Source organism: Anaerobiospirillum sp. NML120448 (genome assembly GCF_023050945.1).
Lineage (GTDB): Bacteria > Pseudomonadota > Gammaproteobacteria > Enterobacterales > Succinivibrionaceae > Anaerobiospirillum.
In genome coordinates this window covers 1-47712 of the sequence record NZ_JALKIM010000025.1, presented here as the reverse complement: position 1 = coordinate 47712, position 47712 = coordinate 1, and the positions used below count along the sequence as shown (strand labels likewise).

29 protein-coding genes and 1 pseudogene are annotated in these 47712 nt (G+C 39.8%); 5 read left to right on the top strand and 25 right to left on the bottom strand.

The window, feature by feature from the left end; genetic code table 11:
* Window positions 1–616 precede the first annotated feature (616 nt).
* A complete protein-coding gene (locus tag MXE38_RS06205; RefSeq protein ID WP_246913239.1) occupies window positions 617–1474 on the top strand; it encodes a hypothetical protein in 858 nt (285 codons plus the stop codon).
* Window positions 1475–1620: 146 nt separating this feature from the next.
* On the opposite strand, the gene MXE38_RS06200 is transcribed toward MXE38_RS06205, so the two are convergent.
* From MXE38_RS06200 to MXE38_RS06135, 14 genes are all read right to left on the bottom strand, one after another.
* Window positions 1621–2112, bottom strand: a complete 492-nt coding sequence (locus MXE38_RS06200; protein ID WP_246913237.1) for a metal-dependent transcriptional regulator — start codon at window positions 2110–2112, stop codon at window positions 1621–1623.
* A 246-nt stretch (window positions 2113–2358) separates the two neighbouring features.
* A complete protein-coding gene (locus MXE38_RS06195; RefSeq protein ID WP_246913235.1) occupies window positions 2359–2808 on the bottom strand; it encodes a transcriptional repressor in 450 nt (149 codons plus the stop codon).
* A gap of 474 nt (window positions 2809–3282) precedes the next feature.
* Window positions 3283–3516, bottom strand: coding sequence for a hypothetical protein (locus tag MXE38_RS06190; protein WP_246913233.1), 234 nt, complete (start codon window positions 3514–3516; stop codon window positions 3283–3285).
* 336 nt (window positions 3517–3852) lie between these two features.
* Complete coding sequence (locus MXE38_RS06185) at window positions 3853–4548, bottom strand: hypothetical protein (RefSeq protein ID WP_246913231.1); 696 nt, start codon at window positions 4546–4548, stop codon at window positions 3853–3855.
* A gap of 650 nt (window positions 4549–5198) precedes the next feature.
* Window positions 5199–5417 carry a helix-turn-helix transcriptional regulator gene (locus MXE38_RS06180; protein ID WP_246913228.1) on the bottom strand — a complete coding sequence of 73 codons (219 nt, stop codon included), beginning with the start codon at window positions 5415–5417 and terminating at the stop codon, window positions 5199–5201.
* Between the two features lie 307 nt (window positions 5418–5724).
* On the bottom strand, window positions 5725–6810 hold the full coding sequence (nadA, locus tag MXE38_RS06175; protein WP_246913226.1) for a quinolinate synthase: 1086 nt from the start codon (window positions 6808–6810) through the stop codon (window positions 5725–5727).
* Between the two features lie 246 nt (window positions 6811–7056).
* Window positions 7057–7785 carry a hypothetical protein gene (locus MXE38_RS06170; RefSeq protein ID WP_246913223.1) on the bottom strand — a complete coding sequence of 243 codons (729 nt, stop codon included), beginning with the start codon at window positions 7783–7785 and terminating at the stop codon, window positions 7057–7059.
* A 215-nt stretch (window positions 7786–8000) separates the two neighbouring features.
* Entirely contained in the window at window positions 8001–18053 is a 10053-nt protein-coding gene (locus tag MXE38_RS06165; protein ID WP_246913222.1) for a hypothetical protein, read from the bottom strand.
* Between the two features lie 386 nt (window positions 18054–18439).
* Complete coding sequence (locus MXE38_RS06160; RefSeq protein ID WP_246913221.1) at window positions 18440–18628, bottom strand: hypothetical protein; 189 nt, start codon at window positions 18626–18628, stop codon at window positions 18440–18442.
* 223 nt (window positions 18629–18851) lie between these two features.
* The gene (locus MXE38_RS06155; protein WP_246913220.1) at window positions 18852–21980 is read right to left on the bottom strand and encodes a glycoside hydrolase family 2 TIM barrel-domain containing protein; all 3129 of its coding nucleotides are present in this window, start codon (window positions 21978–21980) and stop codon (window positions 18852–18854) included.
* Window positions 21981–22383: 403 nt separating this feature from the next.
* The gene (locus MXE38_RS06150) at window positions 22384–23394 is read right to left on the bottom strand and encodes a hypothetical protein (protein WP_246913218.1); all 1011 of its coding nucleotides are present in this window, start codon (window positions 23392–23394) and stop codon (window positions 22384–22386) included.
* Between the two features lie 31 nt (window positions 23395–23425).
* Window positions 23426–24016 (bottom strand): DNA-deoxyinosine glycosylase, encoded by a 591-nt coding sequence (locus tag MXE38_RS06145; RefSeq protein ID WP_246913216.1) that lies wholly within the window; start codon window positions 24014–24016, stop codon window positions 23426–23428.
* 30 nt (window positions 24017–24046) lie between these two features.
* Window positions 24047–24541 carry a YbaK/EbsC family protein gene (locus MXE38_RS06140; RefSeq protein ID WP_246913214.1) on the bottom strand — a complete coding sequence of 165 codons (495 nt, stop codon included), beginning with the start codon at window positions 24539–24541 and terminating at the stop codon, window positions 24047–24049.
* A 360-nt stretch (window positions 24542–24901) separates the two neighbouring features.
* Window positions 24902–25984 carry a hypothetical protein gene (locus MXE38_RS06135; RefSeq protein WP_246913212.1) on the bottom strand — a complete coding sequence of 361 codons (1083 nt, stop codon included), beginning with the start codon at window positions 25982–25984 and terminating at the stop codon, window positions 24902–24904.
* 40 nt (window positions 25985–26024) lie between these two features.
* Here MXE38_RS06135 and MXE38_RS06130 point away from each other — a divergent pair, with 40 nt between their 5' ends.
* Complete coding sequence (locus MXE38_RS06130; protein ID WP_246913210.1) at window positions 26025–26294, top strand: hypothetical protein; 270 nt, start codon at window positions 26025–26027, stop codon at window positions 26292–26294.
* Between the two features lie 582 nt (window positions 26295–26876).
* Here the strand turns inward: MXE38_RS06130 and MXE38_RS06125 are convergent.
* The 4 genes and pseudogenes from MXE38_RS06125 to MXE38_RS06110 all read right to left on the bottom strand — a co-directional run.
* A pseudogene (locus MXE38_RS06125) lies at window positions 26877–27509 on the bottom strand (trimeric intracellular cation channel family protein); the annotation flags it as partial.
* A 901-nt stretch (window positions 27510–28410) separates the two neighbouring features.
* The gene (locus MXE38_RS06120; RefSeq protein ID WP_246913208.1) at window positions 28411–30159 is read right to left on the bottom strand and encodes a putative transporter; all 1749 of its coding nucleotides are present in this window, start codon (window positions 30157–30159) and stop codon (window positions 28411–28413) included.
* Window positions 30160–30824: 665 nt separating this feature from the next.
* The gene (locus MXE38_RS06115) at window positions 30825–32495 is read right to left on the bottom strand and encodes a glycoside hydrolase family 43 protein (RefSeq protein WP_246913207.1); all 1671 of its coding nucleotides are present in this window, start codon (window positions 32493–32495) and stop codon (window positions 30825–30827) included.
* A 272-nt stretch (window positions 32496–32767) separates the two neighbouring features.
* On the bottom strand, window positions 32768–33952 hold the full coding sequence (locus tag MXE38_RS06110; RefSeq protein WP_246913206.1) for a cellulase family glycosylhydrolase: 1185 nt from the start codon (window positions 33950–33952) through the stop codon (window positions 32768–32770).
* 497 nt (window positions 33953–34449) lie between these two features.
* Between MXE38_RS06110 and MXE38_RS06105 the strand changes: the two genes are divergently transcribed.
* The 3 genes from MXE38_RS06105 (at window position 34450) to MXE38_RS06095 (ending at window position 37567) form a co-directional block, all read left to right on the top strand.
* Window positions 34450–36180 (top strand): AraC family transcriptional regulator, encoded by a 1731-nt coding sequence (locus MXE38_RS06105; protein ID WP_246913205.1) that lies wholly within the window; start codon window positions 34450–34452, stop codon window positions 36178–36180.
* 379 nt (window positions 36181–36559) lie between these two features.
* Window positions 36560–37048 (top strand): hypothetical protein, encoded by a 489-nt coding sequence (locus MXE38_RS06100; protein ID WP_246913204.1) that lies wholly within the window; start codon window positions 36560–36562, stop codon window positions 37046–37048.
* A gap of 18 nt (window positions 37049–37066) precedes the next feature.
* The gene (locus MXE38_RS06095) at window positions 37067–37567 is read left to right on the top strand and encodes a GNAT family protein (RefSeq protein WP_246913203.1); all 501 of its coding nucleotides are present in this window, start codon (window positions 37067–37069) and stop codon (window positions 37565–37567) included.
* 123 nt (window positions 37568–37690) lie between these two features.
* On the opposite strand, the gene MXE38_RS06090 is transcribed toward MXE38_RS06095, so the two are convergent.
* From MXE38_RS06090 to MXE38_RS06060, 7 genes are all read right to left on the bottom strand, one after another.
* Window positions 37691–38734 (bottom strand): galactose ABC transporter substrate-binding protein, encoded by a 1044-nt coding sequence (locus MXE38_RS06090; RefSeq protein WP_246913202.1) that lies wholly within the window; start codon window positions 38732–38734, stop codon window positions 37691–37693.
* Window positions 38735–39086: 352 nt separating this feature from the next.
* The gene (locus MXE38_RS06085; protein WP_246913201.1) at window positions 39087–40676 is read right to left on the bottom strand and encodes an FGGY-family carbohydrate kinase; all 1590 of its coding nucleotides are present in this window, start codon (window positions 40674–40676) and stop codon (window positions 39087–39089) included.
* A 261-nt stretch (window positions 40677–40937) separates the two neighbouring features.
* The gene (locus MXE38_RS06080) at window positions 40938–41966 is read right to left on the bottom strand and encodes a sugar ABC transporter permease YjfF (RefSeq protein WP_246913200.1); all 1029 of its coding nucleotides are present in this window, start codon (window positions 41964–41966) and stop codon (window positions 40938–40940) included.
* Window positions 41959–43011: an ABC transporter permease gene (locus tag MXE38_RS06075; protein ID WP_246913199.1), complete on the bottom strand. Its 1053-nt coding sequence runs from the start codon at window positions 43009–43011 to the stop codon at window positions 41959–41961. Before MXE38_RS06075 ends, MXE38_RS06080 begins: the two co-directional genes overlap by 8 nt.
* The gene (locus MXE38_RS06070; RefSeq protein ID WP_246913198.1) at window positions 42998–44527 is read right to left on the bottom strand and encodes a sugar ABC transporter ATP-binding protein; all 1530 of its coding nucleotides are present in this window, start codon (window positions 44525–44527) and stop codon (window positions 42998–43000) included. Before MXE38_RS06070 ends, MXE38_RS06075 begins: the two co-directional genes overlap by 14 nt.
* A gap of 449 nt (window positions 44528–44976) precedes the next feature.
* On the bottom strand, window positions 44977–45966 hold the full coding sequence (locus tag MXE38_RS06065) for an ABC transporter substrate-binding protein (protein ID WP_246913197.1): 990 nt from the start codon (window positions 45964–45966) through the stop codon (window positions 44977–44979).
* A gap of 969 nt (window positions 45967–46935) precedes the next feature.
* Window positions 46936–47520 carry a hypothetical protein gene (locus tag MXE38_RS06060; protein ID WP_246913196.1) on the bottom strand — a complete coding sequence of 195 codons (585 nt, stop codon included), beginning with the start codon at window positions 47518–47520 and terminating at the stop codon, window positions 46936–46938.
* Window positions 47521–47712 lie beyond the last annotated feature (192 nt).

The window sequence follows — 47712 nt, the reverse complement described above, 5'->3', positions numbered from 1 at the left end:
CTTTAAAAGGTCATACAACAGTTCGATATCTGTCGATGTAATTTTACTATTGTTAGCCATTGCTAACTCCTTTTGATTTCAACTAAAACTTGCTTAATTGTTTATATGATTATATTTTACTAGATCAAAGTAAAGTAAAGCAGCTAACACCTTGCTCCAGCTAGATAGAGACTGTTAATAAGAGTAGGAGCAAGCAAAAACTAGCAAAGGCAATAGCGCCGCACACAAGGCGACCTGCACGCAAGCTTACAAGTGCCCGCACATGCAAGTAAGCTCACGAACGAGCGAGCGCACCTACATGCGTGCAAGTTAGCAAGTGAGAGAGCAAGCGGGCTAGTACTAGCTTTCAAAAGTTTTGCCCTCTGTTTTAAAGCAGCAAAACCTCGAATTTACTAGCTTTAATTAGCATTTAATGGAGTGATGAACTTTTGAAATTCAGTACTAGTGCGCTTGTTTGCTTAGAGGTCAGGGGAGATCAGAGTAATCTTATTTAAAGGCTGCAAGTTGGTACAAAATTTGCGCTATTTTAGCTGTATCTTAGCTAAAATACTGGTTTTTAGTGATTGTTTATTGAGTACTAAAATTAGCATGCAATTTTTGCCTTGGAGGTATCAACATGCCTTTAGTGTCTAACTCCTCTCACGCTTTAGAATTGCTCAAACAATTAGATCAAAGCTTGTCTCAAAGCGCACATAAAGGCGATCAACAAGCTTTTAATCGTGCCTTGGCTATGGAGCAAGGCATGAATGCTCATAAACCAACCACTATTCCTAGCTATGGCCAAACAGTCCCTCAAGATAAGCCAGGCTCTAATCAGGGCACTAATCTAGGCCCAGGCCTCAGCCAAAACTCCTCAAACTTAAGCTCAGGCTCATCTTCAATCTCAGGTAGCAACCTTAGCCAGAGCAATAGCGCTACTGGTGCAGCTAAGGCTAATGTAGCTACTGCATCCTTTAATGCTACTGGTAATTTGAGCTCCACAAGCAATTTGCAGGACTTTAAGCTGTTAAACCAGCAAAATGTTCTGATGCAGCAAGTGCTTAATATGTCTAAAACTATTAGCACTACCCAAGCCTCGGCTCTCCAGCCTTCGGTAATGATTTCACTTGGTATGTTGCAAAAGCTTTATGAGATGATTGAGTTACGTACTCGCAATCGTAATAACTCTTTATTAATGAACAACACTCATGCTAGTGCAGCTAATAACGCCGATGATTTGGCGGCCGCACAGCAGGCCCAAGTATTGTCATTTGTCATGATAGAGCGCTTCTTAAAGATCTTTGAAAATGGAGAGAAATACAACATCCTCTCCCGCTTCTTTAAAAAGGGCCCTTTAGGAGAAAATGAGCATGAGACTGATACTGATGATGAGTATGGCAACAGCTATGCTGATGTCGATGCTGAAACTGACTATATTAAACGCCCACGCCGTGACAAGCCTGGCATGTCCTTCCACCACTCTATGCTGCGCTAAACTTGCTAGTCTTACTTAAGCTCTAAGCGCACGAAACAGGCATCTGTGCTCAAGCACTGTTCTTAGGTTGGCTAAATGCTCTTAGGCAGCTAGATTTTGTAGCCTGCCTAAAACAACAACGCACGGCTAAACCGTGCGTGTATTAACTAAAGTAAATCCTCAGGAAGCATCTTTTGCTTATCTAAGTAGGCAATCATATGATCTAAAGTAAGATCTGAAATGACATGCTCAATACGGCAGGCATCCTGCTCGGCCTGGGATGCTGGAACCTCAAGCACATAACGTAAGAAGTAAGTTAAAATGCGATGACGCTGGAAAACTTTTTTAGCGTAGCTTAAGCCCTCAGGAGTAAAAATAATGGCTCCTGACATTTCGATATTGATAAGGCCCTTTTCTTTTAACTGACTTAAAGCACGAGAAACACTTGGTTTAGAGAAGCCTAATTCGTTAGCAATATCAACAGCTCGCACTAAGCCACTTTGAGTGCGCTCCTTGATTAATAAAATGGCCTCCAAATAAGTTTCTCCAGACTCTGCAATACCATGCTCTTTAGAACCCTTATTTGGAACCTCAGGTACAGCATTTAATACAGTCAATGGTGTTGGTTTTTCTAAATCAATCTTAACGCCGTTGGTCATCGCAAAATTTACAAGCACTAACTTAAGTCTCTAAGACCAAGTCAAACGCTTCTCTCCTATATTGGTTTTTCCTAAAGGGTAAGTGGAACATAGTTCCTATGGCAGTTTATTTATTTATTTAAGCTAATAAACAAAGCTTTTACAAGCACAAAAAGCGATAAAAGAAAGCACTCTTAGTAGCTACAAAAAACTAAGGGCTTATCTAAAAGCCCTTAATTTCTGACACTAGAATGCAGTCTTTAATTACTATGAGGTAATTACAATATTAATGCTTTCGCCTACTAGTGAAATTTCAATCTTGTTATTGTTACCAATTACACCGTGAGAAATAAGTCCTAGACGAATTAACTCTGATAATTGGACATTATTACGTGGACGTACTACCTGGCCATTAACATCAGTGATTACTCCTAATTGAGGCATTACACGATTAATACCTAAATTACGAGTTTTAGCTAACACACCGATCTGCTCTAAACGATTAATGAGACGGTAAACAGTAGCAATACCTAAATCAGGTACATATTGTCTAGCTTCGTACCAGAGCTCTTTAGGGGAGGTACATTGACTCTTGGTTAAGATATCAATGATGTGGCGTCTTTGCACTGTCATGCGCAAGCCGCTTTGCTCAAGCTTTTGTACAGTTTCTTCGGTAAGGTCTCCGATCTGACTGTATACCGAATCTTGGTTTTGCATGGCTATCCTCAACTTGTCCTAAGCATGCTGTTAACAGCAATTAGCAACTAACAGGAGCTATTTCATAAACTCAAACTTTGCCATTAAAGACAACTCCTATCTTACCAAAAAATAGAAGTCGATTAATACCTTTCATAAAGGCTAGCACATATTATTTAAGTTAATTGATAAATATCATTTAAAAACTAACAATCAGTGCTTGAAAATAAGTTTGGCAACCCCTGTATGGTCTAAAGCACTTAACGCTTTTTTAATGCTGTGAGCTATAGTAGTTCGCTACAACTAAAAAACTGCATAGTACCTTAGCAAATATGATAAAGCATATCGCAACTTGTCATAAAAGACTAGCACATAGGATAAATCTTTGGATTTTCTCTGCTATTTTTAGCAAGCTTGCCGACAAGCTCACATATTGAGCCTAAAAAGGTAGCAAAAGCTAACTAAATCAATCAAGTACATAAATTGAGAAAATTTTTATGGCTTTAATGAGCCACGTCCACTTTTATCAACCTGACAATTACAGCTTTGGTCACTATTATGGCTTGAACTTACCTTATTTACGCCCTTTGCAGAGCCTCCACAACCACAGTCTGACTTGCCGCAACCACAGGAATTTTTACTTCCAAACATAGCTGCAATCTTCTTAAGACCAAAATAGAAAGGAAGCGCAATGACAGCAATAATTAACCCAATTATTAAATTATCCATAATAATACCCAAGTTAGCCTTGTATTATCTAAGTTAGCATATGCTAATATAATAAAGACAACAGGGCAATTTTGCAATGCCTTTTTATCAATCCCCTAACACAAGCACCACAACTTAGATGAGCTGTTTCCCCTCACAAAAGCCCACCTCACTCCCCACAGCCCAATAGACCCAATGAGCCTAACGGCCCATTGGGCCTATTGGGCCTATTGGCCTCATGGCCACAACACATTAGCCCTATATGCGCCATGAGCCCATATAGCCCCTATAGAGCACTAAAAGAAAGCTAACCAGGTGCCAGGTGCCATTGTCCCCCTACTGGCCCTCTACATAGGGTTAAATGCCTCCAGTTAAGAAAAATCCTAAGGCAAAAATAATGAGCATAAATGCGGCTAAACCCTTAATCACCATTTTGCCAATACGAGTATTAACTAAGATTTCATGAGCCTTTTTAATCTTAGTTTGATCTAAACGGTTCTTTAAATCGCTACTACGCAAATCACCATTATTATCACGTCTACCTAAAATTACAGGCACACCACTTACGGTGTAAATGTTATAACCATTACCAAAGGCATTTTTTAACTTAACATCTACCTTATAAGAAACTAGTGAGTTAGCTCCATACTCCAGGCAATCACGAGTTAAACGGTAGCGAGCTTTTTCCTCAGTACGATCTGAGCGTGATAAAGAGTATAAACCACGATCTAAAACATCAAAGCCCTCTACTAAATCCTCCTTTTCATATAAGAAAGAGGATGGCTCACTATAAAAAATATTGTGCTCATCTAGGCTTTGAGGATTTAAAACGGTTAGCTCTAAAGCAGCTTGCTTTTCCACCATTTGGTTAGTCTTACGATCTTTTACTTGCTTAAGACCAACTTCAAACTCTACCTCTACATCCATCATCAGGTAGTCACAATCTTCTTGACGGGCAATACAGTCATTATTAAACCAATAAATATGACCGTCATCAGCCTGTACACGACCTTCGCCTTTCTTATTGTCGTAGGTAGAGATCTTTCCGTGCATTTTAACTCCTTGCTATTCTCGTACTAATTACCATTAGCCTATCATCCTAAGCTTAGCATAAAGCTAGCCTCTCACACCTGACTAAAAGAAAGTTTCATTTAGCCCCCGCCACAGCCCGCACGCCGCTCTGCGCCGTGCTGCGCCACGCACGCCGCCCTGCGCCTCGTACACTGCTTAGCTACGTGCTGCAGCGTGCAGAGGCTTGATACAGAACATTAGCTTTTACTCTTGCATGTCCAAACGCTATTTTCACCTATAGGGCGGCAAACTTACTCTTGCGACCAACTATAGATCTACCCTCTACAAGGCCATGTTTGATTATTGGTAGTGAGGAGCTGAGACTGCATGGCTTGCTCATGGAGCTTGCTAGGCAGAACTCCGTATTTTTGCTTAAAAGTGCGGGAGAAGTTTGAGTTAATTAAATGTGCCTTTTTAATCTTTAATCTTTCAAACATAAAAACGCTAAGGCCTAAAGCTAATATAGCTTTAGGCCTTTTTACTATCCAAGGTTAGCCCCCTATCTCTCAACTTAAGCTCTCGCAACTTAGGACACCACACAATACCCCAACGCAAATACAAAAAAGCTCGAAAGATAAGATTACATCAGAAATGCAGACTTTGTATCCCAATGATTTGCATGACAAATTTCCCTAGATAGACTTTTTATCTTCTGGAACTAACTCCAGAATGTCTTCAATTCTGCAGTCAAGTGCAGAACATATTCTCACGAGAACCTCCACAGTCACATTTTCATTCTTGCCTAACTTAGCAATTAAAGAATTACTGATACCAGCAGCTTCGGCTAACTCTTTCTTTTTCATGTTTTTGTCGATTAAAAGTTTCCATAGCTTGTTGTAGCATACCTGCATATCCAGCACCCCTTCACTAAATAAATTTATTACACAATATAGAAATTATATGCAAATACGGCTTACTACTCAATACTGAGATTGCCTAATAAAATCTCATACCTATATGACCTGTATATCCCTACTTTCATGATATGTACCAAGGCCAAGACACTTGGTGTTTAAGGGCTATGCCCACCAATGCAAGCCCTAAAGCTAAGAAAACAAGACTAGCCAAACAAGCATGGTAATGGGCTTTCAAAGTAAAAAGGCCAGGAAGATGGTTAGTCTTGCTGGCCCTTCTTTAAAGAATAAAGAAAATTAGCTACTAAAGATCGTTAGGTACGTTACCTGACTTGATGGCAGCGGCAAATTTCAACATGCGATCAAGAGGCTTCATAGCATCAACACGTACACTCTCATCAACTTCGATGCTGTGCTTAGCTTTAACTTGCTCGTCACCCTCTAAAGACTCAATAATCTTCTCTAAAGTGTTTAAAGCCATCCATGGGCACTTAGCACCATCTAAAGAAGAAACACCTGGACGAGGGCCAACAGGAGCCTCGATAAAGGTCTTATTAGGGCAAGCCTGTTGCATCTTATAGAAAATGCCTCTTTCAGTAGCAACTAAATAAGTTTGGGCATCATCAGTCTTGGTAAAGGCTAATAATTGAGAGGTTGAGCCTACCTTATCAGCAAGAGCTACTACCTCAGCAGGAGACTCTGGGTGTACTAAGAGCTTAGCTTGTGGGTTTTGCTCTTTTAACTTAGCAATTTCTTTAGCCTCAAAAGAGTCGTGCACAATACAACGACCAGGCCAAGTAATAACTTGAGTCTTAGCGTTATTAGCAATATAACCACCTAAATGACGATCTGGCACCCATAAGATTTCCTCGCCACGACCCTTTAAGTAATCAGCTAACTCTACAGCTAAGGATGAGGTTACAATCCAATCAGACATAGCCTTAACCTCTGCTGAGGTATTAGCATAGGCCACTACAGTTGCATTAGGATGAGCCTCTTTAATGCGCTTAAGTTCTGAGCCCTTACAACATAAATCTAAAGAACACTCAGCACCCATGTCAGGCATTAAAATAGTCTTTTCTGGAGATAAGATCTTTGCAGTCTCACCCATGAAGCGCACACCAGCTACTACTACAGTGTTTAAAGGACTCTCTTTGCCTACACGAGCCATTTCTAAAGAGTCACCAATAAAGCCACCTGTTTCCTCAGCTAAGCGCTGAATAATTGGGGTAGTGTAATAGTGAGCAATTAATAAAGCCTTATGCTTTTTGATGGCTTCTTTAGCTTGCTCGAACAAGCTACTATCTTTTTCTAGCTCTTGGGCAGATAACTTAGCAGGAAGTTCAAACTCCTGAGGCATAACGATATCTTTGAGCGTAATTAAAGCCATAATGATCCTAACTCCTAAAATATGGGCCTAATGCCATTATTCATCATTCAGGCATTAAGCATAATGCTTAGCAAAGGCACATCTTAAGACATGCTCCTTTACTAAGAGATTACAAGCAAAGGTAACTTTGCTCTTTTCTAAGCTTGGCAAGGCATAAGCCATGGTATCGGCCATGGCTTATGCCATGTAATTGCCAAGCAAACCTATCTTTAACCAAAAACTTTTAGTTGCAAAGATAAGTTGTAATTAATCGGCTACAAAGTTTAATGGCTTTGCGCCTGCTTTGACTATAGCGTTGTTAATATTATCACTATTACGTTGTGCGCCTAAAGCTCTTAAGCGGGCGGTACAATCTTTTAAATTTAAGCCATCATCAAAATTTTCATCATTTTCATGGGCACTTAAAAATTCATTGAGCATAGTTAAAGATAAAGGCTTAGTCTCATCGCTATCCTCAATTAAGCCCTCGCCCATTAAAGCAGCTGGTAAAAAGCACTTTAACTTTTCAGAGCTAGTCATAACTTCAACTAAATGCTGTACACCATTTAGGACATAAATAAACTTAAAGTGCTTTTGTAAATCAGTAATACGTGGAGCAATATGCTCTTGGTAAAGAGCGATTTTACCTTCAATTAATTCATCAAAAGGCTTAATAAAGTCACTCTTATTATCGCAAAGCTTGAGAGCAAAAGTATTTAACTTGCTAAGCTCCACCTGCTGATGCCAAAACGAGTCAAACTCTTTACCACTTGGGCCGTAGCGATTTTCATCATAAGGCTGATAATCTAAAGCCATCTTAGTAAAGCTATCATAGTCTTTGGCAAAATAGAGTTCTTTAGTGTTATAGCCAGCATAGTCAAATGAAAGATCACACAAATTGAGCACATGCTCAATATCTGCTGCACCGTCAACTGAGACCACTCTAAACACATGATGCTTAACACCTAAAATAGTGACCTTCAATAAATATTGCATAACAAAAAATAACTCCCAAAATTAACAGCTCTAAAGCACCACTTAAGCTGCCCAATAAGAATAACTACCTAAGACACAGCCTCCCACAGGCACAGGCACAGCCTACTTGAGCAGACCCACAGGCTGTGATTGTGGGCCGTGCCTGAGGGGGTAGCCCAATAACCTTGGCAAGGGAGCTAAGCTCCCCATGGCCAGGATATAAGCAGAGCCTGGGGCTAAACCTGAGGATCGGCCTTAGGTTTGGCCTTGACCTTAGTCTTGCCTTTAGTTTTAGCCTTAGGCGCACTATTAGGGTTTTCTCCTATTAAGACATCTTGCTCCTTGTCTTTTTGAGCCTCATGGTGAGCAAGCTCTAGCTGGGATACTGAGCTCTTATCTTTAGTATCATCGCTAGTAATTTGCTCTTGAGCAGAGCGCAAAGAGCTTTGTTGGTCAATTTCTTTTAGAGCGTCCAGCTCATCAAAATTAAAGTTATTTTCGCTTATTGTGCGCACAATATCATCATGGGAGAGACCTTTTTGATCCAAAATATCAAAATGGTTCTTTACTAGGGCATCAGCAATACCTTCAATATCCATTGGATTGATATTTTGCTCAGCTAAAAACTTAGAGAAAGTTTCCATTTGGTCATAACTCATGATCATAGGATCGTCGTTTTCCTCTTCATCCCATGAATCCTGATATTCATCGTCATTGCTATCATCAATGCTCTCATATGACTCTGGCATCTCACGCAACAATTCCTCTAAAGACATGCGCTCGTAAGGCTCAATTTTGCTCTTAGCAGAGGCGTTTTTGCTTGCCTTTTTCTTTTTACTAGAGTTTTCGTTAGGAGTTTTTTTCTCAAAACTTCCTACATCCTCGTAACAATCACCATAGTTGTCATAACAATTGCAAAAAGAGTTATTTAGCAAATCATCAATTTGACCTTCATCTTGCGGGTCTCTTAAAGGACTTGGGCCGTACTTATTGCGACTTTGCTTTTCGCAATCTTCTTTTTCTTGGGCTAAGCCATCTTGATAGTTACTAGCTTTGCCTTGAACATCAGTAGTTAAATAGATACCTGATAAATCTTGTACCTGAGCGCTTTGGCTATCTAATGAATTATCTAAAGGATCTACTTGCGGATCATTGGCATATTGTTCGTACTCAATGGCAAGTTCCTCTTGGGTAGGATTACTCTCAAGCTCCTGATCCCACTCTCCATAAAGCTCCTCATAATCATAGCTGTCTTCATCTTCTTGTAAGTCATTATCTACAGGCACGTACATACCTGCGCTTTTTTGAATTAAAGAGCAGTGATTAGCCTCTTGCAAGCTTGAGTCTTCAAGAGGAATGTCCTTAGGCGGACAAACATTACTAATAATGACATTACTCATAATATCTGAGTAATTATCCGCATCGTAAACAAAGTACTTAAGCCCTAAGATTTGTGCATACTCGTAGGCAGCCAAACGCTCATCAAGCTCACCAATATGATTGAAATCAGTTGGCGACTGTTCACTTTCTAATTGATCTAAGAGCAAATTGTGAATAGCAAAAGCATCTTTATGGCGACCTGCAAAAATTAGCTTATCAACCAAATCTTTGTCGCTAGTTTTACTCTCTAAAGGATTATCAGCAAAATATTGCTCATAAAATGCCCTATCTTCCTCATCAAAGGCTACTGAGGCACGATAAGAGCCCAAGGTAGTACCTCTAATAGGATCATAGCCATAAAGCAAGCTACATTGCTTTGCCAAGTGATTACTTTGTTCTTCGTTCTTGCCTGACCAAGGACGATCATCGCCAATAATTAAACCTGCATAAATGTATTCAGGAGCAAAAGGCATTACCTCATGATGTTGAGAGCTAATAGCCACCTGTAAGACATCTTGCATCCTAATAAACTTCAAGGTTAAAGCATCTAACTGATTATGCTGTGCTTTATCTAAATGCTCGTAATTAACCCCTATACCATGAGTTTTTTCGATATAGCTTAAACGGCGACAATCTTGTTCTTTAGTAAGAGTACTGTGGAACTTAGCCAATTTAACATTTTGATAGCCAAGCTCAGGACTATCTACTAACAGACCAGTAGCTATTTGTACTTGCTCTGAGCAAGTATTAATATGGTTATCCCCTTGAATGCTCTTAGCTAATTCTTTGGTATAGGAGCTTTCTTGTGACCAAATAAAGGCATTAGGATCAATAGTACCTATATCCATACCTTTAAAATTATGCTGGTAAAGCCAATGCATGACATTAGGCGCACAAGAGAGCATAGCTTGGCAATTAAACAAGTCATAAAAAGCCTGGTGCTGCAAGCTATCATCAAGCATAACCTCATAATTATGAGCCTCTAGCTGGTCAGTATTGGCGCTAATAAGTGCTTTATAATAGCGGCTTCTCTTAGTTACCTGCTCGTCTGAATAGTTAATTAAAGCCTCAAGTAAATAGCGCTTAGGAGTAGTCTTAGGCATTTTAAAATGCTCAGCTATTTTTTGAGTTTGGCTATTTACCTCATTAAGATCGGCTTTATAAAATATCGCTAAATCATTTTGACTTAGGATACGCTCTAAAATAGACCCTGCTAGGTTAGAAATGCTGGCACTAACCTCTTTGGAAACTAATTCACGTTCAAAACGATAGCGGTAAGACTCATAAACAGTGTGCTTAAAGGCACAGTCAATCAAATCACTACAGCCATAAAAATAGCCCTGACTATAAAGAGCATCTAAATAGCCTTCCTCATTTACTAAGCGCACTTCATAGTTTTCATGAGCATTAATAATGTTAAGCAAGAGGTAAATATAGACATGTAGCGGGTTTTCATCCTCATAAAACATATGAGGACGGGTATATTGCTCCTCTTTGCTCTCATCAAATTCCCACACCCGTGAGAAAATCATACCTAGCAAGGAAGAAGGATCCTTGATAGCCTGATGGAGGCGACGCTGAGCTTCATTGAGATCACTATCTTTACTATTATCTTGAGTATCAGCAAGGCCAGTAACCTTATCCAGGTCTTTACTATCGTAACCAAAGCTTAAATTACTACCCAAGAAAGTCTTAAGACGATCATAAATCATACTCTCGTCAAGACTACGCTCTGAGGTTACCTCGTCACTGTATGGGGCACGGGCCTTGCCATCCCCTTCATTTTGATTAGATAAGAGATCCCAAGCACGCTCTTGATAGGTCTGGCCCTTAGAATTTTTAATGCGCTCAGCTATCAACATACCATCTTGATCTTTGCTATCTCTTACGAGCATGGCAGCTTGGCTTGAGTATTTTTCATTAACAATATGAGCTTGCTCTAATACCTGCTTAGCATGCACAGCATAGCGACGGGACAATAAAGAGCCATGATATTCCTTGTGAGATAAAATACACTCTAAGAGCTTTTTCTCCTCACTAGAAAGCTTACTATTAGCCACTCTTTGACGAGCATCCACACCCTGCCCATCTAGGCTCGACTCCCTATCATGCTCCAAGATTTCTCTATCATTAACCAGCGCATGAATGCCATCCAGATGCTCGCTGACGCTAGCACTATCACTTGCTCTAGCGCTATTAATAGCGCTGGAGGTAGAGCCTACTCTGGTGCTGGCGCTTACGCCTGTGCGTGCGCCAGTGCGTGCGCTGGCGCTTGTACCATTTGCGCCATCGTAATTAGCAAAAGCGACATTGGCAGTAGATGCCTCTACATATTTGGCTAACTCATCGGCAATATCATCGCTTTGCAGCCCCACGTCCTCAGATAGCACTTGCTCTAAGCGCTCATGGGCATTAAAAGAAATATCATTAGACCAAGCCTGTGATTTGGCCTGCTGACGCTTAAATGCAGCATGGGAACCATGAGACATCTGGCTATTGGAGCTCTTAGTGGCAGGCTCATATGCACCACTATCAGCTGCCACTTGATTTGCATTTGCTGTTTCTTTAATAGCTTTATTATTTTGCCCTTGTCCTTGATCATAAAGCATAGCTAGGCTTACGCATAATCTATCTTCTTGATAAAGGGCATTAGAGTAACTTGAGTACAAGCTATCGTGCAGCTTAGCATGATCAAAAGAGGTGTCATTAGCGTTATGGCAAAGTAACTGCTCTTTACTCATATGCCAACGGCTAATAGAAGTATCTTTATCAATACCGTAAAGTTGCGAAGTATTTAAATCTACAGCCTCAGAGCCTAACTGCAAGGAATTTTTAAGGATTAAATGGCGAGATTTAGGATCAATGCCGCTCATGAGGCGATATGGCAAGATAGAGCAGCTTACTCCTAACATCTTAAGCATATCGTGTGCGCCAATGCTCTTATCTGAGTAAAAGGTATAGCTTAAATATGGCTTATCATTGTTATTTAAGCGTTCAATATTTTCTATACCTACGATACGCTCAATCATAGCTCTAGTAACAATAGAGCTAGAGCCATAATTTTGATCCATTAGGCGATCGGCACAAGTAAAATAATGACTCTTAGAGGCACAATCTTGCGTTGCCAAATCATTTAAAGTAGCGGCAATTAACTTAAGCTCATCACGTGCCTTAATAGCCTCACTTTCATTGAGGACTAAATCAGGGGCCAAATCATCCACTAAAGAGCTATAACCACTTTGAGTATTGTATTCAAAGCCATCGATACTTAGACGTGGTCTGCTAGCTATATAGCCATTAGTCTCCTCAAGCAAGAGAGCTTTAAACTCAGGGAAGCCCTCAGAGTCCATCGATTGTGAAAACTCTTCAAATTTAGGAGACTTTAAGTCTATTTGTAAAACGTCAGTTACAAAGTTACGTGCCGTTTGACTACTATCATTCTCTTTAAAATAGGCACTATTTAAGTGGTACTTAAAGCCATGGCTTTGTACATAGTATAAAAAGCGCTCCTTAGCACCTGGAGCACCAGTGAGCATATCTTTAGCTAATAAAGAAGCAAAAGAGCGCTCTGGGCCATTAGCTTTGCGATTGAGCTGCCAGCCATTACGACTACATACAAGACTTTGTACAATATTCCAGCCTCTAATCTTCATAAAGTAAACAAAGTCTAAAAATGACTTGATATAAAGTTTACCTTTAACCTCTGCTGAGAGCTTAATCTTTTGATTAGGGCCTAAGGTAGGCTCAATTAAATCAACGAGCTGGGTTGGCGAAAAGCGATTAGATTGCAAAATAAAGGTAGCTGTAGGGCCAAAAACCTCTAGCGACAGTCCTTCGTCCTCATTATTAGCAAAGTTTGCTGTTTGCTCTTTACTTTGCTGCAACCAATAGTCCTCATTGAGCTTATGCAATTGTTTAATGTAATTTCCAACAAAAACATTAGCATCATCCTGACAGTCTTGAGCAATCAGGTTGTTAATTTGAGTTTCTTGTCTTTGATAATATTTAATTAACTCTTGGTAGCTATCTACTGAAAGCTTTAAATAATCACGATTAACATCACTATAAATAATGCTATTAAGGTCACTACCGTAGCCTTGAGTATTATCATCGCCCACAGCTAAGGCAGAGCCATTATTTAAACCGCTTTGATCTAAGGCTTTTAAAATAATGTCACGCTCTTTACGAGCAGTAGCTGACTCAACAATATGATCTAAAAGTTGGCCATCAAAACTCTTCTTAGCAAAATACTTAGACCAATTAGCCACATCCTTTTCATAGGCCTCAACAACATGTTCATTAAAGGTCTGTCCATATGGCACTACATTTAAAGGATCCATACAGATATGGCTATAGCGCATGGCTGAGGCATCGCCAGTATTGGCCAAATAGCGACAGAAATTTAAAAAGTGCTGAGGACTTGGACGGCCACGACCACGTAAGGCATTTAAAGCAAAAGCATACATGGTCTCTAAAGTGCTACCAATAATCTCAGATTTAACCAAGCTATTGACTACACTTTCAATAGACTTGTTACTATCTAAAATATGCGCATCCTTTTTGCCTGTACATAAGGAAATATTTAGCGATAAAGGATAGGTATCTAAAGCTCCACGATAAGCAGCCATTACTGAATCGATGGTTGCAAAATCTTTGTCCGACTCGACACTAATTGATAAAGCCTCGGCCTTCTCTTGTAAATAACTAGGGAAGTTATCAGCCATACGCCAGTTTAAGAAAATGGCACGCTCAAGCTGGGTTTTACCAGCTACGAGGCTATCAAACATTTTGGTTACTGTTTCTTGTACTACAGTGTCACCAATATTATGGGCATTAAAATGCTCAACATTAAAATCACGCTCAAACAACTGATGATAGGTAGCAAAGTTGCCTTCCATATCATAGCTATTTAAACGTAAATACTCTTGCTCATCTTTAAATAGCTCAGAACAAGATGAACTTTGTAAGGAGTAGAGCTCACCTCCTAGAGCTAAATCAATTTGTCCAGAATCAAGCAAGGCCTTTTTGAGCATAGAATTGCTAAAGAAAGCATGGTTATGCTCCAAAAACTTCATAAAGTAGAAGGAATTAACAGGTAAAATACCGCCACTTTGAGATAACAATCTTAAAGTCAGCAAGGCCTCTACCTTAGTCTTAGCTAGTTGCTCTAAGTATTTAAGATAGACCACAAAAGGCAAAGGCTCAAATAAATGATCTTGCTCTAAGGCCTCTAAATCACTAATAGCCTCTGGTACGCTCATGCAGGCTGCATAGAATAGGAAGGTATGAGCCTCATTAACTCTATCTTTTCTATCTTTTAGCACTAAATATGAATCGTAAAAACCATAAGGGCGATGCATGAAAAACATTTGATGCGCCAGGCGACGACGCTCTGTTTTCATGTCATTTTTAATAAAGTAATGGCTGAGCTTTTTGTATAAATGACCAGCTTGAATGCGAGCTCCCATAAGGGCATATAACTCGCTATCTTCCTCTTGATTTAAGCAATGGGCACTTTCGGATAAGTACGATAAAGAATTGCCATTACCAAGACCAGCACTAGTACGATAAAGCTCGTCTAAGTAAGGCTCTGTTAAAGGTGCAAAATTACCCTTATAGGAGCTTAAATGATGATTTAACAGATTATAACCCTGCTCTCGGTGGGCGCTAGAGAGCATACCCACCTGTAAGAACATATTACCAATGTCATCAGAGTTAAAATCCTGACCAATTAAATCATCAAAATTGGAACTTTTAACGCTATTAGGAAACAGCTGATGGAATAACAAGGCACTAGCACTAGAGTGAGGAAAATACTTTTCAAAGCAACTCTCCTGCAAACCATAGGTAGTACCAGTTAAATTAGCCTTTAACAAACGATAAATAGCAAAACAGCCAACAGGATTATATTCAGCCTTTAAGCAGCGCTCTAATAAATTAATGAGCAAGAGTAAGCTATTGTGGTAAAAATCTCCAAACTTAGGATTTTGTTCAATTAAATCGCACAGATAAATTAAACTATTACCTACAATAGTGCCAAAAACAGTACTTAAGAGCGGCTGACGGCCCTCAAAACGACTATTATGAGTTAAGGTAGGATTCTTCTTAAATAAACGTGTCCAGGAGTCATCCTGCTCCTTTAAAGCATTAAAGTAGAGCTCAATATCTTTATGAGAAATATGGAAATCATAGTTATGGTAAAGCTTAAGACTAGAGTATGGTACTTCAATACTAGTCATACCCAAGTGGAAAGCCAAAATAGCTCTCATATGATATAAGAAGAAGAGCTGGCCCTGCGCATTGAGCTTAGAGTCAAATAAAGCTTGGTAATAATGGGCCAAATAAGTTGAGGCTAAATAATTACCTGAATAATCGGAATAAGTTAAAGCACTAAAGCCCCAAGTATTATTTTGCTCCCTCATCAGCTCGCCATAAGTAAAGGCACGGCCAATTAAAAAAGCACTAAGCGCAGGCATACCTGGAATCAAAGGCACAAAGCCATTGTCACCCAATAACCAAAACTCGCTATCATACTCCTCATTAGAGCTATTGCTTGGACTCTGCTCCTGCCCCTGGTCATGCTCATGCTCATGGCCATGACCATGACCTGGGCCAAGGCCATGCTCGCTAGCACTATCATGCCCACCATCGCTGCTGCCTTGCATAGCGCTTGCAGCACCAGCAGCGCCAGCGCCCGCACCAGTATCAGCACTGTTGCCCTCTGGCTCGGCACTGCCTTGAGCACCATCATGTTTTTCTTGCTCAAACTGGGCATAAAGCTTTTTACGCTCTAAATTAATTAAATACTTACTATAAAAGGCCATCATCTCAAATGCGACTTGCTCATTTAAGTAGTTTTCGTCTTTTGAGATCGGATGACCGCAAGTAACAATAGAGCCAATCATAGCCTTGGTGGCTCGATAAATAGATTCTTGGTGATAAATATGGGTTGCCCACTCCTTCATCTCATCAGTAAATTGGTGACTGGAGATGTGCTCAGGCATTACCTCTTTAAACTTATTAAGGGCAATTTGGTACTCAGGAGTATTGGCTGTATTCTCATTGTTTAAAAAGAGCTCATAGAAAAATAAAGGAGCTTCCTCTAAATCGTCTACCTTATGGGAGGCCTCATAAAAAGCATTAGAGCCAATCTGACAGGCATACAGACCCTGTACATAGCTAAGTAAGCAAGGCACAAAATCAAATTCAAAACCCATAGTTGGATTGAAGAACTTAGAGCAGGCCTTGTTAATATAGATTTGTCCAAACTTTTTAATAAAGTTTAACAACAAATCACGAGCACTATCAGTAGAGACAATAAGATTAAGCACTGACTCTAAATAGCAAAAGTGCATGCCACAAGGCTCTAATTGCACCAGCTCCTTAGCAGAGTGATAGCTGTGCTGCTGGAAAATACTGTCATCATCATAAATATCACTCACTAACTCACTATCAGAGAAAATAGCAAAGTCTTGAGTTTTAATGAAGCCGCCTCTCATTAAGATAAAAAGCTCAATATGATTCTTAAGCTTTACTAAAGCTTCATATACTCTAAAATCATGCTCTTTACCTGACTTTCTAGCAATTAGATATTGGTAGAAAGTAACCTCATCAAAGGCTTTAGAAAATTGGGTATTTTTAATATCAAAGATCTTAACTAGCTTTAAGATCTCATCTTCATAATTACAATAAGTCTCTACTACCAGCTTACGAATGGCAATTAAGCCCTCGCTACCTTGATAGTCACTATCGTCAGTAAATAAAAAGGCCTCAATGCTTTGATGAGGAATAGTAACTTGGTATTTATCAGCTAAATACTGTACCTTGCGCTCTAACTCACCATTTTTAATACAAGATTTAAAGCACTGATAGCACTCTAAAATTACCTTATCACTAAGCTTAGGAATGCTTTTCTTAATTAAAGAGCGGATCTGACTAATAGTTAAATTACAAAATTGATTAGCACCTAACTCCTCAAGCTTACGAAAAAGTAATAAGTCATTAGCAGCTCCTGCAAAGCCACTTAATCCCTCTTGATTGGCTGCTTTGACAATATCAGGATCTAATTCCTTTAAATCATGAATTAAAGCGCCTAAATCTAAGGTTTTACCTGAGATATGGGTTATTTTGTCAGCCAGTAAGCTACGTGGATCAACATTTAAAAATGGGTTATCACTTGTAGTTACATTTTTCTTTAGTGACTGTAATCTACTACCTTGCAATAAAGCTTTAGAAATACCAATGCCTGAGCGAGATAAAGAGCCAAAGAGCACCTCATGACTATTATCAGATTGCTCATCTTTAAGCTCTGCACCCATCTCCACCGCAACAGCATCATCACTAACGCCCGCCCCTGCATGCGCACTAGCGCTCGCACGTGCGCCATCCCAAGCGCCAGCGCCACCCCCATCACGACCTACAGCCCCTACATCAGAGGCTCCAGTCTTACTCTTATTCTTGCTAACACGAGCCCTAACTCTAGCCTTATCCCTAGTCATAGTCCTAGCAGCTCCATCTACACCAGAGGATGCACCAGCTGATGCGTCTGCATCAGCATCAGAGGCTTTACCAGTGTCGGACTCTAAGCCCACATTAGAGCCAGCATCTTCATAGACAGCTGCATAGACATCATCTTTGCTACCACTATAGCCATCACTAGCACTATCTTTAAGAGTACTGGTTGTAGTGCTCTTTGACTTAGCATTAGTCTTTCTTGGCTGCTTTACCTTAGAGTCTGTATCCCCTACTGCATCTTGGTTAACAGCATTAACAGCTTTGCTTTCTTGGCTTGAAGATGCACTGTCAGATAAAGCAGCCTCAAGCTCTTCTAACAAAGCCATATTTTCATCTAAATCTGATGATTGGGATTTGAGATTAGAGTTTTTAGAAGAGGAGGATGAAGAGTTCACTACTATACCTATCCCATTATTACAAGCTTGGCGGCTCTAAGAGCTGACAATATCCAATAAAAACAAGAGAAAAACTACAAGCCATTATAGCAATTTAATGACATTGAATAAGATAAACAATTGAGCTTTTAGCTAACCTACCAAATGCCTAACAGCTGATTTTGACTGTGAAACAACGATATAGCCACAACCAAAGCGGTTTTAATGCAGCAGTCAAGACCCAAAGGCTTAGTCTCACCATGCTCAGTTTCACCAGACTCGGATGGTAAGTTGCTTAAAACAACTTCCTTTTCTGAAAGTTCAGTGCTGATAGAGTTGCTATCAGATACAGCATTAGTCTTTGGTTCAGAGACAAGGGGTGAATTGTTAGATAAGACAGGCTGCTCTTAAACCCATCTTGTAATAGAGAGAAATGAAGGTCTCTTGCTGTAAACTCCAGCAGTGTCATATTCCTTGATGTCTTTTTCAAGGCAGAGTTTGAAGTACTCGTTTAAGGTCTTACCGCTTGCTTGATAGCAACGAGAAATATTAACCCAGAGAGCAGCTCGTGCTTTTGAAAGTTCTAATCGTGTCATAATCACCTCTGTTGGTTTGGATGACTCCACTATGGGTACACCTGTTAGCGACATGGTGATTATGCTATATATTTTGTTTTACACTTATTTTCTACCCAAGGCCTATGGCTTGGCCTTGGGCTTGGCTTGAGCCTACAAAGGCAAAAAGGCGAGGTTCTAAATAGAAACTCGCCTTTTTTAGTAGGAGCTAAAATAAATTTAGCTGAAATTTAGTGTTTTTGACTTAGAAGCCTTGGAAAACAAAGCTTAAGTGGCAATCTTGGTTCTCAATACGGTATTGATCTAAGACTGGAGAACCCCAGCTATCATCACCACCAACGCCCATCATCTTAGAGTTAATCTTTAAGATAGTGTGGTTAACATCTGGTAACTCAAATGGGTGTAAGGCCTCTTCAATTTGGCTTGGAGTCCATGGTAGCGCAGAGAAGTTAAATGGCTCATTGACACAAGTTACAATCATACCGTGATCGCTCTTGCTATCACGAACAATAAAGTAACGAGTATCGCAGTGGTTACCACACTCTTGAGGACGTAAATAAAGCTCAAACTCATCTGCTACATCAGAGGTGTAATAGCCTAGAGGATAGCCTTCCTTACGATCAGTGTAGTTAGCCTGAGCACCACGACCATAAAAATCTAATTGGTTAAATTGAGCCTTAATTGGCATTAAAACACCAAACTCAGGGATCTCAGGTAAGCCTTCTGCTTTCTTATAATCAACATCAAGACGAATTTGACCAGTAGCATAAACGCTATAGCAAAGATCAACATAAGCCTCAATTGGTAAGGTGGCAAGCTGCATCTTAAAGCAAACTTTTACGCAATCGCTTAAAGACTCTGCTTTATGGCTTACGCACTTAGAGAATAAGCCTGCGCTACGCCAGACAGCATCTCTAAATGGCATCTTATTGCCACGATCGTTATCAGTTGGAGCTCTCCAGAAGTTGGCTTTTGGCATGCCAGATAAGTACTCAATACCATTTACTTGGTAACTTACTAAACCACCAGCACCTACGGAGAAGAGCACTCTGAAGTTATCACCTACTACACCGTAATTAAAGCCAGTGTCTAAGAGCTCTAAATTATGATCCTTCTGGCCTAAATTGATGTATTGCTCAGGGCTATAAATAATATTTTCACCATAAGCTACAACGTGACCGCTTAATGCCCAAGGAGTGCTTTCTTTTAAGATTAAGCTGGCATTAATTACATACTCAGCACTCTTATCAAACTCACCGCTTAACAAGCTTTCATCTAATAGCTCTAAGTTAACAGGAATCTGAGCGCTCTTTCCAGGCTCTACAGAAACAATGTCATTGTAGTAGCGAACTTCTGTACCATTTAACAATAAGGAAACACGTAATACGTACTCATCAGCATTGGTAAATAATGAGTAATTAGTGATCTTAATGCTCTCTTTGCTTGGCTCTAAGACAAAGTTCTGGTAGTTGAACTTAACCTCAGCCATCTTAGAGGTTTCTGAACCATCAGCATAGGTAATACCATTGCCAGAGAAATTAAACTCTGTTGGGTGATCATCAAAGTCACCACCATAAGCAAAGTACTCTACGCCGTCTTGATTTTGTACTAAGAAAGCTTGATCTTTGTAATCCCAGATAAAGCCGCCTTGATAACGAGGATCAGTCTTTGCTAAATCAGTATAAAGCTTCATGCCGCCGCAAGATTGACCCATAGCATGGGTGTACTCACAAAGGATAAATGGCTTTTGTGGGTTTTCTGCTAAGAACTTCTTAACATTGGCCAAAGTGGTGTACATTTGGCTTTCCATGTCAGAGGTGCCATTGAAACGGCGATCATGGAAAATGCTCTCGTAGTGAACTAAACGGGATGGATCACGCTCACGGAAGTAATTGGAAAGATCAAAAATAGTCTTACCGCCAAAAGACTCGTTACCGCAAGACCAAATTAAAATACAGGCATGGTTCTTATCACGCTCTAGCATAGCCTGACCACGTGCTAGTACTGCATCACGCCACTCTTCATGGTCATCAGGTAAGGTATGCTCATCGTGACGGATAGCGCCTAATACTTGCCAGGTACCGTGAGTCTCTAAATTGGTCTCATCAATTACATACAAGCCCAACTCATCACAGAACTTATAGAAAATAGAAGAGTTTGGATAGTGAGAGGTACGTACAGCGTTGATATTGTTACGCTTCATGGTGAGCAAGTCCTCATAGATCTCGCTCTCAGGCACGGTACGACCACCCATTGGGCTAAATTCATGACGGTTAACACCATTAAAGACAATACGTTTGCCGTTAATGTGCATAATGCCATCAATCATTTCAAAACGACGGAAGCCTACAGATAAAGCTACCGCCTCTAAAGAAAATTCGTCTAAGGCACCAACAACAGTATTAAAGTCGATTTGATCATCACTACCTTGGCAAGAGGCATTAACCTTTTGAGCAGTCTCAACAGGAACTACTTGGCAGATTAACTTATATAAGTTTGGATGCTCAGCAGACCATGGCTTGATGTCTAAGGCGCTAACATCTAAAGTAAAATCACACTCGTTATTATCGCCTACTACAAAGTAGTTGCTAGCTACCTTACCTTCCTTATCGAGTAAATAAAGCTGAACAGCACCAGGTGCAGATAACTTTAAGTGACCAGATAATAATGGCTTTTGATAGCTATCATCTAAAGTGGCCTTTACAAAAATATCTTCTAAGTGGATAGCTGGCTTGGTATAAAGATGTACACCACGGAAAATACCAGATAAGCGCCAGAAATCTTGATCTTCTAAATGAGAACCAGAGCTGTACTTAAAGACACGTACTGCTAAACGGTTTTGACCACGACGTAAATATGGTGTGAGGTCAAAGTCTGATGGGGTAAAGGAGCCAGTGGCATAACCTACATAATGACCGTTTAAGAATACAGCATAAGCTGAATCTACACCATCAAAGCAAATAAAGCAGTTTTGCCAATCCCATGAGGTCTCAAAGAAAGTTACATAAGAACCAACAGCATTAAAACGAGTTGGGATCTCACCTGGAACTACCTTTTCACGACCATCCCATGGATAGCAAACATTAGTATAGTGAGGCTTGCCATGACCTTGAGTCTCAAAATGACCTGGTACACGAATGGAGCTCCATCCTGACACATCAAAGTCATCACGCTCAAAGCCTTGAGGCATTTGACCAAAGTTCTTGGCATAATGGAAGAACCAAATACCATTAAGGCTCTTACGTAAGGAATTATCAGAGCCATCACATAACTCACGATAATTACTATAAGCCTCATGATCACTATGAGCAGCTAAACGATTTTGCTCGTAAATTCTTGGATTCTTAACAATGCTAAGGTCAAACTCACCCATTTGGATACTCCTTAAGAATCAATTAGAAAAAAACCTTACACACTCTTACAGTTAAAAGACAAGCACATGCTAACCTTATAAGTAAGATAATAGATTGTTGACAATACGAGTTAACTCTAAGTGACTGTTAAAGCCACACAGATCGATAGCATGTCATGCGAAAATATTCGGCACACCAAGTCCCACCACTGGACCCACATGCTCATTTAGCTACCCTAAACTGTAAATCGAATTATCTTGCATGATACTAATACATGACCTTACAGCTAAAGCAAAACTTCAACACACATACTATTGCTCATAGCGTTTAATAAGACCAGTTAGCACTCACACACCAAACAACATGTTAGCAAAAATTATCATTTTTTTCTTGTAGCTCTATGTCAAAATTTTAATTTTTTAGCTAAGGTTTTTTCTGTTGATTGTTTTTAACTATAGTTTCGCTTTTGCCTTTGACCGCTGGATCTTCTATAGAGTTATCGCCAATGCTGGCGGCTGATTGATTAGCAATTTGTTTGTTGTCTAAAGAGTTAATACTATCGCTAACAGCAAAATCACTATCTAAATCAATGACATCTTTTAAAGTAGAGTTAGCTAAGGCTTTCTTTTCCGCCTCAGTAATTGGCTGTAATTTACCTGACCACCACTCATCCTTAGGCTTAGCACTTTTAAGCATGTCTAGAGTAATAAATATGCTCTGGGCAATATTATTGTTTGGCTTAACTAGTCCAGGGGCAAAGAAAAAGCGCAAGCCACGAGCAGTAATAATAAAGTTGGACGGATTAAGCTCAGTGGCACTTACTACTACAGGTAATAAAGGCGATTTAAAAGAAGTATATTTCTCCTCAATAGCACGAGCGCACAACATGGCTGCTAATTGCGGGTTTTCAAAAAGCTCATTAAAACGAATAATGCGACCTGTATTTTCATCAAAATTCATGGTCTCTACTAATAACTGCTCTGGAGAGTTAACGTTTTTTTGTTTAAAAATACTAAAAAGGCTAACTAAGGGCTCTCCTGGCTTAGAGTACAAGTTAATTTGGACATGCTGGACGGCCTTTTCCTTTTGTTTATCTACATCAAAAATATCTTGTTCAAAAGGATTTTCCTGACTGTACTCCACGCTAATGTTACTTACCATCTCACGCTCAAAGCGACGGGCATAGTAATTTACTAAGCGGGTGCAAGTACTCTTAAAAGCATCAGTCTCACAACGTTTAGGAACTTTGATATAAGAAATAGTAAAAGAACGCTCAATTACTAATTCCTTACCGCCTTTTAAATCATTGCTCACTGCCGCTCCTGAAATCATAGCGCTAGCATTTTGCTCATTAGCCAAAGCATTAGCGGGCATCCAACCTATTAGTAAAATGCTAAGACCACTTAAGATATAAGATAAAACTTGGCTTTTCATAAAATAGATCCCTCTTGAACTATCTTTAGCTTTAATATGGCAAAAGCTTTAATAAAACCTCATCATAGCGCTCTTTTAATAGAGCAAACTTAATAGTATTAGCAGCAGAGGTTGAAGGGAGAGCATAATGATTAAAACTAACCTCCCCATTAAGATAGCGACTATCTTTTAAAGTAGAAATAGCAAAATGCTTACTAGCAAAATTACCGCAAGTTAGTACGTGCTTAATAGTTGGGTATTTTTTTATTAACGAGATAATATCAGCATAATGGGCGTTTTTGATATTGCTATCTAAGGAGCCTTTACGCTCGCAGCTATCAACCACATCCCACATGCCAATACCAAGTGCACTTAAGGCAGCTTTTCTTTGCTCTATGGAGCTTAATACCAACTCACCCTCTTTTAAGCCCAAAGAGCGAGCGTAATAACAGGCAATAAGCTTAAACATACGATTTTGCTTATTAGCGTAATAAAAGCCCTGCTCTAAGCTTTTAACCGATGGCATAGAGCCTAAAATTAAAATATGGCAACCATCAGGTATATAAGGCTCAAAACCATAGATCCGATCCTCATAAGAAGAGTCAGGACAGTCCTTGCCTTTTAAAGTAGCTGGTACACTCATGAGAAAAAATAATTCGTTGTTAGTGAAATATTAATTAGCAAAAACAGCGCCGCTAACTTTAGTAATATTATGGCCTGATTTCTTAACTAAATCCTCTAAATCACTACGCTTAATATCAACAGAAAAATGATTATCCAAAGGATGACAGTTAACCAAATCAAAATTATCCAACTCAATAGGCTGAACATATTGAACTTGTAAGTTAGGGTCGTTGAGCAAACAAAATGGGCTGACATGTCCTGGAGGAATACCCATATAAGCTAGATCACTAACAGAGGCAAAGCTAAAACGAGGCACTCCTAAAGCATCACTCAATCCTTTTAAATTGGCACGGAAGTCTAAAGGCAAGGTAAAAAGATACAGATCTTTGCGCTTATTAGTCAGAACTAAATTCTTGAGCATAGTACCTTTCATATCAGGCAGCTCTATCTCAATATCGCCATGAGCAATAGCCTCATGAGCATAGAGCTGGTAATTAATGCTATAAGAATTTAGTAGCGGTAATAAAGTATCTTTAATGTACATATTGCACCGACTATAGGACAAATAAAAACAAAATAAAGCAGCGCTTTAACAACCAAGCGCCCCACCTTTCTTATCTTGATATTTTAAGCAAAGTACCAACAAATACCAATTGCTAAAAGTTTACCTCTTACCTAATAAGCAATATCACGCCTTAGGGCATAAGCCTCAGCCACCTACCAATCCCATACCCCCAAAAACCTTGTGCCTTAATAAGATTGAAGTTAGCAAAAGGCCATAGCTCTGGCCAGCTAAGGGCTGGCCAAGGGCTTGGCTATGGCTATGGCCATAGCTATAGCCATAGCCATGAGCTTGGATGCCTTGCTAGGTGGAGATCTATAATTGAGCTGCCAGAGAAGTCTCCTAGGCTTTTAGTTTGTTATTAGCCCTTTTATGAGTGATAGGCACAATAGACCATGACATCAACAGTACAATGGCTAAGGCTAATGCAAAAGCATAAATAAGATAACAACGTAATCCTAAAAAGAGCCAAGTAGGATCAAAATACTCTTGTCCTAAAACCATAGCTTCCATAGCAATCATACGCAAATGGCTATAATAGCGCTCTAAATTAATAAAGCAGGCATAAAGCATAGCCACTAATACACCCATGCCAGGTAAGTTTACTAAGATGGTTTTAACCACTAAAGAAAACAAAGAGCCATTAATTTGAGCCTTTTGACTCTCACTCTCACTAAGAGCAAATTTAATAGCTTTTACAATCACTACCGCAAAAGAGCTTATGATCATCAATACTACAAATACGCCCGCCCACGAAATAATATTAACCACACTATTGGCATACTCTAATTGCTCTTGAGTAGCAATTTGTAACACTTTACGCTCTGATGCTAGAGATAAATAGCGAGCCATAGCCTCCTCTATTAAAGAGGATGACATGACAAAAGATAGCACTAAACCGCAGTAATAAACTAAGGTGCTTACTATTAGCGTCACATAGCTATGTTTAATAAAATCAGCCATACTAAGCTTGGCTAAAGCAATGCTTACTAGATGAAAACTAAGCTTGCCTCTAAGCTTTTCTTGGGCTACTTGCTCATCTAACAGAGCGCTTCTAACCTTAGCTAAATTAACATCCTTATTGCCTATACCCTCAATATCATCAGACTGATTATTTTGCTTAGCCTCACTCTCTTTTTCTTGACTGAGCTTGCTGATAACAGTTTGATTTACTTGTAAGTCCTCCCATTGCTCTTTAACTGAGAGCTCATGGTAACTTTGCTCATCAACTTTACTATCAGCAATAGTCTTTAATAGCCATAAAGGTAGTAGTACAGGACATAATAAAATTAAAGGGGCTGCTAGGACAAAATATAAAGGACATACTGCCCACCATGGCAAGCTCTTGCTAACACCTGTCAATCCAGTGAGCAATGCGGATAAAGGCCCGCCAATACCTACATTAATCGGTTTTAGCTCAATCATATTCATCAAAAACCCATATATAAAAATCTTTGGAACTATTATGGCCTATTATGCCTATCAAAAATTAGGTTCATATTGTAAACGCCAAATATTCCCCTACCGCAACAGTCATTACCTGGCTATGGCCATAGCCATAGCCATAGCCAATGCCATAGCCAATGCCATAGCCTTGGCTTTGACCTTGGCCTTGGCTTTGGCCTTAGTAATAGCAATAGCAATAGTAGAAGCAGTGGTAGCTATAGCCCTGCTAAGGACTTATCCTTATTTAAACTTTAGAGTACCAGCCTTAGGGTTAATAGTAGCTGTTTAATTGGAATTAGCTGGAGATGTGGGGATGCTTTATATGGAAGTGTAGAAACTGATGTGACTTTTGCTAATGCAGCATGGCTTTTTAGCTGTTACAGCCTCTGTAACTAAAGCATAGGTGCCGTGCTGGTATTAACAACAAGATGTCGTGTGAACCAGTACAAAGTATTTTTAAGAGCAAAACTTTTTTATTTGGCATTAAGGCCCTGTAAGCTTGCCAATGGGTAAGGCCGTGCCTATCTATGGCACGGCCTGCCCTTTGAGTTTTGCACCTTGCTATGGCTTGGGCCTATAGTAAGGTGCAAGAGCTTTAGCTCTTTAGCTAGTAGATAGTGCTCTTACCAACTCCCCTAGGCTTGCCACTTGGTGGTGGTCAGACGTTTGAGGTTTAAAGCTTTTTCCTCATTCTTATTTTAATTAAGCGCTCAGCTTGATGAGCCGCTCTCAGGGCATGTCTTCTATGAATAAGGCTTAAGGAACTTTTAGGAACTAAACTATCTTGTATTTGGTTGGTAAGAGTTTCGCTAGTTACTTCGGCTTGGTTAATATTGGCCTCATTAGCATTGGCATTGGTATTGTCCTCTTTTTTATTTTCATTTGGCTTATAGGTAAATACAGGTAAACCTAAGTGATAACGAATAGCTAAGAGACGAGTAATAAAGCCTACTATGAGACAAATAATAATATTGAGATTTTGGTCGATAGCAAAAAAGTGCTTATCAACAAAGTCTAAACCGACAAACATCATGCCTGTTAATAAAGCAATGCTGGCATAAAGTTCTTTTTGGAAAACTAGGGGAATACGGGCGGAAAAAATATCACGTAAAATTCCTCCAAACACACCAGTAACTACAGCACCAATTAAAGCAATCATGCCACTAGGATGATAGTCCATTCCTATCTTGGCACCAATGACACTAAAGACAGCTAAACCTAAAGCATCTAATACTAAGAAAGTACGCTCTAAACGACCAAAGAAATGAGGTCTTCTGGTAGTAATTAATGCTGCTACACAGACTATAAGCAAATACTCAGGATGCTTTACCCAGGTTAAAGGATAGTGACCAAAGAGCATATCTCTTACCGAGCCACCACCAATAGCTGTTGCACAAGCAATAAACATTACACCAAAGAGATCCATATTACGCTTGCCTGCAGCTAAAGCTCCTGTCACACCTTCAGCGGTAATACCAATGATGTATAGAATGGTTAAAAACATGGTTGTTCCTTGCTTATGCAAATGCCCAAAATCAAAACGCTAACTATGTAAAAACTAAAGCTGCATAGATAAAACTGCCCTAATTGTACCTAAGTACAGCTATCCTTTTTGACTTTTGGTTAATTTACTCATTTAACCACCAAAATAGCATTGATAAAGATAAATACACTTATCTAAAAGCTCCTTTATCACAAAGAAATCTTAAAGCAGCACCTCACTCAACACATTAAAGCCTATTAATCAGACCTTAATTAACATGGTGCTTTTAGACGCATGTCATTTGCAGATGCAAGCAAGTAAGCAGGAGCGGGCGCTTTGCAAGCTTAGTAAGCCCTAACCTCATATGCCAAGCATGGCTAAATTACTAAGCCTTCCCCAAAAAAAGAATAGAAGCACATTTAAGAGCTTGTGTGATGGTTCTTGCTACTTGCAGTAAGCACAGTGCTCTGATGATTTTTGTCTTGAGCTTTGCTACTGGGCTTTTGTATGGATTAAAGATTAGCAATAAGAGCATACCAGGCAAGAGTACATTAGGCATTGCTTTGAGGCTTTAAAAGCTGAGCTTTAAATGTTTAGGCTGTGTATGCGCAGAGAGTGTATACAGAGATTGTAGAAAGTGTAGAGCGCAATGCTCAAACGTAACCCGCAGTGTGCAGGGCAAGAGTGCAGTGCCAGGGTGCAGGGCGCTGAAAGTGCGCTAGAGATCGCTCGGCTCAGAGAGTGGATACATTAGTTAGCTATCAAGATGTGGAATGACGTAGAGCTGAGGGTTGAAGGCAGATGGCGGAGGGCGGAGGGCAAAAGATTGGGCTTTAGAAACTAAAAAGGTCGCTCTCTTTTTTGTAAGGAGCGACCTTTTTAGTTGTTAGAACAATCTAGATTAACTTAGATTGCCTATGGTTTAACCTAAACCAGAACAAAGTACAGCAATAATGATCATTACTTGAGGTGAAAGAATACGTAAGAACATTGTTACTGGATATACAGTGGCATAACCTAAAGAGGAAGCCTCTGGGTTAGAGTGTAAACCGTTAGCAAAGGCTAATGCTGGAGGATCAGTCATGGAGCCAGCGATCATACCGCAAAGTACGAGGTAGTTAACCTTAGAAATCTTGTAAGCTAAGATACCAACTACAAAGATTGGGATAAAGGTTACTAAAGCACCACATAACATCCAGGTTACACCAGGGCCTTGGGTTAAGGTTGCCCAGAAGCCATTAGCACCAGCACAAACACCTACGATGGATAAGAACAAGGTAATGCCGATTTCACGTAAAGCTGATAAACCAGCTGCTGGCATGAACCAACGAATACGTTTGAAAGTTAAGCTCTCACCAAAACGTGATAATAAAATGGCCATTACTAATGGGCCGCCAGCGATACCAAGCTTAAGAGGAGCTGGAACGCCAGATACTGGAATTGGGATGCTACCTAATAAAATACCAAGTACTAAACCAATAAAGATTGGTAACATAGCAACTTTGTGTAAAGCAGCATTAGAGTTACCTAAAACCTTAGCGGCAGAAGCAATGTGCTCCTTGGTACCAATTACGTTTACAGAGTCACCAAATTGTAACTTCATATCATGGGATGGAATAAATTGCACACCAGCACGATATAAACGAGAAGCTACTACGTCAAAACGCTCTTCTAAATGTAAAGTACCAAATTCCTTACCAATTACAGCATTGTTAGTAACTACAATACGTTGTACCACAATGTTAGTACCGCGAGTAGTAGTGGAGAAAATGCTCTCTACTACCTTACCAACAGTAGTAATAACTGGATCAATCTTATCCTTTGGACCTACTAAGTGAAGAATATCGTTCTCTTGTAAGACAGTGTTATTGTGAGGAACGATGAGCTCATGATCACGCTTGATACGAGAGCAAACAAAGGTCTCCTCAAGTACACCAGGAATGGCAGATAAAGGCTTACCAATAAATTCTTTTGATAATACAGTTACGTTAGTGGTAATAAATTTGCCTTGGCCTGCGCTCTTAGACTCAAGATACTTACGACCCTCTTCCTCGATATTAACGCGGAAAATGATACGGATTAAGATCATGGTGAGTAAGATACCACATACGCCAAATGGATAAGCCATAGCGTAAGCTGATGGTACGATAAACTCATCAAAGCCCTGAGCCTTAGCATCAATACCTTGCTGACCTAAAACATTTTGCATGTCTAAGATCATTTGGTTAGCAGCACCTAAGGATGGGGTATTAGTAATAGCGCCAGAGTACATACCAACCATGGCATCAATCTTAACGATACCAATGAAGTGGAGGCATAATGCTACAGAACAGCCCATTACAATGATAATGACTACCCAACCAATGAGCTTTGCGCCCATGGAGCGTAACGAGGCAAAGAACGAAGGGCCTACCTGAACGCCGATAGCATATACGAACAGAATCAGACCGAACTCTTGAACGTAGGTTAAAATTTCACCAGCGCTGGTCAAACCTTCAGCGGTACGAACGGTTAAACCAAACCACTCGTGGAAGAAGTGACCGACTAAAATACCTGAGAAGAGGACACCACCAATACCCAAGCCGATACCACGATAGCGGACTTCACCAAGCAAAATTCCTAATATGGCGGCAATGGAGATTGTCAACGTTAAAAAAGGAATTGTCGACATAAACTTTTCCTAAAAACACCAGTAGTCATTGCTGTTAAGCAGCAGACACCAAAGTACCTTATGACAAACAAGTTTTACTCATAAGTCTAAATCTAAGCATCCTATTAAGAGCTATAAACGTTGAACACGTTTCTTATTAACTAGATCTTAATAGGCAACCTAAACTTAGCTATGCAACTTGTTGCCTCACCAACCTGAAAAACAGGTACTAGCACAAATCTTGAGTAAATTATGGATACGCAAAAAAATTTCATAAAAAAAAATACTGACTAAAGTGCAATAAAATCCCTTTTAATCAGCATTCCTTATTTTGCTTTTGATCAAATTCCTAAAAGTTTTTGACAAAAATTTCCAATACTACTCAATTGCGCTATTTTCGGTGATTAAAGTCACAAAAGCAAGCAAAAACCCTTAATAGTAAATTTTGGCTCACTAAGGTGCAATGACACACTTTTTTTGTAAATACTGGCAAATTAATTAAAAACACTGTTAAACACACTTATTTTGCTGCTAAGGTATTAACTTTCAGGCACTTTTACTAGAGTTTTACCCTCGCCCTTGTAATACAACTTTTGCTACAAAGCCATCAGATTTATATCAAAAAAAGCATGATTACTGGGGCCACCATGCTTTGGATTACGTGTGTGTTTAATAAAAACTGATCTCTACTCTACGCCCTTGCTCTCATCAGCTTCATAGTCAAAGAAGTCAAAGTCGGCATGGTGACTATGGAAGAGGCTATCAGAGCAAGTAATACCAACAAAGGTGCCTGTAAATTCACCAAACTTGCAATACTCATCTGAGAACTTATAAGTTTCAAACTCAGGGCCAATCTTAGTAAGTGCCCCTACTTTGCTCTTAATATCGCATCCAGGCTCTTTATAGCCCCATTCAAAGTTAAATTTGCGACCATTAAAGTTAACTCTAAATACCAGCTCTCGATCGTCTTCTACCTTAAGGCGGGTATTTAGCATTTCATTTTTAGCACCATTTTCTAAATGGATAATAGAAATGGCACTTCCTTGTAAGGTCTGAGAGTAGTACTTACGTAAAAATACATAATTTTGATTATCGTAATATACGATTAAACCTGCACTGTGGTGATAGACCTCAGGCTTAAAGTCCATAGCAGTAGTAACAGTAGCGTAAACTGAGGTTAATTTACGAGCTAACAAGCTTACTTTATTTAAAGAGGCTTGAGACTCACAACCACGTATACGCACATAGCCAGGACGCTCTGCAACAGAGGCAAATGTATTAGGCATAATGCGAGGGGCATAATAGTAATTATTAAGCTTCTCACCTACAAAATCATCAGCATTGCTAGGAGTTGCTAATTCTACTGGAGGTAAGTTTGGCTCTGGCACCTCAAGCTTAGCTAAAACATTATCATCGTAAGGACGCAACCAACCATCCTCAGACCACTTCATCTTTTGAATAGCTGTTTCACGGCCTAAGGTGCAGCATAATTCTGGGACAAAAGGACGAGCAGTTAAATGGAATAAATAAGTCTCACCATTAGGTAAGTCCACATAAGAACCATGACCAGACTTTTGTAGTACTGAATCTGGGTTAAAGTATTTTGGCTTTAAATGGTCAGGATCTTGTCTCTCATTAGATTCATTAATAGTTGAGGTGACAATAGCACCTAGAGGATCAGCCTCATAAGGGCCAAAAGGATTACGGGCACGAGCCATGGTCACGCAATGATTATAGCCAGTACCACCTTCGGCACACATTAAATAGTAGTAGCCATTGCTCTTGGTTAAATGAGGAGCCTCAATGCAGCCACGATTAGTAGTGCCCGCCCAAATACGCTGAGGATAGCCTACCACTTTTTTATTTTGAGCATCATACTCACAAATACAGATTACACCAGGTTTTTCATAGCCCTCACGAGTTTCCCACTCTAAGGCTACTACATACTTTTTGCCATCATCATCATGCAAAATAGAAGCATCAAAACCACTAGAGTGTAAATACACAGGCTCTGACCATGGGCCGCAAATATCAGAGGCGCTAATTACATAATTGTCCACGTCAAAATAGCGGGAATTCATAGAATTCATTACGCCATAAACCACGTAGAACTTATCTTCGGCCTCACAATAGGTAAGGCAAGGAGCCCAAATACCCTTGGCACTTGGCAACTTAGTTAAATCTACTTGATCGCTTAGTACATGGGTCAAGAGCTCCCAATGTACTAAATCTTTAGAGTGATATACAGGAATACCAGGCAGCCACTCAAAAGAAGATACTGCTACATAGTAATCATCACCCTTACGGCAAACACAAGGATCTGGGTTAAAACCCTTAAAAATAGGATTAGTGATCATGATGGAACTCTTGAAAAAACTTTGGCTCTTAAGCGCCCGCCCTGGCAGCTCCAGCTAACAGCAGCTTATCAAGGCCCTCTTAGCAAGCAAGGATAAGCTAGGCATTGCCTGCGCTTAGCCAGGTCAGCCAGACTGGCATGGGCCAGACTGGCATAGCCAGGCATGGCCAAGCATGGCCAGGCTAGGCTCGGCTTGATGGGTGCGCCTATTGGAGCTCTCTATATGAGAGAAATCTATGGTGAAGTTTGGTGCCGCTAGTAGACACGATACGACTAAAAGTCTGATTTAAACCAGTTAAAGGCGTGGCAGCGGCCTAAATCCCAGCTATCCCAACCTATCCAGTTTTTGGAATTAACAGTGTCAAACAAGATTTTGTAATTCCAATAATAATGGCCTAAACCTAGCTTCCAAATATTCATTTGAGCTTTGCATAAGGCTTGATAAATCTTAGTACGCTCAGCTAATGGTAGACCTTGATTGGAGCTATCAGAAACTACGCCGTTGAGTACACTTTGGCCACCCTTAGTGTCATAGCCACAAGCTAAGGAGTTGAACATACACCACTCACCGCAAATCACATCATGAACTTTGCAGGCCTCAAGATATTGGGCCTTGAGATTATGTTCTAAGTAATCAAGGTAGCTTTCTAACTTTTGCTCACAGCCATTTGATTCCACCATCATTAAATACTGGTGGGTATCTAAAATGACATTAGGGTATTTTTGCTTATCAGCCATGAAGTCTTGCCAAGCTAATAGCTCAAAAGCATCATGGAACACCACCTTTTTATCGCAATCTAGGTGCATATTAATACGCTGATAAGCTTCAGTATAAAAATCACGTAAAAAGTCTAAAGTGTTAGGAGCAGATCCTGCGGCCAATTGAGGATCACGAGCTGGATAGCGCTTAGGAAGATTTATAAGATTCCACATGCGCTCAGAGATTGGCTCATTTAAAATTTGAATGCCTAATAAAGCCTTATGATTGCCATAACGCACTGCAAGGCGCTCTAGCACACTAAGGACAAACTCAACTTCCTCAGGAGTTTGGCTCCACTTGCACACACCTTGGATACCGCCATTGTCAAAGCCATTTTGTCCCATAGGGGCTGTGTGCAGATCGATTAATACGCTGATACCATAGTGCTCAGCCCAGCTCATGGCGTTGTCTAATTCATTAATACAGCCAATAAAAGGTTCACGATCGCCAAAGATAAAATAAGGAACAGGAATACGAACTGAATTAATATCCATGCCTTTTAATAGTACGAAATCACGCTCGCTAATGTATTCGGCACGGTGCTGAGCAATGCGACTTTCATAATCGCTACGCTCAAGTGTTCTAGGCAAATAATACTCATCGTCAGCATCACTATTACGAAATAGCTGTGGACTCATCCATTTTTCTAACACTAACCAACTGCCTAAATTAGCTCCGTTAAGAAAAGACTTGCTCACGACCAACACCCCTCTTAATGATTATCTGTCTAGCCTATAAAACTAGCTAGCCATGCTGTTGGCCATATAGACTAACAGCATGGCTAAAAAAATAGTGTCCCATTTAAGATCACGTGCTCGTGCACGGATTTTTAGGGAAAGCTAGAACTAGCTAATACTTACTATTAGGTAATATTCTCCTAACAGTCCTAGAATAATTTCCTCACAAGTAAAGCATACTTTCTTACAGATATTGACCTATCTTGCAGCTAGCTTTTTCTCCTCATTACAACTAGCTAAGGCTCCTAAGCGGGAATCTTTTTCAATTAACAAAGATATCCGTATCTGTATGGGGATACACCCTATACTTTACGGGATAAATATTAATCCTTTTGATAATAGGTCTCTAGGGACTATACTCACTTTGTATGGGGCTAAATTCACTTATTTAGATTCTGGGATCTGCGTCAAACTATGATATATTGCCTTAAATAAGCCTATTGTGGAGATTATCAGCTATGGGAAAAAATCATGTTAACCATCTTGAGCCTATCATTACTTATGAAAAGCTTCCTGTACGCTTTTTCCGCTCTGGTGACTATGGCTCTTTTATTCCTTTTCACTATCATCCAGCTTTAGAGCTTATTTTACTGACTAAGGGTAAGCTAAAAGTTGAAACCCCAGATCAGGCTACCTCTCACGCCTGTATGAAATGTGCTATTCCTGCATTTCCTAGTGTCTTGCCTAAAAGTATTAGTGAGCTTAAGCAGACTAAGTTGGTCTTTAGTGATCCTATGCCTACCTATGAGGCTGATCTTCCTAATCAATGCTCTTTAAACGCCCAAGGCGCTAATCTGGTTTTGATCAACAGTAATGAGCTTCATAACTCGTCTTGTACCAGTTATAACGAAGCCTATGTGTTGCAAATTCCTGAGAGCTTCTTAGAGTCAGAACTTAATTATGACTCTCCTATGCCACTACGCTTTGATCTTAAACGTGCCTCCTTGACTTGTTTAGAGCAAATGGCCCAATACTTATTAGAACTTACTGTTGCTCACGAATACTGCCAAGGTGAATTAGGCTTTAAAGTGCACTTTAATCATGGCTTATACGGAATATTATCTTGCCTCATGGAGATGATAATTCCAAATATTCAGCCAGAAAGCCATCTTGAGCATAAGGTTGCGCTAGGTTCTAATTTAAAGAATAAGTGTCTAGCTCAGCAACATGCTTTAGAACAACATGCTGATGCTTTATTAGAAAAAGAGCCTGTTAATGCTTTGCCTGGTAGCACCACCTTAATGATGCCTAGCATTAATGATTTATCCAGCAAGACTAATGCTTTTACCACTGAGCATATTATGCCTGACCATACTTGTTATATGGGGATTAGTGATAGCAACAAAGTTCTTCAACTCGACCCTTATAATCAAGAAAAGCAGATCAATATCGATATGAATCTTGATACTAACTTATATCCTGATAACAATAGTAACGATCTATCTTGCTTATCTCTCCATGGTACCTCAGGCTCAAATAGCAGTGATTTATCTACTCTTGCTCTTAGTGCACCTGAGATTAACAGCACTTTAAATAAAGACTTAGTTTCTTTTGCACAAATTAATAAGAGTGATACTAACTTAAACAACCAATGTATGCCTTATAGTTTCTCGCTTGATGATGAGGATGATGACTTTGTTTTAACCACCTCAAATAACAAAGAAACTAGCAAAAAACCAGATCTAGAGACCAAGGTATTACGCCGAGGACCTAGTGCTGAACAGTTAGAGGCCGAGGCTAAAGTTGCAATTGCTCTTAACAAGAATATGAGCTTGCGCCGTATTCAGCCTGTACTAGACTACTTAAAGGTTCACTACCATGAACAAATTAAACTCCAGGATATGGCTGATCTTATCAACTTGCATCCACGCTATTTTTGCCGTGTCTTTAAAGACGCAGTAGGCATGAGCCTCTTGTCCTATGTGGCTGAATTGCGCCTCTGTCATATCTACAATGATTTAACAGAGACCAAAACTCTAATCTCAACCATTATGAGAAGGCATGGCTATTCAGACCATAAGCAGTTTTATCGCTCCTTTAAAGCCCGCTTTAAAGTAACCCCTAAAGAAGTACGTGCTATGGTAAAGTCCAATCAGGATCCAACCCCAAAGAGCCACTCATACTTTGAGCGCTACTCTAGCGAGTACCACTCCAAGGGACACATCAACGATCAAAATTCATCAAGCTAGCTCTAAAACTTGCCCCACCTATCCTACTCTGGTGCGCCTCTCTCCATAATAAAAACCATACAGGGCGCACCACCAACCAAGAAGCCCATATCATCCCAGCTCTTTTCCTTATTTATCCTATCAAGCCTCTGCCTTAAGAGCACAGATCTTAAAAGATTGGTCAGGTATTGGTGGGTAGACTTGATGGCAAGTTAGTTTTGTTGTCTGGTAGTAATGCTGATAAAATATAGGTTTGCGTATCGGTTTAGCCTAATATAGGCACTAACATACATAAGTAAGATTCTGTTTATTAATGATGTATCTTACCTATGGAAAAATTGTTAACTTTAGATACTCAAAGACTCTTTCTTTAGTTGTAGTTTATAGTATGAGGTGTAGCTTGCTCATTAGAAAAACCACCCAAGAGGATTTAGCTGTTTTAGACCAACTGTTTGATACTTGTCGTGCTTATATGAAAGCTCAGGGCAACCCTACTCAATGGGATGAAAACTACCCTACTGCTAAAGTAGTAGCCCAAGACGTGCTCTCTGGTCATGGCTATGTATGCGTTGATGAGCAAAACCAAGTACTTGCTAGTTTTGCCCTTGGTGATTACGAAGCTGAATACGATCGCTTACAAAATGGCAAATGGAATTCTGATGAGCCTTACATTGTCATCCATCGTATGGGAGCTCTTCCTGAAAAAGGTGCTGGTAATTTCATTTTTAAAGAGCTGACCGCTAAGTATCCTTATATTCGTATTGATACTCACGAGGACAATAAGACCATGCTTCATCTTTTAGAAAAGTTTGGCTTTAAGTTCTGCGGCATTGTCCATTATCCTGGCTATGGCGATCGTGTAGCCTACGATTATGTACGCCCAAATTAATATTTAGGACTGATTACTATGCTGAAAATTCGATTAGCTAAAGAAAGCGACTTTGCACGTATTGATGAGCTTTTTGATGAAGCTCGTACCTATATGGCCAGCTATGGCAATACCACCCAATGGACTAATGGCTTTCCTAATAGCTCTACCTTGGTGGATGCTCTTGCTAAAAATGAGGCCTTTGTTTGCATTGAAGATAGCCAAAATGACCTTGTAGTGGGTGTTTTTGTACTATCTAATTACGAGCCTGTTTACCATCAGTTAGATGGCCAATGGCAAGCTGATCGTGACTATGTAGTTATTCACCGCTTAGCCACTGCTAGCGGCTTTGGTGCAGGGCAGTTTATCTTTAATGAAGTAATGAAGAACCACGATTATATTCGTGTTGATACTCATAAGAACAATAAGCCTATGCTCCATATTATGGATAAGCTTGGCTTTAAGTATATTGGTGTGGTTCAGTATGAGCGTCCAGGTGGTGATGGTGAGCGTGTTTGCTACGACTACTTAAAAGCATAATACCTCACTCTTCATATAATGAAAGAGCACCTTTTAAGGTGCTCTTTTGATATATGGAGGCTCAATTAAGCATCAATGAAGATCATTATGCTTATAGCGAGCTTTTGGTTAGTAGAAACTTACTTATTTCTTAGTCTCAGCAGCAGCTGTGCCGAGATTAAAGTTATAAATTGGGGAGTAAGGAATTTCTATGGTGCAATTTTTAATAGGATAACCTATTAAATCCTCAGTAATTGGCTGACCATCAATGTAAGCCTTAGCCATACGTATCATGACATCAGCAGTGGCCTTATAGTCATTAAGCACAGTACCAGTCATAACACCACGCTCAATAGCTTCTAAAGCTGATGGAATGGCATCAATACCAAAAACAGGAATAAATTGGCTATTAGGAACATCTGGATTGTTATAACCAACAGCCTGCAAAGACTTAATTGCGCCTAAAGCCATAGCATCATTGTTGCTAACAATCAGTTCAATAGAAGCAATACCTTTTTCGCTAATAATCCTAGTCATCTCATTTTGAGCTACGCTTGGTGACCATTGACCACTAGCAATAGCCACAGGCTTAAGCTTAATACCTGCATCGAGCATGGTTCTTACAAAAACATTACTACGAGCAGCAGTATCTACATGAGATGGCTCACCTTTTAAGATTACGTAATTGATATAACCATCTTTATTACGATCAATCTCTGGATGCTGCTTTAAAGCTTCTATTACTAGTGAGGCCTGATAATAGCCTGCTTGATTAATGTTAGATCCTACATACCAAGCATCTTTATAGCTGCTTAAAGCCTCTTGGGTAGGCTTACGATTAAAGAAAATAATAGGAACATTTTGTTGCTTAGCAGCACGCAAAGCATTTAAGCCATTTTGATTATCAACAGGATTTACCAAAATTGGAGTCTTTTTCTTGTTGACGGATAAAGCTGTCTGAATTTGCGATGCTTGACGCATGAGATCATCTTGAGCATCAAATTGAGCAATCTTAATTCCAGATCCAATAGCTAAATCTTGTAATGAGGTACTCAATTGATTGATGTACATGTCATTTAAAGAATAGTAAAAAACTCTTACTGGATCTTGATTATTCGCCCATACAGCACTAGAACCCAAAGTGGCTAAAGCCATAGCGGCTGTAGCAAATATCTTTTTAATTTTCATGGCAAAAACCTCGTGTGTGCACCGCATTATAAGTCAAGAACCTAAAGGCTCTTAAATTTGCACCTTATACAAGCCTTATGCACTAAGCTCTATGAGGCACCCTTGCAACAAGGCCCAACCACTATTACCTTTTTACCCTTAGCCAAACTGGACTAAGCCAGGCTTTGCCATAGCCTTGGCCATGGCCATGGCCATGGCCAAGCCAAACTTGGTCTGGCAACGTCTGGCAAGGGCAGGAGAAGCCTGGCCTTGCCTGGCCAGGATAAGTTTACGAATAAGATCCCTAAACTGAGATTTAAAATATGTTTGTAGGTTAGAGGTATATAGTAAAGTGCAAGTGTGCCTGTTAGACCTACTCGCTATCGGCTAAAGCTTGAACTGCACACTTTTCAACAGCAATACCAGCCTTATAACGCTCAATAAACTTATTGTAGCCTACTACATTTTGCTCAATTGGGCTTAAAGTTGAGCCTTGGGCATTAGCAAATACCTTATTGTTTAAGAACTCTGGTAAGGTCTCACCATCTTTCTTATCAACCATAAAGGCAGCTAATACAGCCTGACCCCATGGGCCACCTTCACCTGCTGTTTCCATAACAGATACAGGTACTTCCACAGCATCAGCCATAAATTGCTGACCTACACCCTTAGTCTTAAATAAACCACCATGACCTAAGAGGCGATCAATCTTAACGTGCTCTTCTTTAACTAAGATATCCATACCAATCTTGATAGCACCTAAAGAAGTGTAAAGGTGGGTACGCATAAAGTTAGCTAAATTGAACTTAGAGTGTGGAGTTCTTACGAATAATGGACGGCCCTCTTCAAGACCAGTAATGAACTCACCAGATAAATAGCCATAGCTTAATAAGCCGCCGCAATCTGCATCTCCTTCTAAAGCATTGCGATAGAGCATGCCATAAAGATCATTTGGATCAAGCTTATTACCTGATAAAGCGGCAAACTCACCAAAGAGATTTACCCAAGCATTTAAGTCAGAAGTACAGTTATTAGCATGAACCATGGCTACAGGTAAGCCATCTGGAGTGGTTACCATATCGATTTCACGATGTAATTTAGATAAGGCCTTCTCTAGTACAATCATGGCAAAAATTGAGGTACCAGCAGAAACATTACCAGTGCGTACTGCAACAGCATTAGTAGCCACCATACCAGTACCAGCATCACCCTCTGGAGGGCAAAGAGGAATGCCACTTTGTAACTTACCACTAGGGTCTAAAAGCTTAGCACCTTCTGCTGTTAATGAACCTGCATCATCACCAGCTACTAAAACCTTTGGTAATAAGTCTTTAATTTGCCAAGGCATGCCCTCAGGCTCAATTAAAGTAGCAAACTTAGCAAGTAAGTCCTGATCAAAGTCCTTGATATTAGAATCAATTGGGAACACACCAGCAGCATCACCAATACCTAATACCTTTTGACCAGTTAACTTGAAGTGAATATAACCAGCTAAGGTAGTAAAGAAAGCAACATCCTTAACATGGCTCTCATGATTAATAATGCAGTGGTATAAGTGAGCAATAGACCAACGCTCAGGAATATTAAATTGTAAATAATCAGTAAGTTTGGCAGAGGCTGCATTAGTATTGGAGTTACGCCAAGTTCTAAATGGTACTAAAAGCTCATCTTCTTTGTTAAAGGCCAAGTAACCATGCATCATGGCAGAAAAGCCAATAGACTTTAACTTGGTAATTTCAAGGCCATAACGCTCCTTTACATCAGCTTGCAAGGAAGCATAGCAAGAGTGTAGACCAGACCAAATGTCATCTAAAGAATAAGTCCAGAGGCCATTTTCTAAACGGTTTTCCCAATCGTGTGCACCAGTTGCAACTACTTGGCATTGCTCATCAATTAATACAGCCTTAATACGGGTGGAACCAAACTCAATGCCTAAGGAACATTGCAATAAATCTAAACTCATCTCATTTACCTATTACATAAAATATTATGGGTTTATTCAGGCCAAAATAGCTAGCCTGTAGAGCGCAGTTATTTAAATAAGCTCGCTCTTAAAATTTTTTCTTACACCTTGCCCCAAACCAGCCTGCAAAGAGCCAAGCTTTGCATGGACTTGCCATGCAAGGCCTTGCTCCGTGTGGCCTTGCCACGCAAGGCTTGGCTGCTATGCTAAACTGGTTTGATGGCAAGATATTAAGCCTTGAATTGACTGCTGTTAGCTAGTCTATTTCTTGGCATTTTTCTTATTTAAAGACTCTGCGCTTAAGCTCATTAAGCGGTTCTTATGCTCGTTAACTAATGCCTGCATTACGATGAATAAGCATAATAAGATACCAACTACAATCTTTGTCCACCAAGCTGATAGGGAACCTTGGAAGTTAATAATAGTTAAAATGGTACCTTGAATCATTACACCAATAATGGTGCCTGGAATAAAGCCTACACCGCCCATTAATTGAGTGCCACCAATAACTGATGAGGCAATAGCATCCATCTCCATACCCATACCGTGGAAAGTATTACCAGAGAGCATGATCCAAGAGAAGACAATACCACCTAAAGAGGCACAGAAACCTGAAATGATATAGACCTTGATACGAATGAGATCGACCTTTAAGCCCATTAAACGAGCAGATTGCTCATTACCACCAACAGCGTATACAGAGCGACCAAAAGCGGTATAACGTAATACTAAAGTAGCAATTACTACCACTACTAGGGCTAAGATAGCACCAATTGAGATAAAGGAATCGCCAATCTCAACTGACATAAAGGATAGCTCGCCATACCACTCATTATTGATAGCTACTGATTCACGAGAAATCATAGCGGTTAAACCACGGCATAAGAACATTGTGCCTAAGGTTACAATAAATGGCTGGAGCTTAAAGTAAGTAATAAAGAAGCCATTAATAAGGCCAATTACTACACCAATACATAAACCAATAGCCATGCACCATACTGGATGGATATCAGTATCACGCATTAAAAAGGCTAAAGTCATACAGGTTAAGGATAAGACGGCACCTACCGACAAGTCGATACCACCACCACCTGAAATAATGGCAAAAGTAATACCTACAGTGATAATGATTAAGTGGGCATTATCAATGAGTAAGTTTAAAAATACTTGTAAAGAAAAGAAGCCCTCAAACCAGACAGCACCAATGCCAAACAAAATAATAAATAGTAAGGTCGTCACATAGAAAGAAAAGCGTGGCGAGGCTACTAAATTACTAAAGAACTTAGCCATTTGCGACCTCCTTAGAGTTTGATGAATCGAGCTTCTTTAAGCGCCAAGCACGAAACATTTCTTTGAATCTTTCTGACTGAATGGTAATGATCAATAAAATAACTACAGCTTTAATAGCTGGCAAAATATCAGAAGGAACGCCTATGGCATACATAGTAGTAGTTAAGGTCTGAATAGTGATCGCACCAATAATAGTACCACCAATATAATAACGACCACCTACCATCAAGGTACCACCTAAGGTAACAGCCAAGATGGCATCCATTTCCATATTTAAGCCTGCATTGTTGGCATCAGCAGCTCTAATCAAGGAGCTTTCAATTAAGCCAGCAGTACCTGCACAAAAGCCTGAGAAGATATAAACAGCAAATAAAACAGCTGTTACCTTAACACCAGCATAACGTGAAGCTGTAGCATTAATGCCAACTGATTGAATCATCAAGCCTAAAGAAGTCTTCTTATCTAAGAAGATTACTAAAGCTACCATGATAAAAGCAATTAACATGGCAGTAGGTAACATAAAGCCAGGAATTACACCGCCAATATAGCTAAATGGCTTATAGTAAACAGTAATAATCTGACCATCAGTTAACAGCTGAGCAATACCACGACCAGAAGTCATTAAGATTAAGGTAGCCACCATGGCTTGAATCTTAAACTTAGCAACCAAAGTACCATTCCAAATACCTGAAATGACACCTGCACACAAAGCAGCAATAATGGCAACAATAAATGGATAGTCAGGCACACCACTAACATCACCGCCCAGTAAGAGACAGCAAGTAGCTGCTGAAATAGCTACTACTGCACCTACAGAAATATCCACACCGCCAGTGGCAATAACAAAAGTCATACCCAAGGAGAGGATAATTAAAGATGAAGCACGGTATAAAATATCGATAGGACGGCCATAGAGATTGCCGTTATCCATCATTTGAATAGAAAAGAAGTCATCTACGAAAATAGCATTGAAAATGAGCAGTAAAGACAAAGCTGCTAAAGGCAATGCTAAAGAGCTTGATGACAATTTTTTAATTGCTTCCATGATAGTCTCCTGCGATAGCCTGCATAATATGGGCTGTAGAGATCTCATCTCCATTGAGCTCGGTTAACTTCTCGTGATCACGAATGATCAAAATACGAGAACAAGTACGAACCATTTCACCCATCTCACCAGAGATGAAGACCACGCTCATACCTTCCTCTTTAGCTAAGCGTACGGCTAAGGCCTCAATTTCAGACTTAGTACCTACGTCAATACCACGAGTAGGCTCATCTAAAATTAAAAGATTTGGCTTGGTAGCTAACCAACGAGCAATAATTACTTTTTGCTGGTTACCGCCAGAGAGGTTCTTAATTAACTGCTCACGATCTGAAACTTTGATACGTAACAGCTCAATATATTTATCAGCTAAAGCCTTTTGCTCACTCATAGGCATATGTTTAAACATGCCATCTTTAGCTTGTAGCGCCAAAATAATATTTTCACGTACTGATAGATCACCAATGATGCCAGCAATCTTTCTGTCCTCAGGACAAAAAGCAATGCGGTTCATCATTTGATCCATTGGCTCTTTAACCTTTACTGATACGCCATCTACTTTGATTTCACCAGAATTAATTGGGGTAACACCAAAGAGCATATCAGCAATTTCAGTACGACCAGAACCTAGAAGACCTGCAAAACCAACAACCTCGCCCTTTTTAATGTTCATGGTTAAGTCTTTTACCTTACCATCAACTACCACATTGTTAGTCTCAACAATGTATTCGTCCTTTGGTACAGACTTATCTACATTGGACTCGATTTGGTTTTCGTTAACTTCCTTACCCATCATCTTAGAGATAAGCTGCAAGCGCTCTAAGTGAGGAATATCATATTCGCCCACATACTCACCATCACGTAAAATGGTAATACGATCGCAAATGGTATAAATCTGCTCTAAGAAGTGAGAAATAAAGATAATGGAAATACCTTGTGCCTTTAATTTGCGCATAATGGCAAAGAGGCGCTCGGTTTCACGATCTGATAATGAAGAAGTTGGCTCGTCTAAGATTAAAATCTTACATTGAGTATCAATCGCACGAGCAATAGCAATCATTTGTTGAACGGCTACAGGATAGAAGCTTAAAGTTTTATCCACGTCCAAGTCCAAGCCAAGCTCATTTTTCAAGAGCTCTTTAGCTTGGCTATTCATCTTATGCCAGTCAATTTGACCAAAAGAACCACGTGGCTCACGGCCAATATAAATATTTTCAGCAACGGTTAAATTACCACAGAGGTTAACCTCTTGGTATACGGTAGAAATACCAATTTGTTGACTTTGTAGTGGTGATTGTGGCTCAATCTGCTTGCCATCATAAAAAACCTGACCAGCAGTTTTATGGTATACACCAGTTAGAACCTTAACTAAAGTGGATTTGCCTGCGCCGTTTTCACCCATTAAGGAGTGAATCTCACCTTTTTTAAGGTTAAACTTGGCTTTCTTTAACGCCTTAACTCCTGGAAAGAACATGTCAATATCCTTCATTTGAAGGATAAATTCATCATTTTCGCCCATGAGTGCCTCCATCTTGTAACAATAATGAAAGCTGTGCCCTATCTACTAACCAAATTAAATCCAGAAATTTTGTCTAAATCGTTTTGAATGACAAGTTATTTTTAAGCTCTTGAGTAACCGATAATTTGCGAACGCATGCTATTTATCAAGAAACCCTGTTTTTATCTAGCTTATCTTAACGATTCCGTAATCGTTTGCGATTTGGGCTAAATAAAAAGAACAGCCCTTTATCTGTCATTTATCTTTTGGGATAGCCATTAAGTTATGGCAAACATAAAAAAAAGCCCCCAACTACGCAGCTTACATTGTTATGCAATCTATGTAGCAGTGAGCTCCTTTTTAGATTTAATTTAGGGCACATGCTAAGGGCTGGTTCCTCTATAACTTCCAGGCCTAGCCCTTGTTATGTGTGTGTGTTTACTACTTATTCTTAAGCACAAAAGTTAAGATTAGTACTTACGGGTTGGGAATACTTCAGCTGCGGTAGAGGCATCATATACGCCTTCCTCAACGTATACGCTCTTAGGTACGCTCTCACCGTTTAAGATCTTCTTACAGGTCTCAAAGAAGAGGTCGCCCTGAAGTGGGTTACACTCAACAGTTGCGTTGGCCTTACCCTCAATCATAGCCTGGAACATGCCCTTAACAGCATCAGCACCTACAATGATAATGTCCTTGGCTGGCTTTAAGCCTGCAGCTTCGATAGCCTGGATGGCACCTAAAGCCATATCGTCGTTTTGAGCAAATAGCACATCAATGTCGTTACGATAGGTCTTTAAGAAAGACTCCATAACCTCTTGGCCCTTTTGACGGGTGAAGTCACCAGTTTGAGAAGCTAAAATCTTATAATGATCCTTATTGGATGAAGCAGCAAGAGCCTCATTAAAGCCCTTGGTACGGCCTACAGCAGCAGATGCACCTACAGTACCCTCAAGTACTACGATATTAATGGTCTTACCGCCATTACGTGGCTTAACATTGTTCTTGGTGACATACTCGTCAATCCATCTAAAGGCCTTACGACCTTCTTCTACTTGATCAGTACCAATCTTAGCAACGTATAAGCTGTCATCAGATACCTTTAAGTCACGATCCATAACAACTACAGGGATCTTGGCACGCTTGGCCTCACGTAATACGTTATCCCAACCAGTCTCAACGATAGGTACGAAGCCAATTACGTCAACCTTCTGAGAAATGAAGGTACGAATAGCACGAATTTGGTTTTCTTGCTTTTGCTGAGCATCAGAGAACTTTAACTCTACACCAGCACGCTCGGCAGCAGCCTTAACATCATTGGTATTTGCAGTACGCCACTCAGACTCTGCACCAATCTGAGAGAAACCAATTACAATCTTATCATCTGCGGCTTGGGCAAAAGTGGTGGAAGCTAAAATAGCACCTAAACCTAAAGCTAGTAAAGACTTAGAAATTCTCATTTCTGACTCCTCAAATAAACCACAAAACAAAACGTTTAGAACAGACGGCACTAAAAGCAAAGAGGTGTCGCAATAATAAAGAAGCTAAACGCTAGCATTGAATGTGCTTATATAACATGTATTTACTACAATTAAGAAAAGCTATTATTACTTTTCTTTTCATGTTTTCTTTTTCATGACAATGCGCAACGTTATCTAAAACGATTGCGTATTTGTAATTTAGCGCTATCTACTAAATTATTAAAACTTTAATCACTAAATTTGTGATATCGGCCCGCAAATTTTCGTATTTATCAATGAAAATAAGATATAGCTCAAATTTTGCGCAATTTTTATCAACTAAGAATATTAGCTCACTTATAGATATGCTCAAAATATCGATAAAAATCCCATTTTACCCCCATTAAACCTCCCATAATTCCTCCTCACCAAAAAACATCATCCAACCCTACAACTACCATAGCTCAAACAATCTCCGTAAAATCGCAATCGTTTACGACCTTTTACCCAACCCTACCACAAAAAAAAAAATCCCCTCACAGCCACTACTCACCATCTCAATCACCCGCCCCTCGTCACCATTTTGAGCTCACGTCCCCATACACATGTATATACCACGTACCAACTCACTCCAGATCTGCCACAATCCCTATTTGTCCAACCCTGCTCCAGTCTTGCCCTTAGCTACACTTAGCAACCAAGTTCCTACTCTACATTGCAATACTTTGCATTTTTCTACGCAGATCTGCTCCGTACTGTCTTGCACTATCATTTAATGCCTAAGCTTCAATCAAGTTATGGCTAGCACTAATACTTATACACTACCCAATACTACGCCTCAACAAAGGTTGAATACTGGTTGTTTAGCAAACAAAACAAATCCCCTGATGGCTCGCAGCCATGGCCATGGCCATAACTGCGGCTATCAGGGGACTGATTGAACTTATTAAGCTTTAAAAAATGCTATCTTTAGCTTGGATCGTAGAATAATACTTCATCCCACTCTAAGCCTAAGGCCTCATCGATAGCGTCCATTTGACCTTGCTCTTTAAATACTTGTAGCTGGGCTAAGCTATCTTTGATATAGCCAGAAGATGGTTTAATCATAGTATTAATTACATCGTCTACCATGAAAGCAAAGAAAGCATCAGCAAGCTCATCATCTTCGTCGTACGCAGAGCTGTCAAATTCCTCAAAGTCCTCAGGATCTTCCATCTCAAAGATCTCAACAGGCTCTAATAGAACTCTAGCACCTGTATTAAGATATTGGTCTAAAGCAGCATGAGCCTCGGTAATCATTTGCTCATATTGTTCTGTGCTAATAATGTCTTTGCTCTTACACTGCTCTAAGAAGTCAAAAAGCTTCTTATAGCCCTGATCAAAATCTCCCTCAATAGCCCAAGGCAAATCACTATCAAAGACACGAGAGGTGACTTTTTGAGTATCACCACTAACCAACAAAATATGGCTTAATGGAATTTCATAAGCACACTCACTAAGGCCCTTGCACTCATCATCCTTAGTCTTAACAAAAAGATAGCTACGATTAGCCATATCACACCACTCCTAAATCTAAACAGGCATTAAGTACTATATTACAATAAGCACAACTAAGTACGGTGAACTACTCCCTCCAAACCTTGCGATTATGGAGGGAGCTTCTTGGGTTGGTTACTAGGTTCCCTTTTATGAGACCTCCTTACTCACTCTTAGGTTACCATAATTATTAAGTTCCCTTAATAACCT

What these genes read in the sequence shown, in the direction of transcription:
- MXE38_RS06095 (WP_246913203.1), top strand. Translation starts at nt 37,067, where the DNA reads ATGCTGAAAATTCGATTAGCTAAAGAAAGCGACTTTGCACGTATTGAT.
- MXE38_RS06060 (WP_246913196.1), bottom strand. Translation starts at nt 47,520, where the DNA reads ATGGCTAATCGTAGCTATCTTTTTGTTAAGACTAAGGATGATGAGTGC.
- MXE38_RS06145 (WP_246913216.1), bottom strand. Translation starts at nt 24,016, where the DNA reads ATGAGTGTACCAGCTACTTTAAAAGGCAAGGACTGTCCTGACTCTTCT.
- MXE38_RS06170 (WP_246913223.1), bottom strand. Translation starts at nt 7,785, where the DNA reads ATGCAATATTTATTGAAGGTCACTATTTTAGGTGTTAAGCATCATGTG.
- MXE38_RS06140 (WP_246913214.1), bottom strand. Translation starts at nt 24,541, where the DNA reads ATGTACATTAAAGATACTTTATTACCGCTACTAAATTCTTATAGCATT.
- MXE38_RS06105 (WP_246913205.1), top strand. Translation starts at nt 34,450, where the DNA reads ATGGGAAAAAATCATGTTAACCATCTTGAGCCTATCATTACTTATGAA.
- MXE38_RS06135 (WP_246913212.1), bottom strand. Translation starts at nt 25,984, where the DNA reads ATGATTGAGCTAAAACCGATTAATGTAGGTATTGGCGGGCCTTTATCC.
- MXE38_RS06130 (WP_246913210.1), top strand. Translation starts at nt 26,025, where the DNA reads ATGGCCTATTATGCCTATCAAAAATTAGGTTCATATTGTAAACGCCAA.
- MXE38_RS06120 (WP_246913208.1), bottom strand. Translation starts at nt 30,159, where the DNA reads ATGTCGACAATTCCTTTTTTAACGTTGACAATCTCCATTGCCGCCATA.
- MXE38_RS06180 (WP_246913228.1), bottom strand. Translation starts at nt 5,417, where the DNA reads ATGCAGGTATGCTACAACAAGCTATGGAAACTTTTAATCGACAAAAAC.
- MXE38_RS06065 (WP_246913197.1), bottom strand. Translation starts at nt 45,966, where the DNA reads ATGAGAATTTCTAAGTCTTTACTAGCTTTAGGTTTAGGTGCTATTTTA.
- MXE38_RS06190 (WP_246913233.1), bottom strand. Translation starts at nt 3,516, where the DNA reads ATGGATAATTTAATAATTGGGTTAATTATTGCTGTCATTGCGCTTCCT.
- MXE38_RS06185 (WP_246913231.1), bottom strand. Translation starts at nt 4,548, where the DNA reads ATGCACGGAAAGATCTCTACCTACGACAATAAGAAAGGCGAAGGTCGT.
- MXE38_RS06155 (WP_246913220.1), bottom strand. Translation starts at nt 21,980, where the DNA reads ATGGGTGAGTTTGACCTTAGCATTGTTAAGAATCCAAGAATTTACGAG.
- MXE38_RS06070 (WP_246913198.1), bottom strand. Translation starts at nt 44,527, where the DNA reads ATGGGCGAAAATGATGAATTTATCCTTCAAATGAAGGATATTGACATG.
- MXE38_RS06160 (WP_246913221.1), bottom strand. Translation starts at nt 18,628, where the DNA reads ATGACACGATTAGAACTTTCAAAAGCACGAGCTGCTCTCTGGGTTAAT.
- MXE38_RS06150 (WP_246913218.1), bottom strand. Translation starts at nt 23,394, where the DNA reads ATGAAAAGCCAAGTTTTATCTTATATCTTAAGTGGTCTTAGCATTTTA.
- MXE38_RS06085 (WP_246913201.1), bottom strand. Translation starts at nt 40,676, where the DNA reads ATGAGTTTAGATTTATTGCAATGTTCCTTAGGCATTGAGTTTGGTTCC.
- nadA (WP_246913226.1), bottom strand. Translation starts at nt 6,810, where the DNA reads ATGGCTTTAATTACGCTCAAAGATATCGTTATGCCTCAGGAGTTTGAA.
- MXE38_RS06115 (WP_246913207.1), bottom strand. Translation starts at nt 32,495, where the DNA reads ATGATCACTAATCCTATTTTTAAGGGTTTTAACCCAGATCCTTGTGTT.
- MXE38_RS06205 (WP_246913239.1), top strand. Translation starts at nt 617, where the DNA reads ATGCCTTTAGTGTCTAACTCCTCTCACGCTTTAGAATTGCTCAAACAA.
- MXE38_RS06080 (WP_246913200.1), bottom strand. Translation starts at nt 41,966, where the DNA reads ATGGCTAAGTTCTTTAGTAATTTAGTAGCCTCGCCACGCTTTTCTTTC.
- MXE38_RS06195 (WP_246913235.1), bottom strand. Translation starts at nt 2,808, where the DNA reads ATGCAAAACCAAGATTCGGTATACAGTCAGATCGGAGACCTTACCGAA.
- MXE38_RS06200 (WP_246913237.1), bottom strand. Translation starts at nt 2,112, where the DNA reads ATGACCAACGGCGTTAAGATTGATTTAGAAAAACCAACACCATTGACT.
- MXE38_RS06090 (WP_246913202.1), bottom strand. Translation starts at nt 38,734, where the DNA reads ATGAAAATTAAAAAGATATTTGCTACAGCCGCTATGGCTTTAGCCACT.
- MXE38_RS06075 (WP_246913199.1), bottom strand. Translation starts at nt 43,011, where the DNA reads ATGGAAGCAATTAAAAAATTGTCATCAAGCTCTTTAGCATTGCCTTTA.